Here is a 49,972-nt window from a genome sequence, read left to right on the forward strand (position 1 = left end):
GAACCCTTTACTAATACGCTGGCGCCGATGATTGGCTCGCCTGTAGCGTCTACAACTTTACCTGTGATTTTCTTGGCTTGCTGAGTACTTTGGGAACTTAGGTAAAATACTCACAAATAATAAAATGTATATTTTACTTCCATGCTTCCACTCAGTCATATTTCCCATTAAATTAGATAATTAAGTGGTGGAAGTAGAGTGGAAGCAAGTTGATTGCTTCCACTGCTAAAAATAAATTATCCTAACTTTATTAAATGATAAAGAGTTCCTCTACTTGCTTTCTTACAGGGTATATTCAGCTTTTGAAGCGTCCGCCCGAAATAAGCTATCTTGTTTATAGCCAGATTATCTTTCGTTTTTGTTTGGAGATAAGAAAGTATTTCCATGGGAGTCAACCATTCGCCATTATCTTCATTTTTTGCTGAACTAAAGTAACAATGAAAAAGTTGTTCAAGTGGGCTGATTTGCTCAAATTCTTGGTTTGTTTGCTTCAGAATAGCCTCATCTTTGTCGTCCAACCAGTAACGCTCACCATTACAGATGTCAGACATGGCTTGGGCATAAAGCTGTTTATAGTTAATCGTGACATTCGTTTCAATGGGTGCGGTCACTTCAACGCAGATAAAACGACGGTTTCCACTCGGATCAGTGAGTAAGTCCTTCTGATTACTCGTACCGATGAATGATGCATATCGGCGCATTTCTTGTATGGTGGTACCATAGGGCTTCCGTAGGTTAGCAACCGGTTTTTGCAATAAATGTTTGAGGAACCCTTGCTGGTTAATGCTGATTTGGTCAAACTCATCAAGATTGATAAGAAAGAAACGCCCCAAACTGCGCTCCGCTTCTTGTTTACTTTTGAAATCAATACTATCTGTATAGCCGAAACGAAGTTCGGGTGGTAACAAAATACGGCAAAAAGTAGACTTGTGGTAACCCTGTGGACCCACTAATAAAGGAGAAGTACTATTTCCATGTTGTTTGTCCAATCCACGCCAATGCGCTACTGTACTAAGAAACCAGCGATAAAATAAATCCCGCCAATACGGATTATTACATGGAACTAAATTAGCCAACGCACGAATTCGATCTTTTCCATCCCAATTGCCTACTTCACATAGATAATCTTCAATTGGATTATACAATGGCACATAGTCTGAAGTCAGAAATCTATCCACATCGCGATCCCAAACTTGGATACCTTCCTTTAATGCACTAATAGATATGCTGTTTCGCGAACGGCGATCTACTGGTTTAAAGTAAAAATGGATAGAATCCCGTTGACGATATTCTAAATCTCCTAACACCGTGTTGTATCTGAATTCATAACGGCGGTTCATGAATTCTTCTAGTAAAAATGCAGTTTCTTGTTCTTTCGTGAGACTGCTTTTTTTGTGAAAGCCTCTATTTTCCTGATAAAGATTATGAAGAGTTAAACGGATTGTTTGCTCGTCTGCTTGTCGATAGTAATGGATCAATGTTTGTCTGACGACTTCTTCTTCGGGAATGCCGGCTTTGAAGCAATGTTCTGCCAAATGTATCAGTAATGGCTGTAAGTTATCTCCCCGCCGCCAGTCTTCCATCTCATGGATTGCCCGGTTAAGGGCAGCTTCATATAATATAGTGAAAGTATCGGAACTTTCATAGCTGGGTTTTAATCTCAATAAGGGATTTTTTTCTGCTTGCTTTTGTTGGCGAAATGTAGATTCACCAGGCATGGAGAATGGTTGTTCCAAACAAAAAGCTACTGCTTGGGGATTATAGTAGGGGTATTGGTCTAATGTCATGCGGCAGTTTTGATCCAATGTTGGCTCTTTTAAGGTAATCGCAAAAGGCAACAAAGGTTGATAGCACTTTACTGCTAGCTGATAAGCATGTGCATGAAACAAAGTCACATCATGTTCTTTCTTTGGTAAGTCACCATTCGGTAGTGCAAAGCGAACCCATATCTTTACACTTTTTCCACTTGACCCGCAAAATGCAGCGAACGTTTGCGGTAAGAGTGCAGCTTGTTGTTTTACTAATTCCGCTTCGGGCAAACCGGATAATTTGTTTACTTCTATTTGTATCAGTCCATTATATGTCTTCATTCGTCGTTCGCCTTCTTTTGTGCGAGTATATTCGGCAGCAGAATAAATTCGTGCTAATTTGTCAATGTATTCATAATGAACTGTTGTCCCTTCCAGACGAGGGGTGATGTTGCGCAAGGCAGACACATGTTTTGACTTGGTTTCTGTTTTTATTTTTTCAATCAGTGAGTCTGTATTACAGATACTTATTATTTCTTTCCCATTTTCTTTTTCTTCTCTAATTAAAGTGATTTTCATGTTGTAATTTTTGTTTTGATTCTCATTTAGGTTTTATACCTGTAAAGGTACAACACTATGCTTCGGAATGCAAGCATTTCATTGAATAAAATAGCACTATTTCTTCTGATGAATAAAGGCGTTTCATTTGCAATTACTCCATGTTTATTGCATCTTTGCTATGTATTAAATAGCAGCCCACAATTGTGAATAGATAAGTCGTCATTAGTAGGCTTATTTATTCATTGCTGTAAACAGATCTATTTACAAATGTAAGCTTTTCATAAACAAAAGAGCTAAACAGATAATATTTACGGGCTGAGTAAAAGAAACATGAGTCACTGATGTATTCTACACCATTATTTAGCCCAAGAAACATGTATACTTTAAAACCTAAAGATATGGCAATATTATGTCCTTTATGTTAGTAACTTAATTGATAAATAATAAATTATACAATAGAATGTCATAAGATGGAGTGGAAGCAACTCATTTGCTACCACTCCATTTTCTTTTCTACCACCACAGATATAGTACTTATTGTCAATTGTTTAGTTAATAAGTGGAAGCATGGAAGCAAAATGAATGTTTTTTTGTTAATACATTGTCTTAAAACATGTCTTAATATATGTTATTCATGTATTGCCTACTAATTAATACTCAAACACTATTTTTTTATGAACTTATGAATTGTTTCAACTAATTTATAATTGTAAAGCCTTGCTGTATAGTCGTAATTTTGCAAATTAGCGATATATTATATAAAATATAGTTATATAAACACATCCTTGTCTATGGAATAATGATTTTCAAAATATAGATAAGGCATCTATATGAAACAAAAAGTATTACATACATATCATAAATATATGTATAATTGGTTATTGAAATCATAATGTTTTCATCTAGCTTTGTTTTTAAACATTTAAATATTTGTTTCAAACTTTGCAAATGTATAAATGCAAATAATTTAATATTTATTTAGAAATTTTTAGCCTGTTTGCCGAGGGAATTACTAAATTTATTTATATGTTTGCAAACAAATCCAAATAATAGAGCTTATGAAAAGAAATTATTGCTTATCATTAGTGTTGCTTGCATTGTTTGGGATGGCATCCCCCTATTCGGTAAAAGCTGCCGAAAATGTGCCAAGTTCCCAAAGTACTCAGCAAGCCAAGAAAATCACAGGTAAAGTTGTAGACGCTACAGGCGAGCCAATCATCGGCGCCAGCGTATTAGTAAAGGGTTCTGGTACAGGTGCCGTGACGGACATCGACGGAAAGTTTTCGGTGGATGCTGTTGTGGGTGGCACACTGGTAGTTTCATTTGTTGGATATGCTACGGAAGAAGTAAGAGTAGGAGCAGCGAGTGCTTATACTGTTACATTGAAAGATGATACCCAATCGTTAGGTGAGATCGTTGTTACGGCTATGGGTATTAAGAAAGAGAAAAAAGCTTTGGGCTACTCCATGGAAGATGTGAAAGGTGAAGAACTAATGCGCGTAAAAACCGCAAATCCTATTTCATCGCTTTCGGGGAAAGTGGCTGGTGTGAATATTACTCAGTCATCCGGTGCCGCTGGTGCGGGTGCTCAGATTATATTGCGTGGAGGAACGTCGGGTGCTGAAGGCAAAGACAATCAACCGCTCTTTGTGGTGGATGGTGTTATTTTTGATAACTCTTCATCAGTGGTGGGCAATTCGGCTTTCGATGGTTCCATGCGTTCGGCCTCTACTACTTCCAACCGTTTGATGGATATCAACCCCGAAGATATAGAGAGCATGTCGGTGCTCAAAGGCCCTGCTGCTGCCGCGCTATATGGCTCACGTGCAGCCAATGGCGTTATTCTTATCACTACCAAGAAAGGTAAAGAGGGCGTGGTTGAGGTGAATATAAATTCTAAATTTACTGCATCATGGGTGAAAAGCCTGCCGCAAACGCAGCGTCAATATGCCCGTGGATATATGGAAGACCAATATGATTCAAAGAAGAACTATACCGGTACTGTGTTTAATGACTTTGCCTATACTTCGTGGGGAGAGAAGTCGAACGCAGCTACTTATGATAACATAGATGATTTCTTCCAAGGCGGAAATATTTTCGATGAAAGTGCCAGTGTAGCGGGAGGGACCAAGAATAGTAGATTCTATCTTTCAGGGTCTTACTATGATCAAGTAGGTGTTGTGCCCGAAACCGGATACAAGAAATATGCTTTCCGTTTCAATGGTGAGCAGAAGGTAGGAATCTTTACTTTTAACGCCAGCGCCGCTTATAGCGATGCTCATACAGACCGTACTTTGACGGGTGCCGGGCTTTATAATTCGAGTGGTAATGGTGCTCTTTATGGTGTGTACAACTGGTCGCCTTTCGACCAGATGACTCACTATCAGAACGAGGATGGTACCCGTTATCGTTTGTTTGGCGATCGTCTTGATCCATGGGACGAACGCGACAACCCCTATTGGATTGTCAATCGTAACCAAATGTACGATGACATCGACCGTTTCAATGGGATGGTTAGTATAAAAGCCGATATTGCCAAATGGTGGTTTGTCTCTTATAAAATTGGTATTGACCGTTATACCCAAACCGCTTCCAACCGTTTGGCTGCCAATGGCGTGCTCAAACAAGTGTGGCAAAAAGGTATGATGAGTGACAATACCCAGCAGTTCCGCTATATGAGTCATGATTTTATGTCGAACATGAGCCATAAGTTTGGTGATTTCGACCTGAATCTTTTGTTGGGTGCTACAATGGATGAAACCAAAACAGACCGTAGCTCGATGATGGCTTGGAATTTTTCTGTTCCAGATTTCTTCTCATACGCCAATGCCAGTAAAGACAACAAACAATTCACGCATGCAGCTACTAAGAAACGTTTGGTAGGAGCTTTTGGAGAATTTCGTGCATCGTGGAAAAATATGCTTTATCTCACAGTGAGCGGCCGTAATGACTGGACTTCTACTCTTCCTCTTGAAAACCGTTCGTACTTCTATCCATCGGTAAGCGGTTCATTCGTATTTACTGAAGCGTTGCAGAAGCTCGGTTGGATGGATGACAGTGTGCTCAACTTTGGTAAACTGCGTGCATCGTGGGCCAAGGTAGGTAAAGATACCGGTGTGTACGAATTGGAAACTTCCTTGTGGCCTACCGGTACCTATCTTGACGGTACGGTAGGTGTGGGCAATACTTGGACACGCGGTAATGACAAACTGAAACCCGAAATGACCAAGTCTACCGAAATAGGCGTGGAATTGAGTTTCTTCAAAAACCGTCTGCACATAGACTACGCATACTATACCAACGATTCATATAATCAGATTCTTGCTCCTCGCGGTCCGCAATCTACCGGTTACATCTTTTGGAGTATCAATGCGGGCAATGTATATAATAAAGGTATGGAACTCTCTATTTCGGGAACTCCCATACAGACTAAAGACTGGACATGGGATATTGGTCTGAATATGGCAGGTAACCGTGGTACTTTGGACGGGCTTCCCGAAGGTATGGGTGTGATGTATGTCACCGATGTGCAATATGCCGGTATGCAGGCAGCCTCGTTCAGCGGTGGAGATTTTATGGGTATTGCCGGTACTAAATGGAAACGTAATGAGGCCGGTGAGGTGATACTCGACAAAAATGGTATGCCTACTTATGACAAGACGCTTGTAGCCGTAGGTAATCGTGAATCATCGTTTACCGGTGGATTGAACAATACCCTTACTTGGAAGAATTTTACTTTCAATATGCTATGGGAGTTCCGTGTAGGTGGCGACGTGGTTAATGGTACTCAATATGCTATGGACAACAGCGGTGTAAGCCAGTTCTCTGCTGATGTACGCAATCGTCCTCTTACCGTAACGGGTGTCAATTCCAACGGTGACCCGGTGACCAATACTTGGGAAGCCGATAAAACCTATACTTTCAACGGAGTACAAATGAGCGGTTATAACATCATTAAGGATTACTATCAGAACTATTACTCCAAGGAGTCTGCCAACTATATTACCGATGTTAACTCTTTGCGTTTACGCTCTGTTTCATTGAGCTATGAGTTTCCTAAAACGTGGCTTGCCAAGATTGGATTTGTAAAGCGTGCTTCGGTATCGGTAGCCGCTACCAATCTATTGCTCATCACCAATTACGATGGTGACCCCGAAGTGGCTGCCGCCGGTGCAGGTGTAGGTGGATCATCATCTGTAGGATTTGACTACTGCGGTGTACCTGCCACTTCTACCATGTCGTTTGGCTTGAATCTTACTTTCTAACTCTTAAAAAATAGAAGCAATATGAAACTATTCAAATCTATGATATTATGTAGTGCGGGTGCCCTTATGACTTTGTTCTCGGGGTGTAGTGACTGGCTCGATGTAAATGTCGATCCCGAAAATCCCACAGCTGAAAATGCGACCTATGACTCGCGATTGGCACATATTGAATTTTATACCAATAGTGCCACCCAGTTTGCTGCTTGGCGTTCCAGTATGTCTATGGGCGATTGGACACGCTACTATGACGGCGGTGCTTATTGGAGTATGTCTTATTGGAGTCCTCAGACTGGTGCGGTTACCACTTCCTACCAGTGGTGGTTCTGTGGAGCTGCTGTAAATATTCCGTTCTTGATTGACAAGGCTACGGCAGCCGAGGCTTGGCATTATGTGGGCGCAGCTCGCGTAATCCGTGCCTATGGCTTTATGCTTATGACGGACCTTTATGGAGAAATGCCTTATAAGTCAAGTGAGGCCGAAGCCGGTGTTACTCCTACCTATAACGATGGAAAAACGATTTACTTGGGCTGTTTGACCGATCTTGACATCGCTATCGAGATGTTCCAAAAAGAGCAAGGGTCTGCGACTGCTGCGTTGGCTGTGGGCGATATTTGGAACGGTGGTAGTGTAGACAAGTGGCTCAAATTGGCATACTTGCTTAAAGCACGTTACATCAACAAGCTTATCAAAAAGGGTGCAGGAAGTTATCTTGAAGGGAAATACGATGCCACAGAAATCCTGGCTTGTCTTGACAAGGCTCAGCAAAGTAATGCCGACAATACCGTATTCAATCATATTGATGCCAATAATTCGCATGATGTATTGGGATGGGACGAACCGGTTGATTATTCACCGCTCTTTTCCGTATGTGGCATGAATGCCGGCTATATGCCTACCAAGATGCTCTATGATAATCTTACCAATTTTGCCGGAAATGGAACAGAAGATCCGCGTGCCGATAAGATCTTACCTTGGGCATATTCGAAGCAATCAAGTAATTCGCCCGCAGGGGTGAAGTTCAAAGACGGTTGGCGTCGTTCTATGGGTGTAGACATGATTAGCAATGATACTCCCAGCCTTACCGGCGGACCGTTGCGCTCGAACTTCTCGGCAGCCAAAAGCTGGTGGATTGACAGTGAATCTCCTACCCGTAAGGGTGACACTATTTATGTAGAGTGTACCACCCAGTGTAAAGCTTACCAAGGACGTCCTGACTTGCTTTATCGTCGTGATGGCACTGATGCCTCTCGCGAATCGGGAAGTTTCTATACTCGCGTGTCGTCTCCCACTTATATTGGAACTTATGCCGAAGCTTGCTTCATACGTGCTGAGGTACTCTTTAACCAGGGTAATAAAGGAGCGGCTTTTGATGCTTATAAGAAAGGTATTGTAGCCAGTATCGATGGTATGAACGATAAGTTGAAAGTGTGGTGCCGTGAAGATGCCAATTTGGAAGCATGCCCCTCGTTCTCTCCTATGACGCAAGCCGACATCGACAACTATTTGAGCAATGGCATTGGTACTAAAGAGAATCTTACTTTAGGCAAGATTCTTACTCAAAAGCGTTTGGCATTGCATTTCTCCGTGGAAATTTGGAACGATATGCGTCGTTACGACTTCAATCCGGAACTTTTCTTAGGTTGGAATATTCCTGCACGCTATGGCGTAGATGCTACAGCCCAAAAAGGTATTCCGCAGGGTAAACAGTTCCGTCGTTGGCAACAATGCAGTCATGAGCTCAACTACAATACGGCCAATCTGCAAGCTATCGGTGTCACTGTTCCCGGAGCTGATACTTCAATTGCACTTTGGAATGCTGCCGAGGATGTATGGACTTTGCCCGTATGGTGGGATAGTGCCCAAAACTAATTTTTTCATTCCATTTTATTTTATGATGCAAATTCACTATCTTTGTATCCAAAATTAAAGATTTAATAGAATTTTCATTGAAATTCATTTGATTGAATAAAATATTGAAGGCTATAATGGTCTTCATTCATAGATGATGATTGGAACAGCCGGTTCGTGAGAATCGGCTGTTTTTTTAGTGTCCGTTTGTTTGCATATCAACGGTGGGAGTGTTACTTTTGCAAGGAATAGTGAAGATAGACTTCACATGGATTAGTTTATTATTATGGAACAAGGCAAGAAATTTATCTCTCCGGGAGCATGGTTTTCTATGATTTATCCGGCAGATTGGAATGAGTTCGAAGCGGAAGAAGGTACATTCCTCTTTTATAACCCTACTGAATGGGCGGGTAATTTTCGCATTTCGGCTTATAAAGGAAATGCATCTTTTGGCAAAGATGCTGTGCGTGCGGAACTGAAAGACAACTCGTCGGCTACTGCCGTCCACATTGGGCAGATGGAATGTGCCTATAGCAAAGAGATGTTTGAGGAAGATGGAGCATATTATACTTCTCATCTGTGGTATGCCGGAGTAGGTGATATCCTGTTTGAATGTTCCTTTACAGTGAGCAAAGGAGGAGCCGTTGCCGAGGCTGAGAAAATATTAGCGTCGTTGGAAGTACGTAAGGAAGGTGAGAAGTATCCGCCTGAAATTATTCCGGTGCGACTATCTGAAATCTATCAGATAAATGAAGCATACGAGTGGATGGATACTTCCATAAAAGATACTCTGAAGAAAGACTTTCAGGGAATGGAGGAGGACATTCTTAAAATGCAGGAGGTTGTGGATAAAAGTGAAATCTCTCCCAAAAAGAAAGAAACCTGGTTGGCGCTTGGCATCGTACTATGTGCGATTTTTGCCAACGAAGTGGATGGCATGGAATGGCGTACTTTGATAGATGGGAATCGGGAAGCACCTATATTGTTGAATACAGTGGCGGGTACTTGGATAGACCCTTTGAAACTGGTATGGAGCAAGGTGAAGGCTGGAGAGGCTTGCAAGTTGGAGGAATCCTATAAGGAGATGTTTGAAAATTAAAAGATTGAAAATTAAAAAATAAAAATAGGTTGGCAGCAGTTAATTCAATTCTTCAGGTGGAGAACCTTACCAAATCGTTTGGCGATCTGGTATTATTCGAGAATATTTCTTGGGGCTTGTCAGAAGGACAACGTATCGGTCTGATAGCAAAGAATGGTAGTGGTAAGACGACTTTATTGAATATTCTTTCCGGTAAGGAGGGATATGAAAGCGGTACTATTTCATTCCGTCGTGACTTGCGTGTGGGCTATCTGGAGCAAGATCCCCGTTATCCCGAAGATTTGACGGTGCTTGAGGCTTGTTTCCATCATGGTAATAGTACCGTGGAGTTAATCAAGGAATACGAGCATTGCATGGAAACAGAAGGACATCCGGGATTGGATGAAATTCTGGTTCGTATGGATCATGAAAAGGCATGGGAGTATGAGCAAAAGGCAAAGCAAATCCTTTCACAACTTAAAATCCATGATTTCAACCAACAGGTGAAGCAGTTGTCCGGTGGACAACTAAAGCGTGTAGCTCTTGCCAATACATTGATTACAGAGCCTGATTTGCTGATTTTGGATGAGCCTACCAATCACTTGGATCTTGATATGACCGAATGGTTGGAAGAATATCTGCGTCGGAATAACCTGAGTTTGCTGATGGTGACTCACGACCGCTACTTCCTGGATCGTGTCTGCTCTGAGATCATTGAAATAGAGAATCGGCAGATCTATCAATATAAAGGCAATTACAGCTATTATCTGGAGAAACGCCAGGAGCGTATTGAAGCTAAAACCGTAGAAGTGGAACGTGCCAATAACCTCTATCGTACGGAATTGGACTGGATGCGCCGTATGCCGCAAGCTCGCGGACACAAAGCGCGTTATCGTGAAGATGCTTTTTATGAACTGGAAAAGGTTGCCAAACAGCGTTTCAATAATGATAATGTAAAACTGGATGTCAAAGCATCTTATATTGGTAGCAAGATTTTCGAAGCCGATCATTTGTATAAGTCTTTCGGGGACTTGAAGATATTAGATGACTTCTCTTATATCTTTGCCCGTTACGAGAAGATGGGTATCGTTGGTAATAACGGTACGGGAAAATCTACCTTTATCAAAATATTGATGGGGCACGAGCAAGCAGATAATGGAACACTGGATATTGGAGAGACTGTTCGTTTCGGATATTATTCGCAAGAGGGTTTGCAGTTTGACGAGCAGATGAAAGTGATTGACGTGGTGCAGGACATTGCCGAAGTCATAGAATTGGGAAATGGCAAGAAATTGACTGCATCGCAGTTTCTTCAACACTTCCTTTTCACTCCCGAAACTCAACATAGTTATGTCTATAAATTGAGCGGTGGTGAGCGTCGCCGCCTTTACTTGTGTACTGTCCTGATGCGCAATCCTAATTTCCTTGTGCTGGATGAGCCAACGAATGACCTCGATATCGTCACGTTGAATGTCTTGGAGGAATACCTTCAAAACTTTAAAGGTTGCGTTATTGTGGTGAGCCATGACCGCTACTTTATGGATAAAGTAGTAGATCATCTTTTGGTATTCAATGGTCAGGGAGACATTCGTGACTTTCCGGGAAATTACACCCAATACCGTGATTGGAAAGACGTGAAAGCCCATCAGGAGAAAGAAAAAGAGGTTGCCAAGTCACAGGAAGATAAGACTGCCAAGGTGCGCCTGAACGAAAAACGCCGTATGTCTTACAAAGAAAGGCGTGAGTTTGAACAACTGGAGCAGGAGATAAGCGAACTGGAAATAGAAAAGAAAGCAATTGAAGATGCTTTGTGCAGTGGTACTCTTACCGTGGATGAACTTACCGAAAAGTCGAAACGGTTGCCCGAAATAGCCAACTTGATTGATGAGAAAACCTTTCGTTGGCTTGAACTTAGTGAAATAGAGTCGAACTAAGGTTAGAAATTAATAATTAAAGATTAAAGAATGAAAGTGGGAAACTTGACGAACTACCATAGCCATAGCCTGTATTGCGACGGACGTGCGGGAATGGAAGATTTTGTGCGCTTTGCTATTAGCGAAGGATTTACTTCGTATGGCTTTTCTTCTCATGCGCCATTGCCGTTTTCTACTTTCTGGACGATGGAGTGGGATAGAATGAATGATTATTTATCCGAGTTCCAACGTTTAAAAGCAAGGTATGCAGATCGTATAGAGTTGTATATAGGGCTGGAGATTGATTATTTGGATGAAGAAAGTAATCCGTCTATGGCACGCTTTCGAGAATTACCACTGGATTATCGTATCGGTTCCGTTCACATGCTTACAACTGATGCAGGAAAAATTGTGGATATAGATACTCCTGCTGATAAATTCAGAGAAATTGTAGATGAGCATTTTGATGGAGATATTGTAAGGGTAGTACAACAATACTATCGTTCATTGACAAAGATGTTAGAATCTGGTGGTTTTGATATTGTGGGACATGCAGATAAAATGCATTATAATGCTTCCTGCTATCGTCCCGGCTTGCTTGATGAACCTTGGTATGACCAGCTTGTTCATACTTATTTTGCCGATATAGCCCAAAGAGGATATCAGGTGGAAATTAATACAAAGTCTTACCATGATTTGGGTACTTTCTATCCTAACGAACGCTATTTCTCTACCTTGCATGATTTGGGTATCAAGGTGCAAGTGAATAGCGACTCACATTATCCGGAGAAGATAAACAACGGTCGTCCCGAAGCTTTGCAGGCAATAAAGCGTGCGGGCTATAAAAAGGTGATGGAGTTACATGGAGGGAAATGGGAAGAAAGAGAAATAGGGTGATAAGGTGATAAAATGATAGGGTGGTTAGTTTTATCACTTTACCACCCTATCACCTTTATATTATTCTGTTTTCAGCAGAAAATCATCGATCATTTTTTTGTATGTTGCCTTGTCGGCAGCACCGCGGAAGAGTTGCGGTTCTCCTTTCATCGGGATGAAGACAAATAAAGGGATGCTTGTTGCATTGAATAATGCTGCCAATTCTTTCTCTTTATCTACGTTCACCTTATATATGACGATTTTTCCGGCATATTCTTTAGCTAACTCTTTCATGATGGGAGCAGTCAAACGGCAGGGACCACACCAATCAGCATATAAGTCGATAATAGCAGGCTTGTTTCCCTTGTACTTCCAGTCTTGTGACTTTTCGTAATCAAAAACATCCTTGAGGAACATCGCTTTATTCATTACGACTACATCGCCTTCAGCTTCGGATTTTTGAGGCTCTTGAACTTCTTTAGCTTCCGCTTGGTTCTGTTGTTTTGCTCCGTCTGTACAAGCGTAAGTCAGCATACTTGTAAAGGTCAGAACACACATGGTTATAATTTTCTTCATCTTTTATTATTAAGAATTTTGTTCAATAACGGATTTCAATTCTTTTCCGCCGATTACACCGGAATGCCGCCATACTGCTTCGCCTTTCTTAAATAGAATAAAAGTAGGCACAGCTTGTATACGATATTGAGCTGCTAATTCTTCGTGTTGGTCAACGTCAATTTTGGCTATACGGGCAGCATCGCCGATTACACCTTTGAGTTCTTCCAATACCGGATGCATGGCTTTACAAGGACCACACCAAGTAGCAAAGAAGTCAACTAAAACGGGCTTTTCTGATTGTATCAATTCTTCAAATTTTTCCATAATCTTATTCTTTTAGTTATTGTACCCCGTATATTCGAGGTGCGAAAATAGTTATTACTGTTTATATAAAAAACAGTTTAAGGCGTTTTTTGTTCACTATTACTTTATTTTATAGTTAAAGTCGTATCTTTGGATTCTCAATTTAGAATACGGCATTTATGGAGCATTTTCCTCAGGGAATTCATTTTAAATACCCTTGGCGTGGTTATCAGGAACGTGTATTGGCAGACCTGAAACAATATATTTCAAATGGGGCATTACATGTTGTGGCTCCTCCCGGTTCGGGCAAAACGGTATTGGGGCTTGAAGTGATGTTAAGACTGGATGCTCCTACATTGATTTTAGCTCCTACTATCGCTGTACGTAATCAATGGGTGGACCGTTTTTGTGAGTTGTTCTTGCAGACAGCACAAGTGCCGGATTGGATTTCATGTGATATCCGCCAACCTTCTTTTCTCACAGTTAGTACTTATCAGGCTTTGCATGCGGCTTGTGATAGCACCCGGAGAAAGGAAAAGCAAGAGGATGCTATCCAATTGTTACAGAAACAAGGATTGAAGATGGTAGTTGCCGATGAAGCACACCATTTGAAGAACGAGTGGTGGCACCCACTCCGTAAGTTGCAAGAAACTCTTTCTCCTGTTATCGTGGGACTTACAGCTACTCCTCCGTATGATGTGACACCGGCGGAGTGGGATCGTTATATTGCTTTGAACGGACCGGTAGATGCTGAAATAACGGTGCCGGAACTGATGCGTGAAGGAGACTTATGTCCGCATCAGGATTATGTCTACTTCTCTCGTCCTTCCCAATGGGAATACGAACGGATTTGTGATTTTAGAAAACGCGCCGATTCTCTCTTTCAGGAACTCCTGACTGATAAAGAGCTGCTACAAGCGATAGAATCTTTACCATTATGGGAATTGCCGGATGAATCGTTGGAGTGGATTTACGACCACATGGCTTATTACTCTTCTATGCTTATCTATCTGCATGCTACAGGACATGATATTCCGCTTGTGCATTTGGATATTGTCGGCAATGAACTTTCTGATTTTCCACCATTTGATTATAACTGGGCGGAAACATTACTTGACTTGTATTTGAATAAGGAAAGGACGATGTTTGTCGGTTGCGAAGTTCATCAGGAACGACTGGAAAACCGTTTGCTTCGTTATGGAGTGATAGAAAGCGGGCAAATATCTTTTCAATATAATCGAAAAATTAATGCGGCACTTACTACGAGTATAGAAAAAGTGAACAGTATCTGCGACATAGTCCGTTTTGAATATCAACATTTGAAGAAAGATTTACGCTTGGTAGTACTGGCGGATTTTATACGAAAAGAATTTCTGACTGCCGGACCGGATGCTGATTTATATACTGGCAAACTGGGAGTATTGCCTATTTTTGAAAAACTTCGTCGTGAGAATCTTTCGGATCTGTGCTTAGGTGTACTTACCGGCAGTATTGTTATAATTCCGCGTGATGCAATGTCCGTAATGCAGAACAAAATGCAGGAAAGCGGAATAGGAGAATTGCAATCTTCGATTTTTCCTTATGACGACCGGTATGTACGAATCACTCTGACAGATTCAATCAGAGGGGCGGCTGTGAAATATGTAACCGATATTTTTCAGGCAGGCGGCTTTGAAGTGCTGGTCGGCACAAAATCTTTGTTGGGCGAGGGTTGGGATGCTCCGGCACTGAATGCTTTAATACTTGCCAGCAGTGTCGGTTCTTTTGTCCTCTCCAATCAAATGCGTGGACGGGCCATCAGAACGATGCGTGGCAATCGAGATAAGACTGGAAATATTTGGCACCTGGTATGTGCGGACTTATCTTCTCCTACTGGTGGCGGAGATGTAGAGATGTTACGACGACGGTTCAAAGGTTTTGTCGGAGTGTCCTTCTTGGAAGAGGGATGTATAGAAAATGGTATTCATCGTTTAGATTTGCCTGATTATTTTCTTGATTGGGATGTATTAAAACAATTCAATGAGAGAACTTTCACTCTTGCTGCGGATAGAGCGGGATTGAGAGAACGCTGGCGAGTTGGTTTGGAACGTGGCGTAAGTCTGATAGAAGAAATTAAAATGCCAGTTAAGGCAGAATATAAAGAAAAGGTGGAACATGTGAAGATGCTCTATCTCACCCGGTCAATAGCTTACTTGGTGGCAAGTTTATGTTCTGGTCTTGCTGCTTTCGGAATGGATTTTCTACAGGCATTGTTCAAGTCGCGCCCTCGTGCAATAGAGGATGTCAAGTTTCTGTTGTTGATATTCGGTATTCTGGGGATTATTTATTTCGGACGACAAACGATCAGAGTGTTTAGATTGTATTTGCATTATCGTGACATCACCAAAGATATACGCGGGATAGGTGAGGCATTGCTTCAGGCACTTATACGAATGGGAAATATACAGACATCGCCTGCTGAATTGTCTGTGTCTGTTCAGGAAGACGGCTCAGGCGGGATGTTTTGCCATTTACGGGGTGGTACGAATTTTGAGAAGTCTATGTTTACAGAGGCTATGAGCGAAATAGTTTCTGTGATAGATAGTCCACGCTATCTGATACTAAGAAAAAGCCGCAGGTTGTTTTTTATCTCTCAAACCGATTATCATGCTGTACCGGAAGTGTTGGGACGCAAAAAAGAGTCCTCGGCTTATTTTGCAGGATGTTGGCAGAAATTGGTCGGAGAAAATGAATTGATATTTACCCGTTCGAAAGAGGGACGGAAGATGCTACTGAAAGCAAGAATGGAAGCGTTGTCCGCTTACTTTGCGGAGGATGTGGAAAGAGTAAGCAAGTGGAAATAACCTTCGTATTTCCACTTGCTTGAATAGTTTACTCTGTAATGGTGAGTTCCTTGATAATATGAGATGCTCCGGCATACTTGTCTATAATAAACAAAGTATAGCGAATATCCACACAGGCAGCACGTTGCGAAGACGGACGGAAAGCGATATCGCCTGTCAATCCTTCGTAGTTGCGATCGAAACCGGTACCTATTAATTCTCCTTTGGCATTGAATACCGGACTGCCGGAATTACCTCCGGTGTTGTCGGTGTTGACAATGAAACAAACGGGCATTTCTCCATTAGGCATGGCATAGCGTCCGAAGTCTTTAGCTTGGTAGAGCTGTTTTAACTTGGCAGAAACTACAAACTCCCAGTTATTGGGATCTTCTTTCTCCATAGCACCTTTCAAAGTGGTATAATAGTTATACTCTGCACCATCTGCCGGCGAGTAGGGAAGAACTTGTCCATAAGTCAGGCGCAAGGTGGAATTGGCATCCGGATAGATAGGAATACCCGCTTCCTGCTTCATGTCCATCATACCTTTTACCCATACTTTGTGGGCAAGGTCATAGTTCTTGTTGGCATCCATCATGGCAATGGCGGTTTGTAACAAGCCGTTAGTGATGGAGTATTTAAACAGAACCATCCAATCGTTATTGATTTTGTATAGACTGGGTTTGCGGATGAATTTGTCGAAATTCTCTTTATTACCAAAGATAGAATAGTTGAAACAAGCGTCGATAAATGCGTCACTATCTCCTTTGAAACGTTGGTCAATAACTTTGAAGATACCAATGCGTTGGTCGGCAGGGATATACTGCATATAAGTTTTCAACATTTGTTTGCCAACGATACGTTCTACTTCGGGGAAAGGAACAGAAGTAAAATAATTATCTGCTGCTATCTGAAGACTATCTACCGCAGCTTTGATACGGGTTTTATCTTTACTTTTCAAAGCAGCAACCAGATCGGATGTATTAGGAATACGCATGAAATCAAGGCCGGTTACCAAAGCTTCCTGAATGGCTTGCTGGTGGTAAAGAGCCGGACGGCGATGTTGCACAATACTGCGTATCTGGTCGAATGCCTTTTGATAAGAATCATCTCCTTTTTCACGTCCGCGGTTTAATAAGGCTTCTTGCTGTGCGCGTTTGGTATCCAGAACTTTCAGACGGACAAGGCCTTGATTCATACCGATGGCATTTTTCCAGTAATTGGCAGAAGAAGCGTATTTACTGGCATAATGGATGCGCACGGCATCATCTTTCAACATCTGCTCCATTAGTGCTTTTTGGCGTGCATCACGTACATGATGACGCATGAAGTTAGTGGTTTGCATACGTTCTTCTACTTCGTCGGAAATCATGTAACGCCAGTTGCGACCGGGAAATCCCATGATAAAGGTAAAGTCTCCTTCACGATAGCCGTTGAGGTTAATGGTGAGGTGTTTCTTTACTTTTAAAGGTAGATTGTCTTTACTGTATGTAGCGGGCAGTCCATCTTTGTCGGCATAGATGCGGAACAATGAAAAGTCGCCTGTATGACGCGGCCACATCCAGTTGTCCGTATCGGCACCGAATTTACCGATGGAGGAGGGAGGAGTACCTACCATGCGAATATCGTTGTAGGTAGTCTTTATAAACAGATAATAGCGGTTGCCACCATAAAAAGCTTTGAGTTCCAGATTGCGACCGGGTGTTAAAGTTATACCTTGTGCGGAAGCAAAACGATCAGCGACTTTGGTCAGATATTTAGGAGATAGATAATTGGTTCCGTTCGGATCGTTGTCTATCTTCAGTTGTTCGTTTACGTAATCTGTTACATCTAATATTTCGTCAATATAGGTGACGGTAAGCCCTTTGCAAGGTAACTCTTCATCGCGAGACATTGCCCAGAAACCGTCAGTCAGGTAGTCGTGCTCTACGCTACTATGTTGCTGGATGGAGCCGTAGCCGCAATGGTGGTTGGTTAGTACCAAACCTTCTGCGGAAATAACCTCTCCGGTACAGCCACCTCCGAAGTGTACAACGGCATCTTTCAGGGCGATGCCGTCAGGATTATATATTTGGTTGACGGGGATGAGCAATCCCAGCTCGGTCATGGCTACCTCGTTCTGTTTTTGTAGGTCAGTAAGCATCCACATGCCTTCGTCTGCATGTGTTGTTAAAACTGTAGATGTAAATAATAATGATAATATAACTCTCTTCATGATAATGTGCGTTAGAAGGTGTTCTGAGGGGGGTGGTAATGAGTCCCTGACTGAAAGGGGATGACTCAGTGACTGAATGCCATTCAGTCACTGAGTCATTGTCATTCACTCGTTATATGATTCCCAAGGAGTGATTAATTATTCAATTATGTTCATTTCATTTATTAAATGTCCACAATCTCCCAGTTTGTCGAGAATAAAGAGTACATAACGGATATCGAGATTAATACAACGTTGCAAATCGTTGTTGAAAGTAAGGTCACCACTTAATGATTCCCAGTTTCCATCGAATGCAGTACCGATAAGCTGGCCTTCTGCATTGATGACCGGACTTCCTGAATTACCACCGGTAATATCGTTAGTAGTTAGGAAACAAACCGGCATTGTACCGTCTGCCATTGCATAACGTCCAAAGTCTTTATTCTGGATAAGCTCTTTCAGCTTAGCAGGAACAACAAACTCACGGTCTTCGGGATTTTCCTTTTCGAGGATACCGTCTGTGGTAGTGTAATATTTATAATGTACAGCATCGCGAGGATTGTATGATTTTACATTACCGTATGTCAGACGAATGGTAAAGTTTGCGTCCGGATAAGAAGGTACCGGTTGCTTCATCTCACCTAAACCACGAATGTATGCTTTATGCAGAGCTTCTTCATTTTCACTCTTATTGTTTATCATATTCAGAAGTTCCGTGCGTTTTTCAATCTTCGCTTTTGAGTAATGTGTAGCAATGTCTTTGTCAATCGCTTTAATAGTAGGCTTTTTCAAGAATTTGTCGAAGTTTGCTTGATTTGCCAGGATAGAGTTGTCATACATATCATCAATGAAAGCGTTGATGTCTCCTTTGTATTCCTTGTCAATCATTTGATAGAAGGCAGGACGTTGTTCAGCCGGAATAGCCTTAGCATATACAGGAAAAATAGCTTTTGCTACTTTACGGTCTACTTCATGGTCATAATCTTTGTTATGGATATCGGCAAATACACTTTTCAGTTGTTCCGTAGCTTTATTAATAAGTGAGTCATTTTTCTCTTGCAATCCTTTCTTCAAATCTTCCATTATTAAGTAAGGACTTCCAAACTCAATAGCACCTATGAAAGCCTCTGATAAGTAAGTAAACTGACGTACCAATGGTTCAGTTTCTGCTTTAATTGCATCGATTTTATCAACGATACCTTCGTATTCCGGTTTGCCTTTTGCAAACTCAGCGAATTTTTGCTCTTGCTCGGTCTTTGAAACCAGTACATCGTTGTCAATGATAGCTTTGTTCATGCCGATTGAGTTTTTCCAGTAGTTGCTGGAACCTGCATATTTATTGGCATATTGAATGCGAGTCTTATCGCTGGCAGCCATTACTTCTTTTAAAACACCCAAACGGGCACCACGAATAGTGATACGAGGTTCGTTTTCAGCATTCATCCGTTCTTTTACTTCGGACACAGTGAGGTAGCGGCTAGTGCTGCCGGGGAAGCCCATTATCATGGCATAATCTCCTTCATTCAAACCTTTAATGGAAATAGGCAAATACTTCGGAGTTTTCAATGGAACATTGTCTGCCGAGTATTCTGCCGGATTACCATTAGCATCGCCATAGATTCGGAACATGGAGAAGTCACCGGTATGGCGCGGCCACATCCAGTTATCCGTTTCACCTCCGAATTTACCTACAGATGAGGGAGGAGCGGCTACCATACGAACGTCCGTATAAACTTTCTTGAAGAATAAATAGAATTTGTTTCCGGCATAGAAAGGCAATGCCTGTACTTCGATACCTTTCTGATCCTTCAAATCACTTTTAGCAAAAAGCTCTTTTGCCAATTTAGAGAGGAAGGGGCGAGTCATTGCGTCGATTTCCGTTACTTCGCCGGCTGCGATTTTCTGGTTTACGATGTCAGTGATATCTTCAATACGATCTATAAACTGGAACTTCAGGCCCGGAGTAGCCAATTCTTCATTACGATTCTTAGCCCAAAAGCCATCGGTCAGGTAGTCGTGTTCTACGCTACTATGCTGTTGTATGGAAGCATATCCACAATGGTGGTTTGTCAGAATCAGACCTTCCGGGGAGATGATTTCACCGGTACAACCACCCCCAAAGATACCTACGGCATCTTTCAGAGATACTCCATTAGGGTTATATAAGTCGTCTGCTTCAAGTTTCAAACCTTGTTTTTTCATCATATCGATAGAGTTCTGCTGCTTCATCAGTTGCAGTAACCACATTCCTTCATCTGCACGCGCAGAGTAGACTGTTAGTGCGGCAGCTGCCACAATCAAGTACTTTTTTACGTTCATGTATTTAATGATTAATATTTAATGATTAATGTTTAATTCTCAATTCATTGACTGCCTCCATGACGTTGGCAGGGGGGCGTTGATTCATCAACTCATTCTTCATGAAGTCCATATACGGAGCTACGTGTTTGAAGAATTTTCGATAGCCGGCACACAGGTAGTTAAGCCCTGATTCTCCGCCATTAGTCCGGGAAAAGCGATTTTTGGGACATTCGCCGTTGCAGGCAAACAACCATTCGCATTCCTTGCATTGGGTAGGGAGCGATTGTTGCTTCATTAGTCCAAAGGCTTGCTGCTTCTCACTATACATCATTTCTACCAATGTTTTTTGGTGGATGTTGCCTAATTTATACTCCGGAAAAACGAAATGGTCGCAGGCATATACATCTCCATTAAATTCCATAACTCCGGCATGCCCACAGGTCTTTGCCATAGAGCAGACACCCGGCTGTTCACCTATCCAGTTGGCAAGGGTAGAGTCGAATAACTGGATGTAATAAGTTCCAACATCCTGCTTTACCCATTCATCAAATAAGGTACATAAGAAATTTCCCCATTGTTCGGGGTTTACGGAGAAGTCTGCCAATTGGGTTTCATTTGCTTCATTCGCCATAGATGCGAGTTGTCTTCCATCCTGATGTGGCGTAATGCGCTCAACAATAGGGGCGAATTGTATATAGTGGCAGCCTATTTCTTTGAAGAAATTATAAAATTCCAAAGGATAGTCTGCATTAAAGTCATTAACAACTGCCATCCCATTCCATTCTACACCATACTTTTTCAAGAGGTTGATTCCTTGCATTACTTTGATAAAGGATGGTTTTCCGAGCTTGTTCTTGCGATAGGCATCGTGAAATTCTTGTGGTCCATCAATGGAAACACCTACCAACCAGTTGTTTTCTTTGAAAAACTTGCACCACTCATCGGTTAGCATGGTACCGTTGGTTTGTATGCAATTGTCTATTGTTCTACCATTAGCGTACTTCTTCTGAAGTTCCATGGCTCGTTTGTAAAAAGCGAGCGGACGCATCAAAGTTTCTCCACCATGCCATGTGAACAGTACTTGTGGCATAGTTTGTGAGTTAATATATTCTTCAATGAATTTTTCCAGAAGTTCTTCGCTCATTACATGTTTGGGGTTGTCCTTGTACAGTTTGGACTTCTCCAGATAGTAGCAATAATCGCATGCAAGATTGCATACAGCCCCTACAGGTTTTAGCATTACATAGAGGGGTTTAGCAAATGGAGCATAGGTTGACATGTATATTTTTTCTATTTTTATAATTTATAATTGTGCAAAAATACATAAACGCAATGAAAAATCCTTTCTTTCTATCGGGTTTATAAGGATTATTAATACCTTTGCTGCGTGTAATTCAAAAATAGTTTCCTGCATGATTAGAATGAGTGTGAACCGTGTTTTGCCCCTTTTGCTTTTGCTTGTGGTATTTGCTTCTTGTAGTCGTAAATATAAGATAGAGGGTAGTTCTTCGGTAACCAGCCTTGACGGAAAGATGTTGTTTCTTAAAACACTTCAGAACGGAGAGTGGGTGGCTATTGACTCGGCAGAGGTTATTCATGGACTTTTTAAGATGGATGGTCCGGCCGATTCTGTAGTGATGGTGACAGTCTATATGGATGGTGAAGGTCTTATGCCATTGGTTCTTGAAAAGGGAAAGATAGAAGTCTCTATTTCTAATTCTCAATTACTTGCTAAAGGTACTCCTCTGAACGATAAGCTCTATGAGTTTATTGATAAACGGAATACCATGGAAATCAAGATAGAGGAACTGGAACGTAAAGAGGCGCGTATGGTGTTGGATGGTGCCAATCTGGAAGATGTACATGCGCAGCTGACGAAAGAAGGTGAAACGCTGATAAAAGACATGAATGATTATGTGAAGCAGTTTATTACTGATAATTTTGAGAATGTACTCGGTCCTAGTGTCTTTATGATGATGTGCAGTGCATTGCCTTATCCGGTAATGACTCCTCAAATTGAAGATATAATGAGAACTGCTCCTCAAGTTTTCAAAGAAAGTCCGCTGGTAAAAGACTTCCTTTCTAAAGCTAAAGAAAATATGAAATTAATTGAGGAACGTCGCCGTATGCAGCAAAATGCTTCTTCAACTACACCACAAAACTGATAACCCTATTTTGTGTTATCGGTCCTGATCGTCGTTTTTGACCATTCCTTTAAATTTATCAGGTAAAGCGCTTTCAACAGCCGTATATGCTTCTGCCATAATGGCTTTGATATTTTCTATCCCTTGTCCTTTGGGAGGAATAGGGTCGTGAATGGTTAATATCATACGATGGTGATGAATCCACTTACCTGTACGTGGAAGTATTTCGAATGATCCATCGATAGTGATGGGTACAACTTCCAATTGCAATTCATCTGCTAATTGAAAAGCTCCTTTTTTAAAGTATCCCATGTGTCCGCTGAAAGTGCGTGCTCCTTCGGGAAACACTACTAGTGAAATTCCATCTTTAAGTGAAGCTTTGGCCTGTTTGATTGTTTCCAGTACTTTCTTAGGACCGGAGCGATCTACAAAGATATGTCCTGCACTCTCACACGCTTTTCCGACGAAGGGTAATTTACGCAGGCTTTTCTTCATCATCCATTTGAAATTGCGTCCCAGGAAACCATAAATCAGAAATATATCAAAGGAACCTTGATGATTGGGTACAAATACATAGGAAGTACGTTTATGCAACTTTTCCCTACCGTTCACCTTTACAGGAATCAGTAAAAAGTAACAAATTAACTGTGACCAAATCTTGCCGGGATAGTATCCCCATATATGTGCACCTCCAATCAAAGAGCCTATGATTGTGATCAATGCGGTAAGAATAGTCAATACTAATAAGATGGGTAGCGCGAAGCAAACCTGATAAACAATATAGAGTATCTTCATAGATTTTGGGTTTTCTAGTCGCAAAGATAGAAAATATCATGAAATACTCTGTTTGATAAATAGAAAATAAGTATTCTTTTACTTCCGCAAAGTCAATACTGTTATTTCAGGCCATGCTCCGAAACGGAAAGGTAACCCTACATAACCGATACCGATATTTACATATAAAGCTCGATTTCCTTCATTGTACATTCCGCTCCATTCAGGATAAATTAGTTCGGCAAGAGAATGACCGAATAAAATTCCTTGCATGGCGTGTGTATGTCCCGCAAGCATCAAAGGAATGTTTGTATCCGGTAATACTTCACGTCTCCAATGGGTAGGGTTGTGGCTGAGTAATATCTGGAACATCCCTTCAGTGCCCTGCATTGCTTTATGGAGGTCAGCAAACTGCGAGAAAGGAGGTTCACCATCATTTTCTACACCAATAAGGGCGATGCTATCATTATTGTGATAAAGAATATCATGTTCATTGTTCAGTAATTTCCACCCCATTGCTTTTTGTTGCTGAATCAGGTTGTCAAGGTTGGCGATTTCTGCTTTCTTGCTCTTCCAATGATAGTAGCTTCCATAATCATGATTACCAAGGATGGAGTAAACACCGTCGGGGGCATGTAGTTGTGAGAGTATATCCTGAAAGCCATCTAATTCGTGGCTTTGTTGGTTTACCAAGTCACCGGTAAATACTATAAGGTCAGGTTTCTGTTCATTGACCATATCTACCAATCTTTTGATGGCTTCCGGATTTCCTTGCCAACTTCCGATGTGAATATCTGAAATCTGAACGATACGATAACCATCAAAGCCTTTCGGCAACTCGTTAGAATAGAACTCTGTCTCTTTTACTTCGAATCGGGTGATACCGGCAACACTTCCATATAGTATATTGAAAAAGCTGACAATACCTAACACGAGTCCTATAGCAGTAAATGGGCTGCGAGGACAACGGCGTATGATGAAATGTATCAATACACCTATCAGGGAGCAAAGCATGAATATAGTCTTCGGAAGAATAAAAAGAATGAGGACGATAGCCAATCTGCCTATGCTTTGCGTGTGATTTGATAAAGCATTTTCACCAGTCAGATACATAAAATACACATACCCTGCAGCCAATAGGAAAGTTGGTAGCCAGTAGGAGCAACGCAGGAGTTTATTCTTAGTCTTTCGTACAACATATACAAAGTAAATATATAAATCCGGGATCAGAAGAAACAGGATGAGTAAGAGAGTTATTCGGTGCATATATCTTTCAATTCTTCTATGTTTTTATTTATATTATTGAGATGCTTATAGATTATTTTATAGATAAGGTAGATAACCAAGGTATCGAATACTGCAAAGAAGAAAATAAGTGCAGCTTGCATACCTATGGATTCCTTATGATAGTCCATTGCCCAGTAATTGAGGACATTGAAAAGTACAATCCATGTTGAAATGGCTATAACCTCATATTTAGTCCATTGGCGGAAAGTAGTCATACGATGACTCACTTCGGATACGCTCATTTCATCGATACGGGTTCCTTTGCTCCATTGATATGTTTTCCAGTCCCACCAAAGACCTGCAATGATGCTGATGGCAATAAAAACCAAAAATACGGCAATTTTGTTCTGTGTATGTTCGTTTACAAAGATTGAGGGGAGCAGAAACCATATTGAGATGGTTAGCGCCAGTCCAATGGCACCAATGCCAATAGAGAAACGTTGCAAACCTACAATACGTCCCAAGCTCTTACGGGTACTGGCTTTGTTGCTGGCGATTAGTTCCGTGATTCTCTTCTCGTCGGCAATTGGACCCTTTTGTAACTGTTCATTTAGAGCATGCCAAGATTTCTTCAGTTCATCCAGTTCCATATATTATTCCTCCTTGTTCATTTTTTTTAGTTTGTCCTTTATGCGGCTGAGCTTTGTAGCTACATTGGTTACAGTCAGTCCGGTGATTTCGGCAATTTCTTCGTAGCTTTTCTCCTCCAGATAGAGTAAGATGATGGATTTTTCCAATTGTCCCAATCTGTTTATCATGTGATAGAGTTGTCGTAGCATGACTTGAGTCTCATCATCTTCTTCGGTTCGGTCGACTTCTTGTGTAAGAGTTACGATTTCGGGAATATTCTTTTCTTTTCGGATAAAACTAATACACGTATTCAGTGCTATACGGTATATCCATGTGGAAATTTTACATTCCCGCCGGAATTTAGGAAATGCTTTCCATAAGTTGAGTACCACTTCCTGATACAGGTCGTTGAGAGTAGCATTAGGCGTGGTGTACAGATAGCACACTTTGTATATGACACGCTCATACTCCCGTACCACGGATACGAACTCTTGTTCTACATTTTCCATTCTTCTTTGGCTTCTTTCGAATTGCTTATATTTTGTTAGTCGCAAAGAAAATATTTAAATCACAATCTCTCGGTGCAAAAATAAAAAAATAATAAGAGATTTTAGTCCTACGTTTTAATCATTTAGTCGCATATAATACCGTTTAGCTAAATATAGGCAAAAAAGTGTTTGAATATTTTAAAATAGAAGTGTAACTTTGCACCAACATAACATGTAAATATTAGAAAAATATGAAACGACTGGCTATTTTTTTATTTGGGATATGCTTGCTGGCTTCGTGTGATGAAATTGAAGAAGCTCGTACATTACCTAAAGAGTTTTCCATTGGTGACATTACAGATATCTCGGAATTGACTTACGATGAGTTGGAGAATCTGGTGATTAATTCAAATTATTATGATCCTGTCTATCAAAAAGACGAAATGAGACGAAATGGTGGTCTTATTATTAAAGGGCAGGTTACTCTTGGAATCGGAGAGGCATATAGTGATGCACGCCTTTGGTTTTCTACCCGTGAATCGGATCTTCCTACAAGCAATTCGGATATGTGGAATGGAAATTATGCGGGAGCTTTAACAGCTAGTGCAAATACTCCTTATTTCTTTCAGAATAATCAGCAACTGACTGAATCTGGTAATGCACCTACTTATTATTATAAATTAGGTTTAAGTACATGGGACAAGGAATATCCCGGATTCGTTGATAACTGTTTGGATGGAGGATATTATTCACAAACCGTTTTTAGTAGCGTGAAAACTTATACTCGTCCGGATGTGCCATGTCTATTTGAATGTATGATGGGAGGAGAAGTTGAGATCATTGCATCTTTTAGCGTCAAGTCCAATCATTTGATTACAGAAGGTGGCATTTGTTATAGTCGCACTAACCAACTTCCTACGATAAAGGATGAAGTGGAGTATTACGATAATGGTATAGATCAGAACTGGAAAGAAGGGAGGATATATATAAATGCCTACCCTGGCGAGGCTGGTACATATTATGTGCGTGCTTTTGCTTCTTCTGGAACAGCTATCAGCTATTCTCCGGTATGGAAAGTAACGACTTATAATAAGTCTCTATAACTAAATAAACAGAAAAATACAATGAAACGATTGATAATGATATGCCTGATAAGTTGTCTGGGTTTGGTTACACTTATGGCACAGGAGGCAACACACGACATTAAAGGTGTGGTAACAGATAAACAGCAACAACCTATTGTTGGTGCGTTGGTCACGGTACATGGTACTACGATTAGCACGGTAACCGATATTGATGGAAAATTCCTGTTACGTGAAGTACCTGTAAAGGCTAAGCGCTTAGTAGTAGAATCTATTGGGATGGAAACGGAAGAATGGGAGATTGGTACTCCTATACAGATAAAACAGAAACGCCAGAAGTTTTCATTTGTCGCATCAGCTGGTGTGGTAATGAGTCGTTATACGGTGTTTGGAGGTAGTTCAAAGATGGGGTATGAGTTTGGTCTTGGTTTTGAAACGCGCCGTTCAGAACATTGGGCTTTTCGCTTGATGGTGGAGTTGGCTTCTCGTGGTACGGTTTATAAATATAATAAGTCGGGTCTTGATTATAAGGAAACTTGGAGTCCCGTAACTCTTGATGTACCCATGTACTTTATGAGACGTTGGAACTTGGCACATAAGACTAACCTGGTGTTAGCGTTTGGTCCTGCTATCTCTTTTGGACTGGGAGGTAAAGTAAAGGCCGAAACGAATGGTGTAAAAGAGGAATATGACATCTATAGCAAAGAATATGATTCCTATTATGAAAGTGATGGTAAACATGCTTTATTATTGCCATTTAGTTCCGGATTGGCTTATGGACTAGGTGTAGAATATAAGCAATGGATGGTTGGCGCTTGGGGTAAGAATATGGTTCTAATTCCGGGTGATAGTTCCGCTGATGATGTGGAACACAATTGGGCTTTAACCTTTGGAGTATCTTATCGTTTTTAAAGAACTAATGAATTAAAAGAGAACGACAATGAAAAGAATATATATATTGTTGCTGGCATGTATGGGAACTATGAGCGTAATGGCTCAGGGACAAAAGTTAAAGAGTCGTATTATAGACAAAGACTATTATCCGGTGGATAGTGCCAAAGTTTCGGTAAAAGGTACGAATATCAGTACAACTACAGATAGGAATGGGAACTTTGTATTGGAAAATGTTCCGCTGATTCTTGATTCTATCGAGGTACAGAAAGGGAAAAAGGATTATTCTGCCGGTATTCCTGTAAAGATCCGAATGCGTAAGGCGGTCATGGATCGTTTTGCTTGGTTTGTACGAGCAGGATATGAATATCCATTGTATGATTTCGGGGATTTTGAGGCGGCTATGGATAATCATGTATTTTACGTAGGAGGTGGAATAGATTTAAAAATGTCACGTCATTGGGCTTTTCAACCAAGTGTGAATTTGGCATTCCGTAAAATGAACGGCTACGGTTATTATTATGAGGATGGTCATAGTTTTGACGAAGGCTCCTTTAATATGGGCGTGATGGAAATTCCACTTTTATTTGCCGTGAAGTTTCCTTTAGGATATTCAGCAAATCTAGTATTCCGATTTGGCACCTATTTTGATATAGGTTTGTGGGGAACTGCTAAATTTCATGCTGACAATTATTATGATAATGGAGGCAATTATAGAACTGAAGACAGAGAATTTGATATTTATGGGACTCGTTTTTGCGGAGGTGCAGCCTATGGTATAGGGGTTGAATTAGGACATTTCCTGATTAGTACAATAGGGCACACGGGGTGGATGTCCTATGATTATTCAAAGGGCTATACGAGTTTCGGTATAGAGGTTGGCTATAAGTTCTAGAAAAATTATTTGGGTAAGTTCGCTGATAGGAATTTCCGCATAACATCTACGGACATTCCGCGGCGATGAGCATAATCTTTTAGTTGATCTTCCCCAATCTTTCCTACTGCAAAGTAGTGCGATGCAGGATGAGCAAATATCATACCACAGACGGAGGCATGCGGATGCATGGCTCCGTTTTCTGTTATGGTTATGCCGATTTGCTTCATATCGAGTAATTCGTCCAATAGGAAATTGATGGATTGGTCGGGCAGGGAAGGATAACCTACTGCGGGGCGTATGCCTTGATATTTTTCTACTAATAAATCGGGAATGGACAATGATTCCTCGGGTGCATATCCCCAAGCTTCCTTGCGTACATACTCATGCATCTTTTCAGTAGCAGCTTCAGCAAGTCGGTCGCTCAACGTTTGAACAAGTAGGTGTTTATAAGGATCATTCTTATAATACTCCTCAACCTCTCCATTGATAGAGGAAGCAAATAGTCCTACAATATCAGGAATTCCCGAAGAGAGAGGACGTATAAAATCACTCAGGCAGAGAAACGGACTTCCATTAGGATGAGGCGTTTGCTGACGAAGTAAAGGGAAATTAGTTCCTTCTATGATCAGATTATCTTGATCACTGTTCGCTTGACAAAGCTTGAAGATACATTGAATGGTGATTTCTTCATCCAACTGGTCTAATACTCTATTTGCTTCTTTGAATAATTGCATAGCTTCTGCTGCCTTGGCACGTTCTTCTTCTGGAAAAGTAGTGAGCCAGGAGGCGTGACAGGCGTCGCAACCATGAATATTGGCAATCGCCGCAAAACGTGGTTGAAAACCCCATGCATGGAAAAAGTAAATCCAATTGATGTAGGGAGCTACGTTATGGATGGGGTAATTGAGTATTTCCGACTTAATCATAAATCACTAATCACTAAATATTGAATCTTAACTCTTCTCCACGGTAAGCGTCATCCACAGTATTTTCATTGTAGATGAGATGTCCGTTTGCGAAAGTCTTTTCTACTTTCCAATTGAAAGTATGTCCTTCCAGCGGACTCCATCCGCACTTGCTTAATATCTTATCAGTAGTCACCTCCCATGGAGTATCGGGGCGCACCAAGACTAAATCAGCCTGATAGCCTTCACGGATGTAACCGCGTTGATGGATATTGTAAATTTCGGCAGGCGCATGACACATCTTATTAACGATAGTTTCTAAAGTAAATACACCTTCATCCACCAACTCCAGCATACTTACAAGGGAGAACTGTATCATAGGCATACCGGACATAGCTTTCAGTGCTCCACCTTCTTTTTCCGAAAGCAGATGCGGAGCATGATCGGTAGCAATGACATCAATCAAGCCCGAATTGACTGCGGCTCTCAAAGCTTCGCGATTGCTTTTTACTTTGATGGCAGGATTACATTTTATACGGGTACCCAATGTCTTATAATCAGTAGAACTAAAGAAAAGGTGGGGTACACATGCTTCGGCAGTGATTAACTTTTCGGAAAGTGGTGCATCGCTGAACAAACTGAGTTCTTTAGCCGTAGAGATATGTAGAATATGTAATTTAGCTCCTGCAATACCAGCTAAGCGAATAGCCAGTTCGGAAGAGTTGTAGCATGCTTCTGTAGAGCGGATAGACGGATGTTTCTGAACCGGAATATCCTCAGCTCCTGCAAACATTTCCTTGTATTTAGCGGTATTATTTTTGATAACCTCTTGATCCTCACAGTGTGCAGCAATCAACATGTCAGTACCATTGAAGATGTTTAGGAGGCTGTTCATTTTGTCTACCAACATATTGCCGGTACTGGAACCCATGAACAGTTTAATTCCACAGACACGGTGCTTGTCCAGTTTGCTGAACTCATCGTAATTGTTATTTGTAGCACCAAAGTAGCAAGAATGGTTGACGATACATTTCTCGTTAAGCAAGTCAAATTTGGCATTCAGTGCATCCAGAGTGATAGTCAAAGGATTGGTGTTAGGCATATCCATGATGGAAGTAACACCACCGGCAGCGGCGGCGCGGCTTTCGGTAAAGATGTCTGCCTTATGAGTAAGTCCGGGATCACGGAAATGTACGTGGTCGTCAATGATACCGGGCAGCAAGTAGCATCCGGTTGCATCTATCGTTTCATCACACGGAGCGGAGATTGGTTTCCAATCAATGAGTACTTCGGCAATGCGTCCGTTTTCTATAACAACAGAACCTTGTATAGATTCTCCTTCGTTGACAATGGTAGCGTTATGAATCAGCGTCCTTTTCATTTTCTATTTTTTATTTTCTATTTTCCGTTGATTTCGGGTATTTATGGAATAAACTATTCCACTTTAGGCGAATCACTCCAAATACAGCTTCACCAAAAATGCTACTATTCATCTTGGAAGTACCCAGTTCACGGTTGATGAAGATAACAGGTACTTCTTTGATATTGAAGCCACATTTGTAAGCAGTGAATTTCATCTCTATCTGGAAGGCATAGCCTTTAAAACGAATGCCATCGAGATTGATAGTTTCCAATACACTACGGCGATAACATACAAATCCGGCAGTAGTATCATGGATGGGTAATCCGGTAATGAAGCGGACATATTTAGATGCGAAATAAGACATCAACACGCGTCCCATAGGCCAATTAACTACATTCACTCCACTTACATAACGCGAACCGATAGCTACATCGGCACCCTTTTCGGCACAAGCCTTGTAGAGGCGGGGAAGGTCCTGAGGATTATGACTGAAGTCAGCGTCCATTTCGAAGATGTACTCATAATTATGTTGCAACGCCCATTTAAAACCAGCAATATAAGCTGTTCCCAATCCGAGTTTACCTTTACGTTCCACCATGAACAACCGTTCGGGAAATTCTTGCTGTAAAGTCTTGACGATGGCAGCGGTACCGTCCGGTGAACCGTCTTCGATAATAAGGATATGGAACCCATGTTCCAGAGCGAAAACGGCACGAATTATATTTTCTATATTTTCCCGTTCGTTGTAAGTAGGGATAATGACGATGCTGTCTGGTGTCTGCATATTCATATAGGGGGTTATTAATGGGAACAAATGTAACGCTTTTCTATCATTTACGAATAAAACTAAGGATTATTTAGTATTTTTGCGCCCGAAATATCACCCCAGATTACAATGACTATCACTGAACTGCAACAAATCTATGCTGCTCACCCTAATGTAGAAGGGTTGAACAAGCTGCTTAAAAATACTTCTATTCAACATCTCTATTGCGGAGGCTTATGTGCTTCTGCTGCATCGTTGTTTTCATCCGTACTAATACAACAAGCAAAGTGTCCATTTGTTTTCATTCTTGGCGATTTAGAAGAAGCCGGATATTTTTATCATGATTTGACTCAGATATTGGGAGGGGAACAAGTTTTGTTTTTCCCTTCGTCTTTCCGTCGTGCTATTAAATATGGTCAGAAAGATGCTGCCAATGAGATACTTCGTACGGAGGTGTTGAGCCGTTTACAAAAGAATGAAGAAGGACTTTGTGTGGTTACTTATCCGGATGCTTTGGCAGAGAAAGTGGTTTCACGTAAAGAATTGGGTGACAAAACTCTGAAACTTCATACGGGTGAGAAAGTGGATATGAGTTTTATTACAGAGGTATTACGTAGTTATGGCTTTGAGTATGTGGACTATGTTTATGAACCTGGTCAATATGCTTTGCGTGGTAGTATTATAGACGTTTTCTCCTTCTCCTCTGAATATCCTTTCCGTATCGACTTCTTTGGGGACGAAGTAGAGAGCATCCGTACTTTTGAAGTTGAATCTCAGCTATCCAAAGTACGAAAAGACAATATCGTGATCGTTCCTGATTTAAGCCATAGTCTTGAATTGGGAGGTAGCGGAGGTATGGTTTCGTTTCTTGATTTTCTTCAACCGGATACTGTATTGGCAATGCGCGATTTTCTTTGGTTGCGTGAGCGTATCCAGGTGGTACATGATGAGGCGCTTACCTCTCAAGCCATTGCTGCACGTGAGGCGGAAGAAAACGGTTCGATCTCTCTGGAAGGTAAGTTGATCGATGGGGGAGAGTTTACCCTGCGTGCACTCGACTTCCGGCGATTGGAATTTGGTAACAAGCCCACCGGTACGCCGGACGCTGCTATTTCTTTCAGTACAACAGCACAACCCATTTTCCACAAGAATTTCGATTTAGTAGTGGAGAGTTTTCAGGAATACCTGGCTCAAAACTATACGATATATATCTGTAGTGATAGTTTGAAGCAGACCGACCGTATCCGGGCTATTTTTGAGGATCGAGGCGATAAGATCTCTTTCACATCCGTAGAACGTACTTTGCATGAAGGCTTTGCCGATAATACTTTACGGCTTTGTATCTTCACCGACCATCAACTTTTCGACCGCTTCCATAAGTATAATCTGAAGAGTGACAAAGCTCGTAGCGGTAAAGTAGCTCTTTCTTTGAAAGAACTGAACCAGTTTACACCGGGTGATTATGTGGTGCATACTGATCATGGTGTGGGGCGTTTCACCGGATTGGTACGTATTCCTAATGGCGACACTACACAGGAAGTGATGCGATTGGTTTATCAGAATGAAGATGTAGTGTTCGTTTCTATCCACTCTTTGCACAAAGTTTCTAAGTATAAAGGTAAAGAAGGAGAAGCACCCCGTCTCAACAAGTTGGGCACAGGCGCCTGGGAAAAACTGAAAGACCGTACTAAGACTAAAATTAAAGACATTGCCCGCGATTTGATAAAACTCTATTCGCAACGGCGTGAAGAAAAAGGTTTCCAATATAGTCCTGATAGCTTTTTGCAACGGGAGTTGGAAGCGTCGTTCATTTACGAAGATACTCCTGATCAAAGCAAATCGACTGCTGATGTAAAAGCCGATATGGAGAGTGCCCGTCCTATGGATCGTCTGGTTTGTGGCGATGTAGGATTTGGTAAGACGGAAGTTGCTGTGCGTGCTGCTTTCAAAGCAGTTGCCGACAATAAACAAGTGGCAGTACTTGTGCCTACAACCGTGCTTGCCTATCAGCATTTCCAAACATTCAAGGAACGTCTGAAAGGACTGCCTTGCAAGGTAGATTATTTGAGTCGTGCTCGTACCTCCGCCCAAGCCAAAGCAGTGGTAAAAGGACTTGCTGAGGGCGAAGTAAATATACTTATCGGTACCCATCGTATTTTGGGTAAGGATGTAAAATTCAAAGATCTCGGTCTTTTGGTCATTGATGAAGAACAGAAATTCGGAGTTTCTGTTAAAGAAAAACTACGCCAACTGAAAGTCAATGTCGATACCTTGACCATGACCGCAACACCTATTCCCCGTACGTTGCAATTTTCATTACTGGGTGCCCGTGATTTAAGCGTCATCCAAACTCCGCCGCCCAACCGTTATCCTATCCAAACTGAAGTGCATACCTTCAACGAGGAAGTTATTGCCGATGCTATAAATTTTGAAATGAGCCGTAATGGACAGGTATTCTTTGTAAACAACCGTATATCCAATCTTGCAGAACTCAAAATGATGATTGAACGTCGCATTCCCGATTGTCGTGTAGTCATTGGGCACGGACAGATGGATCCGGCTGATTTGGAGAAGATTATCCTGGATTTTGTTAATTACGATTACGATGTATTACTTGCCACTACCATTATTGAAAGCGGTATTGATATACCCAATGCCAATACCATTATCATCAATCAGGCACAGAATTTCGGTTTAAGTGACTTACACCAGATGCGTGGTCGTGTAGGCAGAAGCAATAAGAAAGCATTCTGTTACCTGTTGGCACCGCCTCTTTCTTCGCTCACTCCGGAAGCAAAACGTCGTTTGCAGGCTATCGAGAACTTCTCTGATTTGGGTAGTGGTATTCACATTGCCATGCAAGACCTAGACATCCGTGGTGCCGGAAACATGCTCGGAGCTGAACAAAGCGGTTTCATTGCCGACTTGGGTTATGAAACCTATCAAAAGATACTTTCCGAAGCTGTGCATGAACTGAAGACCGATGAGTTTGCCGAGCTTTATGCTGAAGAGTTGCAGGCAGAAGGAGGTGTTATCAGTGGAGAACAGTTTGTGGATGAATGCCAGATAGAAAGCGACCTGGAGCTTCTCCTTCCAGCCGACTATGTGACCGGAAGCAGTGAACGCATGCTGCTCTATCGTGAATTGGACGGGTTGGTACTTGATAAAGATGTAGATGCTTTTCGTGCCCGTCTTGAAGACCGTTTCGGTCCTATCCCTGCCGAGACCGAAGAGTTGCTGCGCATTGTTCCTTTGCGTCGTCTTGCCGCCCGTCTCGGCGTTGAGAAAGTCTTCTTGAAAGGCGGGCGTATGTCCTTGTTCTTTGTTTCCAATCCGGACAGTCCGTATTACCAAAGTCAGGCATTCGGTAAAATGATTGCCTATATGATGAAATATACCCGCCGTTGCGACCTGCGCGAGCAGAATAACAAGCGGAGCATGCTGATAAAAGATGTGACTTCGGTAGAAGAAGCTGTCAGTGTGTTGCAAGAGGTAGTAGCGATGCAAGTAGAGGAATAATTTTCCTTTCTACAAACTCAATATATCATTTTCTATTTCTTCAATAGATTCATGGATATATTGTTTGATGATAGTATGATTATTCAGATAATGAATAGAATCAGAAATTTCATGTAGCACAGCTATTTGGTGGGATGATATTATGATGGTCTTGCCATTCTCTTTTAACGAGAGAATCAGTCTCTTAAGTTGAATGCAACCTTTTAAATCCACCCCATTGAAAGGTTCATCCAAAATATAGACATCATTCTCTTGCAAGAGTAAAGCTATCAGCGAAAGTTTCTTTTTCATTCCGGTAGAATATTCTGATGCATATCGCTCCAATGGCAATTGGAAGATTGCATTCAGTTGCATTATTTTCTCCTGATTGACGGGTTCACCTTTAGCTTTCATGCAAAATTCAATATACTCCATGCCGGTTATCAAAGAATAGAAGAAATTGTCAGCAGGTAAATAGCCGATTTTAAGCCGTTCGGCTTTCTTGATTAATCCGTTGTATTTATGAACTCCAATGATGCAACAAAACAAGGTTGTCTTGCCGGAACCATTTTCTCCTACAAGTCCATAAATAGTTCCCGACTGGTAAACAAGTGATATGTCTTTCAGGACTTCCACCTTTCCAAAGTTCTTTGTCAGATGACTTATACTGATTAATTCCATAGTTGTTTTAATTTATTGTGTGCAATATAAGAGACAACTCCTGTTATTGCTGCAAATGGTACAAGTAAATAGGGAATAAAACAGGAGAAAAAGAATATTGGGAGCAGCACGGGTAACTGAATAAAAAACAAACTGATGCTTGTTGTACATATTTGCCGCAGTAATCCCAGATTTTGTAAATACAAGATGCAAGCCACGCAGCTTGATAAAGAGAAATAAATAGTATCAGCAGTTGATGAGAATATCAATACTGTTCCGATAAACGGTATTCCGGTTACAAGCGTATTCCATCCATTTACTTTCCACAGCATATTGCTGAATATCCGATAGCTTTTGAAATGGTGCATTTGTAAGATATCCGGTATGGTGAAGTAAACAGATGCTTGAGTAAAATACCAAATAATCATACTTATTTTGGCAATACGGATATTGCCATGAATAGCTCCTATTATTGAGCAGAAAAGTAATAATAGATATACCCAACTTGCTTGTCGGAACATACGAATATATTCCATTCCCCCTTGATAGAGAAAAGGTAACTTTATGGGAATTTGTTTTATCCTTATTTCTTTTAGATAGGGTAATAGTAAGACAAATATACTCAGTCCGATAGCTATTATCCATTGCCCTTTAGCAAGTTCGGTTATTATAAAGGGGCTGCTTAGTAACCCATATTCCTTTTGATAAAACCGGATAATGTTTTTTATCTGTAGTTGTAAGAAGGTTTTGTCTTTTCGATAATTGTGGTAGCTTCCAAGGAGAACAATGCAAGTCGCGGGCAATACCCATTGGTTTTCAACTTTAACAAGTACAATAATAGCTAGCACCGATATAAGTACTAAGATGATGCATCTTAAAATCCCTATTTCTGCTAAAATACGGAAGCAACTTCTCAGATGGAGTTTCAAATATAACCGGAACATTCTTTTCTTTATTATATTTGTCGTTACAGTCTTCGGTTTGTCACACTGACATTTCTTTATTAATAGTTATCTCCCGAATTGAACCGCAAAACCCAGATTGAAGAATGTTATATTATTCTTGAACCAACTGTGATCCACTCCGTCATCATATCCATCTGTGTTGTAAAGGCGGCCGTCCGGATTGGCAAACCAATCTGCTGTGAGCATGTCGGCACGCAACATGCCCGATAGTTTTCGGGTGATGCGGAATTCATATCCCAGTCCTAACGATATTCCGCAATATCCTTTTTGATAGAGATGCCCATTTTGTGTTCCCCGTTTGTAGGTTCGTTCCTGATAGTCCATATATCCTATGCCGAAAGAGAGAAATGCTCCTTGATTGCCATTACTCCAAAGGTGGCGGAAGGTTATGTTGGGACGTACGTAGTGCAGGTGCATCTTGTCCGGAGAGTGTGCTATCCTTATGTAATCATATTGAAGTCCCAAGGCAAAGTTAGGAATGAAGTAGTAGCGCCCTTCCGTCATTATATTGTATCCGGGCCGATTGCCGTTCTTGCTGAAGAAGTCTTTGAGACTTCCCTCTACATGAGGTAGAGCCAAACCTCCACCCAATATAATACTGTAGTTTTGTGGCAGGCATTCACTTTGCGCCTGCAAGTTCATCCCGTTATAAGCAAGGAAGAGACTGAGGAATAGGATAGTGAGTCGTTTCATTTTTCGTGAGATGTATATCTTGACCGCTAATATAAAGCTTATTTTCTATATAAGCAAGCTCCTTTTCGTATAACGAAACATACTTGTCATCGTGATCTGCGCTAATAAAACAATCGCTATATTAGATTGTCCACTTTTTGTCTCCTGGTATTTTACCGGAGAAGATTTGCTGAAGTCTTATCTTTGGAACAACTTTTTAAAGACCCAAAATAGATAACACACATGATGGAATTAGCAGATGTTGCTGCACTTGCATTTATTGCTGTTGGATTGATTTTTCAAAGCGTAAGATGCTACCGTGGTAATCGTTTTATAAGGATAAAGCGGAAATTTTTAGTAAGCCTACTATTGCATAAAACGGAACTCACCGGAGACTGCTCATGCGGTATCGTTCTTGTTTTTGACCGTTTGGGACATCTTGTGCGTAAATTGCCTGAGGTAGATTTGAAAAATCGTAAAGATCAATATAAACTATGTTGCTCTGTCGAAGAAGGTGTACAAGGTTTCTATGTACTATTTGCTTCCCGTTCCCTTAGCTTGAGTAGTATTTATCATTGCAAGGATTTGGAACGATTATTTTTAGGGAATCCTGATATACAGATTGCTAAAACCGATATTCAAGATATAAAATGTAATATCTCTCTCCAATTGGTTATGGTGCGGGAAGATTTGACCTCTGAAAAACAAATGGAGGCAGTTCCTGTTGTCCTTTCTATGCTTCTCCCCCCTGAAGTGATTACAGATGCAATGGCAAAGGTACTTACATTTGACTTGAGTGGATGTAACGAAGTATGGAAAGTGGGTGATGTACGGTATCTTGAAAATGAATCGGAAGATTGGATAAGTCTAAAAGTGGAAGGTGAGAAACTGGTGATACAGGTTCGCACTAATTTCTCGTCCAATGAACGCATGGTCACGGTAGAATTATATAATGAAGACCAAGTTCATACTTTAAAAGTGAAGCAAATGATGGTAGGTGTGCGAACAGGGCTTAGTGTGGGTCAGAAGCTTTATGTCACTACTGGGCAAAAGAATGAAATAATACCATTTACTGTGACTCCGGATAACGAACAGGTAACTTGGCACATAAAGAGTGCTAATGCTAATGACGGTGGATGTTGGTACACGGTCAAGCCGGCTATCGGTGTACGACAAAAAGGAACTCAAGTGCTGAAAGTGCACTTAGCGGCAAAACCGGTCAATGTTCGTTCTCGTTCATTGTCTATGACGGTAGAAACCGGTACTTATCCTTTCTGTCAGACTGTAGATATTGTCGTAATGCAGGGTGTTTGCTTCAATTATTACATTGAATATCCTCAAGATGATATTTGCGCCCGTCACAGTGAGGTGATAGAAACTCCGGTAGACTACAAGGAGGCAGATGGCTTAAAGACTTACATTATTTGTGTAAATAGTAATCAGCCGTGGCATGTTGTTTGCAATGAAAAGGTTGACTGGATAGAAGTAGGTGTACCGGAAATTTTGCAAGGACACTTTGGAGGTCGATTCGTTGTAAAGGTACATTCCAATGAAGGAAATGAAGAACGTGGTGGTTTTCCGGCCGCTCGCTATACAGTACTTTCTTTGATTAACGATACCGGCATTGTTAAAGATATACTTATTTATCAAGGTGGTTACGTTCGCATAAGTGGAAAGTATTGGCTTGATCGCAATCTGTCGACAATGGGAAAATTGGCACAGATCGCTATTCCGGTGGGATTTGGGGAGAATTGCACACTCAATTATGGCAGCTATTTCCAATTCGGTAGTCCTTCGGAAGTCTGGAATGGAAATTATACTCCTTGCAAAGGTAGCTGGTATACAGGCAACCCCGAGACTCCATTGCGTGCTGCTCAATCAGATCCTTCGCCCATAGGATGGCGTGTCCCTTCGTATATTGAAATAGAAAGTTTTATTAATGCTCCCGCTGCCTCATTGGAACTGCAATGCGAAGAGAATAAGAATAATATCTGCTTTTTGAGTGATGACGGTGTACCGGTATATTTGCCTCTTTGCGGACATCGTAGTCATATTAATGGTTGCCAGATAATGATTCCACACGGACATCGTTATTGGACCGGTAGCAGCCAAAGGGCTGTATATGGATATTCTCTTTGTGTGGAATCAAATCGTCAGATGTACATCGTGCACGACATGAAGAAATGTGGCTTTCCTGTGCGGTGCATACTTGAATAGTGTTTACGTTATTTTTATGCTACTGATAACTAATGCTTTATCGTTATATATAGGTAAGATACACTCGTATCCACAAGCAGAAACGCCCGTATCTCCTAATGGGAACGGTCGTATCCTTTAGTGGGAATACCCGTTTCCTTTAATGGAAACGAAAGTTTTGCACTAAGCTATTCCAATATAAGACACATTGTAAAGCAAATGTAATGCATTCAAAAGAAAATCTTACCGTTTACCGTATAACTTGTCTATTAAATCCTGTCGCCCTATTCGTCGCAATTCATTGATGATATTCTTCCGTTCCTCCGGTTTATACCAGAAAAAGAACATGCGTTGAGCCAGCTTCTCCCGCTGGGTCTTTGCACTGAATACCGGTTCTAAGGTATAAGGATGAAAACCGGTGTACCAAGCTTCGGTGGCTACAGTCATCGGAGTAGGGGTGAAATCCTGCACTTGCTCTAAATGGAAATCTAAGTGCTTGGTGATGACGGCAAGTTCTGCCATATCCTCTTCATTGCATCCGGGATGACTGGAAATGAAATAAGGGATCAACTGTTGGCGCAGACCTTCTTCGCGGTTGATGCGTTCGAATATCTTTTTGAATTCACCGAACTGGCTGAAAGGAGGTTTACGCATAATGTTAACTACTCGATCTGAAGTATGTTCCGGAGCTACTTTTAAGCGTCCGCTTACGTGGTGGGCAATGAGTTCGCGGGTATATTCGGCGGTACTCTTGTTTATTTTAGGGTCTTTGCTTTGGTGTAATAGCAGATCATAGCGTACACCGCTACCAATGAAAGACTTTTTGATGCCGGGTATGGCATCTACCGCGTGATAAATATCCAATAACGGACTGTGGTCTGTATTCAGATTCGGACATACTTTTGGGTAAATACAAGACGGGCGCTTGCACTTCTTGCAAACGTCCAAGTTGTTGCCATGCATCTGGTACATATTGGCGGAAGGTCCGCCCAAGTCACTCAGGTATCCTTTGAAATCAGGCAGTTCTTTAATAGCTTCTACCTCTTTCAGAATGCTGCCTTTACTACGGCTGACGATGAATTTTCCCTGATGTGCCGAGATGGTACAGAAGGCACAACCACCGAAACAACCTCGGTGGATATTCACCGAGAACTTAATCATATCGTATGCCGGAATACGTTTCCCTTTGTATTTAGGATGAGGTAGGCGGGTGTAGGGCAAATCGAAAGAGTGGTCAAGTTCAGCCTCAGTCAATGGGGGGTAAGGAGGGTTTACTACTACAGTCTGTTTGCCTACTTGCTGTAGAATCCTTGAAGCGGCATATTTATTGCTTTCTTCTTCAATATGACGGAAGTTAGCGGCTTCTTTCTTTTTATCTTTCAAGCATTCTTCATGGGAAAACAGTGTAATATCTCCTTCTTGTACGGTTACTTCTTTTTCGAGGTAAACCATTTGGGGAATATCGGCAATCAACTGCTTAAATTCTCCGGGGGTGATAGCAGAAGTATCTTCTTGGGTATTGGTCTCAGCTAATCTGCGTTTCAACCTTTCGATGAGTTCCACTACAGGCTTTTCTCCCATGCCGTATATTAATGAGTCGGCACCACTATCTACAAGGATACTGGGACGTACCCGGTCTTGCCAGTAATCATAATGCGTCAGACGACGCATACTTGCCTCTATACCTCCTAAAACGACAGGAATATCGGGATATAATTTCTTTAAAATTTGTGTGTAAACTACTGACGGATATTCGGGACGCATGTCCGGACGTGCATCCGGCGTATAAGCATCATCACTGCGCAAGCGTTTGTTGGCTGTGTACTTGTTTACCATAGAGTCCATACATCCGGGACTGATGCCAAAGAATAAACGAGGACGTCCCAACTTCTTGAAATCACGCAGGTCATCCCGCCAATTGGGTTGAGGTATAATCGCTACTCGCAATCCTTCAGCTTCGAGGATGCGTCCGATAACGGCAGCCCCGAACGAAGGGTGATCAACGTATGCATCACCACTGAACAATATCACATCCAGTTCATTCCATCCACGCAACTCTACTTCTTTCTTGGTTGTTGGCAACCAGTCGGTCAGTCGATATTCTTTCATGGCGCAAAGATAGCTACTATTTTGTAAATTGCAGCGTCATCTGTTCTCCATCATAAATTTCACGGAAACCAATTTGCTGTTCAGCGAGATATTCTTTCAAGTCGCTGAAGGCATTGGTATCGTCTACGATGATTTCCAGTTTATCTCCTTTTTGGGCTTCGCATATGGCTTTCATAGCCGGGATGAGAGGACTGTAATGTTTTTGACCACAAGTGTTGATGGTTTTCATTTATCGTCTTCTTCTATGGTTTCTTGTTGGGAAAGCCATTGAAGATAGAGCTTGATAAGTTGCTGCAATCCGAAGGCTTTCATGTTATTATGGTAAATAACGTCGATGCAGAGGTCGAGTAATTCTTTGCTATCCTCTTCCTGAGCGGCGATGAGAGAGCGGATATTCAGTCTGAGTTTCTCAAGAACAGATTCGTCTACGATGCCGTTGCTATCTATGAGGTGACGGAAGAGTCCGTATTTCTCAATAGTAGCGAGGTTTTCTTCTGAAACTTCTAAACTGCGGGTTCCACTGGGATTGGCTTGTATAGTGTACATGATGTTTTATTTTTTAAGGGTTAATATTTACTTTAGGAGCAAAGATAAGATTTATTTTTATTATTTATTTCTTTTGCTCAGGAATTGTAGCACAGATGCCATTATTGCGGTGCGGTCTGCCTCTGTCTTGATGCTTTCGAAAGGGAAACCCATGACAAAAGTGCGGTAGTCGTTTCCTTGGTAGGCAACGGCAGCAGATACGTTTCCATCTGTATAAGTCATTACCGGAAAAGCAGGTGACATGGCCAGGATACAATCGGGAGCTGTTACCGGATAAGCTTGTTCGTTGGGTAAACGGGGAACCTGGAAAGTACGTCCCAAGCCTTGAATGGCAATATTACCATCTGCTGTTTGGAAGGAATTTCCGTAACGGTATTTAAGTATGTTTTGAGTGAACTCCCTATTACCTTGGGTGCTATTCATATCACTTCCAACGTATGCACCACTAACCAAAAGATTTCCTCCTGATTTGCAGTAGGATGTTAGAGCGCGTTGCATGGGCGATGAGAACGTTTTATAATAGATGTTTTGCCCAGGAATAACGGAATTATCTTCTTTTTCCAGGCCAAGGATATAATCTACTATCGGATAATTTTCTAAAGTTACGAGTCCGCTTTCCACTGCTTCATTGCTGCAAGATACGAAACTATAATCTCCGGCAGCTTGTATGGCCTTGCCATGTATAAATGGGTAGTCGAATGTATTTCCGACGATTTTCATGCCTTCGTATTCACTACCGCTACTTCCTAAGCCTTTTCCTGCATTTTTGCGGTTGAAATTTTGTTGGGCGCCACAGAGAGAGATGTTATAAAGGTAAGGAACGCCGGGATCTTGAGTGATATCAAATCCCGCTGCATCCGGAGTGTTAATCACTGCCGGTCCGCTGATACGGTCGAAACCGTTGACGATAAGTACACGCTCCCGTTCACGCTTGGCTTTATAAGCGGCAAGAATTTCCGAAGGAAAACTTTCACCTCCTTGATTTACGGCAGTTACTTTGAAAGAATAAACGATTCCCGGTTCTGTCTTTACAGTATAGGATGGAGAACTGACACGTACACCATTGTCAAATCCACCACGTCCGATGCGTGTGTATACGATATACTCGCGTGGTTTAGCAGTTGGTTCTAACGGATCGTCCACTCCTTTCCAGGAAAGCTCCAAGGTATTTTTCTTCTTTCCGAAACGGACAGCGAAGTGGCTTACAGGGAGCGGTTGCACCACATAATCTTTACCGTGCTGACTGCTGACGTATTGCAGGATGGCTTTGTAAAGTGCACGCCCAACGATGAACTTAAAGTTTGGGTCGTGTCCCAGTTGCATGTCTGCAAAGTTTTGGTGGGATAATAACTCCACAATAGTGGATGGAACTGCCGGAAGCCGTGTTTCACTATAGTTACGATTCCACATGCTACGTCGTATCCAGTCCGGTTTTAAGGTCGAACGAATATCGTTATTTACTTGCGTGATTAGGATATCTGATAGGTCGCGTGAGGCGTAGCGGTCTGTGCCGGCATTCAACTTTTCGTTGTTGAAATCTGTGGTATAAATGCCTAGCGTACCGATAATTTCGTCTTCAAGACTGAAACCTGCGTCACTGTGGAGTGCCATGCTCATTTCAAAAGGAACCCCTAATCCTTCTTCGGACGGGTTGAAGATGGATTTTCCTGCTAAATAGTTCACGGAGCGAGAACGTACATTGATGTCATCGTTCATGTCATTCGTTCCTTTGCTTCCTGAATATACAGAGTAGGGCATACCCGCCCATTGGGCCGAATAACGCGCGCCTTCCAAATATCTGGGCAGTCCGCTGATTTGTCCTCCACGGGCAATATTTCCCATACCGCCACCAAAACGGACAGCATCGGCGCAAACTACACCTTTCTGCTTACTCTCATTGCTCAGGATAACCATGCCATAATCGTTTTTGCCTTTATCAAAAGTGAATGTACCGAGATATACCCAAGTGCCACCACCAATCTGCTGGTTTACTTTGAACTCAGAAACACCTCCATTATGGAAGACGATGTACTTGGCATCGCTTACACTATTAGGTAACGTTTGATAGGATACGTATACTGCATATTCACCGGTTTCGGGAATATTGGGTATCCATTCGGCAAAAGCTTTGTCTTTTTTCTTTTCTGTATTAGCAAAACGTGCTGTGCCATCAAGAAAAGGATTGTCTCCTTCCTTATAGATGCTTTTTAGTTGTGCAAATCCGGGTAAGTTTGTTTGTTCCCAATGGGCTTTACGGCTTTTTACATCCAGATAGAGTGAACCTTGACCACCGTGTCCGCTCAGGCTGCCGTCATTGTCAACAATCACTTCTTGCTTCTGAATGTCCCGTTCGCGGGGAGTAAATACATTGGCACCGGCATTCTCCAGCATAGGTATGAGATAAGGTAGGATGAATGATTGCGTAAACATATCTTCGCTTGTACAGAATAGTCGTGGACGTTGCCATGCCCATTTATCTTGATTATTAATGTAGTATTTTCCATGACTCTGCCACAAGGCGATATGTCTTCCATTCAATCCGCGAGATATTTCGTAAGGGCGCGAAGCGTTGGTTACCCAAGCGTTACCTTTATATTCCAGATTATTGAATAAGCGTGTCTTGTCTTTCTTTCCCTTGCGGTAAAAATTGGGAATAAGATCGTCTATGCTACGTCCGTCTGCAAATAAAGTCATATCGAAGTAATTTACCGGACCAGGAAGTATCTGTTTCAGGTGTTGGTAAATGGCATCTACCGTTTCGGGGCGCAAAGGTTGATAAGCAAACCTTTCGTTGGCGAAGATATATAGTTTCTTCTTTTGGAAATCTATACGGAAGCTATCAAGCTTGCAAGTCCCTATTTTGGCCGTATTGGTAGTGTATTCTTTGAAGAAAGTTCGTAGGCGATCTTCTACGTTTTTTTCTACTTCTTGTGCGGAAAGGAGTATGACATGCAATAATAGCAAAAAGAACAGAATTATTTTTTTCATATTAATGGTTTTCTAGTTTTTCTTATCTGTTTTTGTCAAACAGTTTTGTCTGCAAAAATACATAAAAGAAAGCTTATAGATAGTTGCCTTTCTTTCTTTTTTATATTTTTGCAGACATATTATTAATAGTAACAACTATGAAGACACTATTGAAGAACAGTTTAGCTTTTTTCATGATTTTATTGTCAACTTCGGCATTAGCCCAGCAGTCTGCTCAAATCATGAATGTAAATGCACGCCAGGCTACCTCTCTTGACGGACAATGGAAAACAATTGTAGACCCATTTGAGAATGGTTACTATGATTATCGTTTGAAACCTTATGATGGCGGTTATGCTCAGGATAAAACCTATTCGGACAAAACCAAACTTCAGGAATACGATTTTGAAACTGATAAGCTGTTGTTTGTGCCCGGTGACTGGAATACGCAGCGTCCCCAACTCTATTACTACGAGGGTACTGTGTGGTATCGTAAACACTTTGAATATTCCCTGCAACCGGGTAAACGACTATTCCTTAACTTTGGCGCTGTGAATTATGAAGCCATTGTTTGGCTGAACGGCAAGCGTTTGGGTAGCCATATCGGTGGATTTACTCCTTTCAACTTTGAAATAACCAATCTCTTGAAGGAAGGTACAAATAGCTTAGTGGTAAAGGTAGATAATAAACGTAAACCCGAAGCTGTGCCCACCGTTAATGCCGACTGGTGGAACTTCGGTGGCATTACACGTCCTGCTACTTTAGTAGAAATGCCTTCAACCTATATTCGTGACTACTATGTTCAGTTGAAGAAGAATGATAAGAATACCATTGAAGGATGGGTACAATTGGATGGTTCCGCCAAGGAGCAAAAGATCATACTTGATATTCCCGAATTAAAAATAAAGAAGGAAGTCATGACGGATGGCAATGGTTATGCTTCTTTCCAAGTAAAGGCCAAGCCTGTTCTTTGGACTCCTGAAAGCCCTAAATTGTATGCTGTGAATTTATCCTCTGAAACAGATAAGGTAGCCGATGAGATAGGCTTCCGCACCATTCGTACGGAAGGAACCAAGATCTTGTTGAATGATAAGGAAATCTTCTGCCGGGGTATCAGCATTCATGAAGAGACTGCTTACTACAGTGGTCGTGCTTATTCCCGGGATCATGCCCACACCTTGCTAAGTTGGGCTAAAGAGCTGGGATGTAATTTTGTTCGTCTGGCACATTATCCTCATAATGAAGAAATGGTACGTGAAGCGGAACGTATGGGTTTCTTGGTGTGGTCTGAGATTCCTGTTTACTGGACTATTCATTGGGAAAACAAAGATACTTATCAAAATGCCGAACAACAACTCTACGATATGATTGGTCGTGATAAGAATCGTTGTAACATTATCATCTGGTCTATCGCCAATGAAACACCTCATAGTGAAGCTCGCTTAGCATTCCTGACAAATCTGGCTAATAAGACAAGAAGCTTAGATAATGTTCGTCTGGTGGGTGCAGCTATGGAAAAAGAAGAAATACAACCGGGAGTCATGACCGTACACGACCCATTGGGTGATATTTTGGATATAATTAGTTTTAATGAGTATGTAGGTTGGTATGATGGTGATTCAGAGAAGTGTGACCGGGTGAACTGGACATTCGGAACACAGAAACCTGTATTTATCAGTGAACTTGGTGGGGGCGCTTTGTATGGACGACATGGTTCGGTTAACGAACGCTTTACAGAAGAGTATCAGGAAGACCTATATATTCGCCATGTCAATATGTTGAAACGTATTCCGGGATTGGCTGGTACTACTCCATGGATCTTGAAAGATTTTCGTTCTCCCCGTCGTCACGTTCCTGAGATACAAGATGACTTCAACCGCAAAGGATTAGTATCCGACAAAGGGCAGAAGAAGAAAGCATTCTTTGTCTTGCAGAAATGGTACAAGGAACTGGAAGAGAGCTATAAATGATATTGATAGTATAAAAAAAGAGAAGGTTGCAATGTGTATCATTGCAACCTTCTTTTTTTATTAAATGATCTATTTGTGAACTTTACAAACTACAATGGAACATACTCTACAAATGCCTCCATAGCTTCATAAGATGCCAGTCCAAGGCTATCATACAGAGCAGCAGTACCACGGTTACGGTCTTCACTGCGTTGCCAGAATAAACGTTCGTCGTTACCAAGGAAAGGTGCACTTTCCATCTGTGACTGGTGTTTCAAGATAGAGTTACGTTTTGCACGCAATTCTTCCGGACTGATAGGTACAGCCATTTCTATGTTTTCAATTTCCCATTCTGCCCATGCACCACGGTACATCCAGATGCGACAATCTTTCAGCCATTTTGCATCTTCTTCTTTTTCCAAGTCGATAGCGGCAAATACGGCATCGGTACAAACACGGTGTGTGCCATGTGGGTCAGCCAAGTCACCGGCAACGAAAATCTGATGAGGTTTCACCTCACGCAATAATTTACGTACAATTTCTACGTCGGCCTCACTGATTGGATTCTTCTGAATTTTTCCTGTTTCATAGAACGGCAAATCAAGGAAGTGGCAGTGGGTTAATGGTATATTATTGTAGGTGCATGCTGTACGTGCTTCACCACGGCGAATTAAACCTTTGATAGTGAGGATATCACGAGAATCCATATCACCATCTTTCTTGTTTTTCAGATATTCGCGGATTTCAACAAATTTGTCATTGATGGTTTGGCATTCTTTGTTCATGAAAAGACCGTTAAAGCCATTAATGAAGTGCATGAAGCGGATTACCTCTTCATCACCTACGGCAATGTTACCGGAAGTTTGATAAGCTACATGTACATCATGCTTCTGTTCTACTAAACGGCGGATAGTGCCACCCATAGAGATAACATCATCATCGGGATGCGGAGAGAATACTACAACACGTTTAGGGAATGGTTTTGCGCGTTCGGGACGATAGGTATCATCGGCATTAGGCTTACCACCAGGCCATCCGGTGATGGTGTGCTGCAAATCATTGAATATCTTGATATTTACATTATAAGCAGATCCGAATAAAGCTAATAGTTCGCTTAATCCGTTCTCATTATAATCTTTGTTCGTTAACTTCAAGATCGGTTTTCCGGTAAGTTGGCATAACCAAACGATGGCACTGCGTACCAGTTTATCATTCCATTCACAAGAAGTTACCAACCAAGGGCGATGAATACGTGTTAAGTTAGCGGCAGCCGATAGGTCGATTACAACATGTGCATTGTTGTGAGTTTGCAGATAGGATGCCGGAATGGTATCGGTAACCGGACCTTCCACACATTCTTTGATCATTTTGGCTTTTTCTTCACCCCATGCTATCAGATATACTTTTTTGGCGGCGAGGATGGTAGAAACACCCATAGTGATGGAACTGATCGGAGTACTTTCAATGCTGCCGAACATTTTGGAAGCTTCGTTGCGTGAATCGTTATCCAGCAAAATTAAACGGGTTGTTGAGTTGAGGCGTGATCCCGGTTCGTTGAAACCGATGTTACCTACTCGTCCAATACCCAGTATAGCGGCATCCAATCCACCAAAACTTTCGATGCGTTGTTCATACAAGCGGCAGTATTCGAAAATAGTATCTTTAGCAATTGTACTGTCCGGACTGAAAATATTCTGTTTGTCGATATCTACATGATCCAGTAACATTTCCTTTAAAGAATTGAGGTTGCTGTTGATTGCATCCGGCATTAAAGGATAATATTCGTAAAGGTTGAATACGATTACATTGCGGAAACTCAGTCCTTCTTCCTTATGCATACGGATGAGGTCTGAATATACATTACGCGGAGAGTTACCACCGGCAAGGGCCAATACACAGAAGCGTCCTGCTTTCTGCTTGTCACGAATTAATTGTGCAATGTCAAGAGCAACTTGGTTGGCACCTTCTTCCGCAGATTCATAAATATCTGTGGGGATTTTTTCTAGTCGGGTCAGCACCGACCTTTCAAATGCATTCTCAGGGCGATAGTATCGGGGGGATACTCTGTTGAGAGTGATTTGAGAACTAAGATTGGTTTTCATAAAAATTGGTATTAATAAATTGATTAAAAGCTTTCGCTAATATAATTAACAAATATACGAAAAACAATGTTCACTCGTATATTGTTGAAGATAATTTTAAGATAAAGTATTGGTTCCCGGTACAAGCTTTCCCATTGCCCATACGGCTCTTATTTTCAAATCTTCGTCCATAACAATAATATCGGCGTCCTTTCCTTTTTGGAGAGAACCTTTGCGATCGTAGACTCCCATAATCTTTGCGGGAGTTTCTGAAGCCATGCGAATGGCATCGGCCAATGGTATATCGGCTTTTTGTACCATAGTACGTATCAGGCGGTCCATAGTAGCAATACTACCGGCAAGGGCGGAGTGGTCGGCAAGTTTACAAACATCGTCTTCTATGATAACACGCGGATCGAAAGCTTCCTGACTACTGCTTGCGGCACATGCCAATGCATCCGTGATAAGACAGGTACGTTCTACTCCTTTTATCTTATATACCAGTCGTAAGATGGTGGGAGGCACATGGATGCCATCGGCAACAACTTCTACAGTCATATCATCTAAAAGGTAGATACTCTCAACCGTACCTTCGTATTTATATTCACGGCGTTTGTGGAAACCCGGCATCGCATTATAGAAGTGGGTAGCGTGGGAATATCCGGCTTCGTATGCAGTACGAATATCTTCGAACTCTGCTTGAGTATGAGCAACCGAG

General features: G+C 41.6%; 35 protein-coding genes. 13 read left to right on the top strand and 22 right to left on the bottom strand.

What is annotated here, in order from left to right; all coding sequences use genetic code 11:
- Window positions 1-236: 236 nt before the first annotated feature.
- Window positions 237-2,327 (bottom strand): BT4734/BF3469 family protein, encoded by a 2,091-nt coding sequence (locus Q1W14_RS14840; RefSeq protein WP_300702748.1) that lies wholly within the window; start codon window positions 2,325-2,327, stop codon window positions 237-239.
- A gap of 1,040 nt (window positions 2,328-3,367) precedes the next feature.
- Here Q1W14_RS14840 and Q1W14_RS14845 point away from each other — a divergent pair.
- The 5 genes from Q1W14_RS14845 (at window position 3,368) to Q1W14_RS14865 (ending at window position 12,310) form a co-directional block, all read left to right on the top strand.
- On the top strand, window positions 3,368-6,574 hold the full coding sequence (locus Q1W14_RS14845) for a SusC/RagA family TonB-linked outer membrane protein (RefSeq protein ID WP_300702749.1): 3,207 nt from the start codon (window positions 3,368-3,370) through the stop codon (window positions 6,572-6,574).
- Between the two features lie 21 nt (window positions 6,575-6,595).
- The gene (locus Q1W14_RS14850; RefSeq protein ID WP_300702751.1) at window positions 6,596-8,443 is read left to right on the top strand and encodes a SusD/RagB family nutrient-binding outer membrane lipoprotein; all 1,848 of its coding nucleotides are present in this window, start codon (window positions 6,596-6,598) and stop codon (window positions 8,441-8,443) included.
- Between the two features lie 265 nt (window positions 8,444-8,708).
- On the top strand, window positions 8,709-9,521 hold the full coding sequence (locus tag Q1W14_RS14855) for a DUF3805 domain-containing protein (RefSeq protein ID WP_300702753.1): 813 nt from the start codon (window positions 8,709-8,711) through the stop codon (window positions 9,519-9,521).
- Window positions 9,522-9,550: 29 nt separating this feature from the next.
- Window positions 9,551-11,434 (top strand): ABC-F family ATP-binding cassette domain-containing protein, encoded by a 1,884-nt coding sequence (locus tag Q1W14_RS14860; RefSeq protein WP_300702755.1) that lies wholly within the window; start codon window positions 9,551-9,553, stop codon window positions 11,432-11,434.
- 36 nt (window positions 11,435-11,470) lie between these two features.
- Complete coding sequence (locus tag Q1W14_RS14865; RefSeq protein ID WP_300702814.1) at window positions 11,471-12,310, top strand: histidinol-phosphatase; 840 nt, start codon at window positions 11,471-11,473, stop codon at window positions 12,308-12,310.
- Window positions 12,311-12,370: 60 nt separating this feature from the next.
- Here the strand turns inward: Q1W14_RS14865 and Q1W14_RS14870 are convergent, their stop codons facing one another.
- Both Q1W14_RS14870 and trxA read right to left on the bottom strand, forming a co-directional pair.
- Window positions 12,371-12,865, bottom strand: a complete 495-nt coding sequence (locus Q1W14_RS14870) for a thioredoxin domain-containing protein (protein WP_300702758.1) — start codon at window positions 12,863-12,865, stop codon at window positions 12,371-12,373.
- Between the two features lie 9 nt (window positions 12,866-12,874).
- Window positions 12,875-13,171 carry a thioredoxin gene (gene trxA, locus Q1W14_RS14875; RefSeq protein ID WP_300702760.1) on the bottom strand — a complete coding sequence of 99 codons (297 nt, stop codon included), beginning with the start codon at window positions 13,169-13,171 and terminating at the stop codon, window positions 12,875-12,877.
- Between the two features lie 158 nt (window positions 13,172-13,329).
- Between trxA and Q1W14_RS14880 the strand changes: the two genes are divergently transcribed.
- Complete coding sequence (locus Q1W14_RS14880; RefSeq protein WP_300702763.1) at window positions 13,330-15,993, top strand: DEAD/DEAH box helicase family protein; 2,664 nt, start codon at window positions 13,330-13,332, stop codon at window positions 15,991-15,993.
- Window positions 15,994-16,021: 28 nt separating this feature from the next.
- Here Q1W14_RS14880 and Q1W14_RS14885 read toward each other — a convergent pair whose 3' ends face one another.
- From Q1W14_RS14885 to Q1W14_RS14895, 3 genes are all read right to left on the bottom strand, one after another.
- On the bottom strand, window positions 16,022-18,184 hold the full coding sequence (locus Q1W14_RS14885; RefSeq protein ID WP_300702765.1) for a S46 family peptidase: 2,163 nt from the start codon (window positions 18,182-18,184) through the stop codon (window positions 16,022-16,024).
- 138 nt (window positions 18,185-18,322) lie between these two features.
- Window positions 18,323-20,482: a S46 family peptidase gene (locus tag Q1W14_RS14890; protein WP_300702767.1), complete on the bottom strand. Its 2,160-nt coding sequence runs from the start codon at window positions 20,480-20,482 to the stop codon at window positions 18,323-18,325.
- 25 nt (window positions 20,483-20,507) lie between these two features.
- A complete protein-coding gene (locus Q1W14_RS14895; RefSeq protein WP_300702769.1) occupies window positions 20,508-21,743 on the bottom strand; it encodes an anaerobic sulfatase-maturation protein in 1,236 nt (411 codons plus the stop codon).
- A gap of 133 nt (window positions 21,744-21,876) precedes the next feature.
- Here Q1W14_RS14895 and Q1W14_RS14900 point away from each other — a divergent pair, with 133 nt between their 5' ends.
- The gene (locus Q1W14_RS14900; protein ID WP_300702771.1) at window positions 21,877-22,629 is read left to right on the top strand and encodes a DUF4369 domain-containing protein; all 753 of its coding nucleotides are present in this window, start codon (window positions 21,877-21,879) and stop codon (window positions 22,627-22,629) included.
- A gap of 15 nt (window positions 22,630-22,644) precedes the next feature.
- Here the strand turns inward: Q1W14_RS14900 and Q1W14_RS14905 are convergent, their stop codons facing one another.
- From Q1W14_RS14905 to Q1W14_RS14920, 4 genes are all read right to left on the bottom strand, one after another.
- Window positions 22,645-23,403 (bottom strand): 1-acyl-sn-glycerol-3-phosphate acyltransferase, encoded by a 759-nt coding sequence (locus Q1W14_RS14905; protein ID WP_300702772.1) that lies wholly within the window; start codon window positions 23,401-23,403, stop codon window positions 22,645-22,647.
- Window positions 23,404-23,481: 78 nt separating this feature from the next.
- Window positions 23,482-24,648 (bottom strand): metallophosphoesterase, encoded by a 1,167-nt coding sequence (locus tag Q1W14_RS14910; RefSeq protein WP_300702774.1) that lies wholly within the window; start codon window positions 24,646-24,648, stop codon window positions 23,482-23,484.
- Window positions 24,636-25,259, bottom strand: coding sequence for a hypothetical protein (locus tag Q1W14_RS14915; RefSeq protein ID WP_300702776.1), 624 nt, complete (start codon window positions 25,257-25,259; stop codon window positions 24,636-24,638). Before Q1W14_RS14915 ends, Q1W14_RS14910 begins: the two co-directional genes overlap by 13 nt.
- Before the next feature lie 3 nt (window positions 25,260-25,262).
- Entirely contained in the window at window positions 25,263-25,748 is a 486-nt protein-coding gene (locus Q1W14_RS14920) for a sigma-70 family RNA polymerase sigma factor (protein WP_300702778.1), read from the bottom strand.
- Between the two features lie 230 nt (window positions 25,749-25,978).
- Between Q1W14_RS14920 and Q1W14_RS14925 the strand changes: the two genes are divergently transcribed.
- From Q1W14_RS14925 to Q1W14_RS14935, 3 genes are read left to right on the top strand one after another with little or no spacing between them, the layout of a single operon-like run.
- Window positions 25,979-26,830 carry a hypothetical protein gene (locus Q1W14_RS14925; RefSeq protein WP_300702781.1) on the top strand — a complete coding sequence of 284 codons (852 nt, stop codon included), beginning with the start codon at window positions 25,979-25,981 and terminating at the stop codon, window positions 26,828-26,830.
- Window positions 26,831-26,851: 21 nt separating this feature from the next.
- Window positions 26,852-27,721, top strand: coding sequence for an outer membrane beta-barrel protein (locus Q1W14_RS14930; RefSeq protein ID WP_300702782.1), 870 nt, complete (start codon window positions 26,852-26,854; stop codon window positions 27,719-27,721).
- A gap of 28 nt (window positions 27,722-27,749) precedes the next feature.
- Complete coding sequence (locus tag Q1W14_RS14935; RefSeq protein WP_300702783.1) at window positions 27,750-28,595, top strand: outer membrane beta-barrel protein; 846 nt, start codon at window positions 27,750-27,752, stop codon at window positions 28,593-28,595.
- 5 nt (window positions 28,596-28,600) lie between these two features.
- Here the strand turns inward: Q1W14_RS14935 and Q1W14_RS14940 are convergent, their stop codons facing one another.
- Genes Q1W14_RS14940 through Q1W14_RS14950 form a run of 3 tightly spaced genes read right to left on the bottom strand, consistent with a single transcriptional unit; the run spans window position 28,601 to window position 31,635 of the window.
- Window positions 28,601-29,503, bottom strand: coding sequence for a vitamin B12 dependent-methionine synthase activation domain-containing protein (locus Q1W14_RS14940; RefSeq protein ID WP_300702785.1), 903 nt, complete (start codon window positions 29,501-29,503; stop codon window positions 28,601-28,603).
- Window positions 29,504-29,516: 13 nt separating this feature from the next.
- A complete protein-coding gene (locus Q1W14_RS14945; RefSeq protein ID WP_300702787.1) occupies window positions 29,517-30,863 on the bottom strand; it encodes a dihydroorotase in 1,347 nt (448 codons plus the stop codon).
- 10 nt (window positions 30,864-30,873) lie between these two features.
- A complete protein-coding gene (locus Q1W14_RS14950) occupies window positions 30,874-31,635 on the bottom strand; it encodes a polyprenol monophosphomannose synthase (RefSeq protein WP_300702789.1) in 762 nt (253 codons plus the stop codon).
- Window positions 31,636-31,740: 105 nt separating this feature from the next.
- Here Q1W14_RS14950 and mfd point away from each other — a divergent pair, with 105 nt between their 5' ends.
- A complete protein-coding gene (mfd, locus tag Q1W14_RS14955; RefSeq protein ID WP_300702791.1) occupies window positions 31,741-35,130 on the top strand; it encodes a transcription-repair coupling factor in 3,390 nt (1,129 codons plus the stop codon).
- A gap of 9 nt (window positions 35,131-35,139) precedes the next feature.
- On the opposite strand, the gene Q1W14_RS14960 is transcribed toward mfd, so the two are convergent.
- From Q1W14_RS14960 to Q1W14_RS14970, 3 genes are all read right to left on the bottom strand, one after another.
- Entirely contained in the window at window positions 35,140-35,790 is a 651-nt protein-coding gene (locus Q1W14_RS14960) for an ATP-binding cassette domain-containing protein (RefSeq protein WP_300702793.1), read from the bottom strand.
- Window positions 35,781-36,698 carry a hypothetical protein gene (locus tag Q1W14_RS14965; protein WP_300702795.1) on the bottom strand — a complete coding sequence of 306 codons (918 nt, stop codon included), beginning with the start codon at window positions 36,696-36,698 and terminating at the stop codon, window positions 35,781-35,783. The genes Q1W14_RS14960 and Q1W14_RS14965 overlap by 10 nt, the downstream gene beginning before the upstream one ends.
- Before the next feature lie 81 nt (window positions 36,699-36,779).
- Complete coding sequence (locus Q1W14_RS14970) at window positions 36,780-37,427, bottom strand: hypothetical protein (RefSeq protein WP_300702797.1); 648 nt, start codon at window positions 37,425-37,427, stop codon at window positions 36,780-36,782.
- Window positions 37,428-37,649: 222 nt separating this feature from the next.
- Between Q1W14_RS14970 and Q1W14_RS14975 the strand changes: the two genes are divergently transcribed.
- Window positions 37,650-39,623: a hypothetical protein gene (locus tag Q1W14_RS14975; RefSeq protein ID WP_300702799.1), complete on the top strand. Its 1,974-nt coding sequence runs from the start codon at window positions 37,650-37,652 to the stop codon at window positions 39,621-39,623.
- A 222-nt stretch (window positions 39,624-39,845) separates the two neighbouring features.
- Here Q1W14_RS14975 and Q1W14_RS14980 read toward each other — a convergent pair whose 3' ends face one another.
- Genes Q1W14_RS14980 through Q1W14_RS14995 form a run of 4 tightly spaced genes read right to left on the bottom strand, consistent with a single transcriptional unit; the run spans window position 39,846 to window position 45,245 of the window.
- Window positions 39,846-41,711 (bottom strand): YgiQ family radical SAM protein, encoded by a 1,866-nt coding sequence (locus Q1W14_RS14980; protein WP_300702800.1) that lies wholly within the window; start codon window positions 41,709-41,711, stop codon window positions 39,846-39,848.
- Between the two features lie 16 nt (window positions 41,712-41,727).
- Window positions 41,728-41,940 (bottom strand): sulfurtransferase TusA family protein, encoded by a 213-nt coding sequence (locus Q1W14_RS14985; protein ID WP_300702802.1) that lies wholly within the window; start codon window positions 41,938-41,940, stop codon window positions 41,728-41,730.
- Window positions 41,937-42,257: a hypothetical protein gene (locus tag Q1W14_RS14990; protein WP_300702804.1), complete on the bottom strand. Its 321-nt coding sequence runs from the start codon at window positions 42,255-42,257 to the stop codon at window positions 41,937-41,939. The genes Q1W14_RS14985 and Q1W14_RS14990 overlap by 4 nt, the downstream gene beginning before the upstream one ends.
- A 60-nt stretch (window positions 42,258-42,317) precedes the next feature.
- A complete protein-coding gene (locus Q1W14_RS14995; protein ID WP_300702806.1) occupies window positions 42,318-45,245 on the bottom strand; it encodes a xanthan lyase in 2,928 nt (975 codons plus the stop codon).
- A gap of 137 nt (window positions 45,246-45,382) precedes the next feature.
- Between Q1W14_RS14995 and Q1W14_RS15000 the strand changes: the two genes are divergently transcribed.
- Window positions 45,383-47,194: a glycoside hydrolase family 2 TIM barrel-domain containing protein gene (locus tag Q1W14_RS15000; RefSeq protein ID WP_300702807.1), complete on the top strand. Its 1,812-nt coding sequence runs from the start codon at window positions 45,383-45,385 to the stop codon at window positions 47,192-47,194.
- A gap of 89 nt (window positions 47,195-47,283) precedes the next feature.
- On the opposite strand, the gene Q1W14_RS15005 is transcribed toward Q1W14_RS15000, so the two are convergent.
- A complete protein-coding gene (locus Q1W14_RS15005; RefSeq protein ID WP_300702809.1) occupies window positions 47,284-49,275 on the bottom strand; it encodes a glucosamine-6-phosphate deaminase in 1,992 nt (663 codons plus the stop codon).
- 96 nt (window positions 49,276-49,371) lie between these two features.
- Window positions 49,372-49,972: amidohydrolase family protein (locus tag Q1W14_RS15010; protein ID WP_300702811.1), on the bottom strand; the 601-nt coding region annotated here is incomplete at its 5' end.

The sequence above is a fragment of the Bacteroides sp. genome, assembly GCF_030151085.1.
Lineage (GTDB): Bacteria > Bacteroidota > Bacteroidia > Bacteroidales > Bacteroidaceae > Bacteroides.

Excerpts from the sequence above, each read along its gene's own strand:
- Q1W14_RS14840 (WP_300702748.1), bottom strand. The coding sequence starts at position 2,327 with ATGAAAATCACTTTAATTAGAGAAGAAAAAGAAAATGGGAAAGAAATA.
- Q1W14_RS14845 (WP_300702749.1), top strand. The coding sequence starts at position 3,368 with ATGAAAAGAAATTATTGCTTATCATTAGTGTTGCTTGCATTGTTTGGG.
- Q1W14_RS14850 (WP_300702751.1), top strand. The coding sequence starts at position 6,596 with ATGAAACTATTCAAATCTATGATATTATGTAGTGCGGGTGCCCTTATG.
- Q1W14_RS14855 (WP_300702753.1), top strand. The coding sequence starts at position 8,709 with ATGGAACAAGGCAAGAAATTTATCTCTCCGGGAGCATGGTTTTCTATG.
- Q1W14_RS14870 (WP_300702758.1), bottom strand. The coding sequence starts at position 12,865 with ATGAAGAAAATTATAACCATGTGTGTTCTGACCTTTACAAGTATGCTG.
- trxA (WP_300702760.1), bottom strand. The coding sequence starts at position 13,171 with ATGGAAAAATTTGAAGAATTGATACAATCAGAAAAGCCCGTTTTAGTT.
- Q1W14_RS14880 (WP_300702763.1), top strand. The coding sequence starts at position 13,330 with ATGGAGCATTTTCCTCAGGGAATTCATTTTAAATACCCTTGGCGTGGT.
- Q1W14_RS14885 (WP_300702765.1), bottom strand. The coding sequence starts at position 18,184 with ATGAAGAGAGTTATATTATCATTATTATTTACATCTACAGTTTTAACA.
- Q1W14_RS14890 (WP_300702767.1), bottom strand. The coding sequence starts at position 20,482 with ATGAACGTAAAAAAGTACTTGATTGTGGCAGCTGCCGCACTAACAGTC.
- Q1W14_RS14895 (WP_300702769.1), bottom strand. The coding sequence starts at position 21,743 with ATGTCAACCTATGCTCCATTTGCTAAACCCCTCTATGTAATGCTAAAA.
- Q1W14_RS14900 (WP_300702771.1), top strand. The coding sequence starts at position 21,877 with ATGATTAGAATGAGTGTGAACCGTGTTTTGCCCCTTTTGCTTTTGCTT.
- Q1W14_RS14905 (WP_300702772.1), bottom strand. The coding sequence starts at position 23,403 with ATGAAGATACTCTATATTGTTTATCAGGTTTGCTTCGCGCTACCCATC.
- Q1W14_RS14910 (WP_300702774.1), bottom strand. The coding sequence starts at position 24,648 with ATGCACCGAATAACTCTCTTACTCATCCTGTTTCTTCTGATCCCGGAT.
- Q1W14_RS14915 (WP_300702776.1), bottom strand. The coding sequence starts at position 25,259 with ATGGAACTGGATGAACTGAAGAAATCTTGGCATGCTCTAAATGAACAG.
- Q1W14_RS14920 (WP_300702778.1), bottom strand. The coding sequence starts at position 25,748 with ATGGAAAATGTAGAACAAGAGTTCGTATCCGTGGTACGGGAGTATGAG.
- Q1W14_RS14925 (WP_300702781.1), top strand. The coding sequence starts at position 25,979 with ATGAAACGACTGGCTATTTTTTTATTTGGGATATGCTTGCTGGCTTCG.
- Q1W14_RS14930 (WP_300702782.1), top strand. The coding sequence starts at position 26,852 with ATGAAACGATTGATAATGATATGCCTGATAAGTTGTCTGGGTTTGGTT.
- Q1W14_RS14935 (WP_300702783.1), top strand. The coding sequence starts at position 27,750 with ATGAAAAGAATATATATATTGTTGCTGGCATGTATGGGAACTATGAGC.
- Q1W14_RS14940 (WP_300702785.1), bottom strand. The coding sequence starts at position 29,503 with ATGATTAAGTCGGAAATACTCAATTACCCCATCCATAACGTAGCTCCC.
- Q1W14_RS14945 (WP_300702787.1), bottom strand. The coding sequence starts at position 30,863 with ATGAAAAGGACGCTGATTCATAACGCTACCATTGTCAACGAAGGAGAA.
- Q1W14_RS14950 (WP_300702789.1), bottom strand. The coding sequence starts at position 31,635 with ATGAATATGCAGACACCAGACAGCATCGTCATTATCCCTACTTACAAC.
- mfd (WP_300702791.1), top strand. The coding sequence starts at position 31,741 with ATGACTATCACTGAACTGCAACAAATCTATGCTGCTCACCCTAATGTA.
- Q1W14_RS14960 (WP_300702793.1), bottom strand. The coding sequence starts at position 35,790 with ATGGAATTAATCAGTATAAGTCATCTGACAAAGAACTTTGGAAAGGTG.
- Q1W14_RS14970 (WP_300702797.1), bottom strand. The coding sequence starts at position 37,427 with ATGAAACGACTCACTATCCTATTCCTCAGTCTCTTCCTTGCTTATAAC.
- Q1W14_RS14975 (WP_300702799.1), top strand. The coding sequence starts at position 37,650 with ATGATGGAATTAGCAGATGTTGCTGCACTTGCATTTATTGCTGTTGGA.
- Q1W14_RS14980 (WP_300702800.1), bottom strand. The coding sequence starts at position 41,711 with ATGAAAGAATATCGACTGACCGACTGGTTGCCAACAACCAAGAAAGAA.
- Q1W14_RS14985 (WP_300702802.1), bottom strand. The coding sequence starts at position 41,940 with ATGAAAACCATCAACACTTGTGGTCAAAAACATTACAGTCCTCTCATC.
- Q1W14_RS14990 (WP_300702804.1), bottom strand. The coding sequence starts at position 42,257 with ATGTACACTATACAAGCCAATCCCAGTGGAACCCGCAGTTTAGAAGTT.
- Q1W14_RS14995 (WP_300702806.1), bottom strand. The coding sequence starts at position 45,245 with ATGAAAAAAATAATTCTGTTCTTTTTGCTATTATTGCATGTCATACTC.
- Q1W14_RS15000 (WP_300702807.1), top strand. The coding sequence starts at position 45,383 with ATGAAGACACTATTGAAGAACAGTTTAGCTTTTTTCATGATTTTATTG.
- Q1W14_RS15005 (WP_300702809.1), bottom strand. The coding sequence starts at position 49,275 with ATGAAAACCAATCTTAGTTCTCAAATCACTCTCAACAGAGTATCCCCC.